Origin of the sequence: uncultured Spongiibacter sp., from assembly GCF_964011655.1 — a bacterium.
In the GTDB taxonomy this organism is placed as follows: Bacteria; Pseudomonadota; Gammaproteobacteria; order Pseudomonadales; family Spongiibacteraceae; genus Spongiibacter; species Spongiibacter marinus.
Map to the genome: position 1 here is coordinate 1 of NZ_CAXGPO010000022.1, position 45,157 is coordinate 45,157.

42 protein-coding genes and 1 tRNA gene are annotated in these 45,157 nt (G+C 55.5%); 27 read left to right on the forward strand and 16 right to left on the reverse strand.

Features of this window, described 5'->3' with window-relative positions; genetic code table 11:
- Nucleotides 1-76: 76 nt before the first annotated feature.
- The 6 genes from hflX to ABNS66_RS10680 all read left to right on the forward strand — a co-directional run bounded on the left by hflX (nt 77) and on the right by ABNS66_RS10680 (nt 6,365).
- Nucleotides 77-1,396 (forward strand): ribosome rescue GTPase HflX, encoded by a 1,320-nt coding sequence (gene hflX, locus ABNS66_RS10655; RefSeq protein WP_286837771.1) that lies wholly within the window; start codon nt 77-79, stop codon nt 1,394-1,396.
- Between the two features lie 110 nt (nt 1,397-1,506).
- Complete coding sequence (gene hflK, locus ABNS66_RS10660; protein ID WP_286837773.1) at nt 1,507-2,646, forward strand: FtsH protease activity modulator HflK; 1,140 nt, start codon at nt 1,507-1,509, stop codon at nt 2,644-2,646.
- 2 nt (nt 2,647-2,648) lie between these two features.
- Nucleotides 2,649-3,521: a protease modulator HflC gene (gene hflC / locus ABNS66_RS10665; protein WP_204996182.1), complete on the forward strand. Its 873-nt coding sequence runs from the start codon at nt 2,649-2,651 to the stop codon at nt 3,519-3,521.
- Nucleotides 3,522-3,685: 164 nt separating this feature from the next.
- The gene (locus tag ABNS66_RS10670) at nt 3,686-3,853 is read left to right on the forward strand and encodes a DUF2065 domain-containing protein (protein ID WP_338061844.1); all 168 of its coding nucleotides are present in this window, start codon (nt 3,686-3,688) and stop codon (nt 3,851-3,853) included.
- Between the two features lie 20 nt (nt 3,854-3,873).
- Nucleotides 3,874-5,043 carry an ATP phosphoribosyltransferase regulatory subunit gene (locus tag ABNS66_RS10675; RefSeq protein ID WP_286837776.1) on the forward strand — a complete coding sequence of 390 codons (1,170 nt, stop codon included), beginning with the start codon at nt 3,874-3,876 and terminating at the stop codon, nt 5,041-5,043.
- 29 nt (nt 5,044-5,072) lie between these two features.
- Nucleotides 5,073-6,365: an adenylosuccinate synthase gene (locus tag ABNS66_RS10680; protein WP_286837777.1), complete on the forward strand. Its 1,293-nt coding sequence runs from the start codon at nt 5,073-5,075 to the stop codon at nt 6,363-6,365.
- Between the two features lie 97 nt (nt 6,366-6,462).
- On the opposite strand, the gene ABNS66_RS10685 is transcribed toward ABNS66_RS10680, so the two are convergent.
- Nucleotides 6,463-7,809 carry a porin gene (locus ABNS66_RS10685; RefSeq protein ID WP_286837779.1) on the reverse strand — a complete coding sequence of 449 codons (1,347 nt, stop codon included), beginning with the start codon at nt 7,807-7,809 and terminating at the stop codon, nt 6,463-6,465.
- 335 nt (nt 7,810-8,144) lie between these two features.
- Here ABNS66_RS10685 and ABNS66_RS10690 point away from each other — a divergent pair, with 335 nt between their 5' ends.
- Complete coding sequence (locus ABNS66_RS10690; RefSeq protein WP_286693961.1) at nt 8,145-9,821, forward strand: serine/threonine protein kinase; 1,677 nt, start codon at nt 8,145-8,147, stop codon at nt 9,819-9,821.
- A 96-nt stretch (nt 9,822-9,917) separates the two neighbouring features.
- The gene (locus tag ABNS66_RS10695; RefSeq protein WP_286837780.1) at nt 9,918-12,626 is read left to right on the forward strand and encodes a TonB-dependent receptor; all 2,709 of its coding nucleotides are present in this window, start codon (nt 9,918-9,920) and stop codon (nt 12,624-12,626) included.
- Nucleotides 12,627-12,717: 91 nt separating this feature from the next.
- Here the strand turns inward: ABNS66_RS10695 and ABNS66_RS10700 are convergent, their stop codons facing one another.
- Both ABNS66_RS10700 and ABNS66_RS10705 read right to left on the reverse strand, forming a co-directional pair.
- The gene (locus ABNS66_RS10700) at nt 12,718-13,845 is read right to left on the reverse strand and encodes a tetratricopeptide repeat protein (RefSeq protein ID WP_286837782.1); all 1,128 of its coding nucleotides are present in this window, start codon (nt 13,843-13,845) and stop codon (nt 12,718-12,720) included.
- 86 nt (nt 13,846-13,931) lie between these two features.
- Entirely contained in the window at nt 13,932-14,252 is a 321-nt protein-coding gene (locus ABNS66_RS10705) for a 2Fe-2S iron-sulfur cluster-binding protein (protein WP_027874112.1), read from the reverse strand.
- A 184-nt stretch (nt 14,253-14,436) separates the two neighbouring features.
- On the opposite strand from ABNS66_RS10705, the gene ABNS66_RS10710 reads away from it, so the two are divergent.
- From ABNS66_RS10710 to ABNS66_RS10725, 4 genes are all read left to right on the forward strand, one after another.
- A complete protein-coding gene (locus ABNS66_RS10710; RefSeq protein ID WP_286837783.1) occupies nt 14,437-14,877 on the forward strand; it encodes a nuclear transport factor 2 family protein in 441 nt (146 codons plus the stop codon).
- Complete coding sequence (locus ABNS66_RS10715; RefSeq protein ID WP_286837785.1) at nt 14,870-15,742, forward strand: SDR family NAD(P)-dependent oxidoreductase; 873 nt, start codon at nt 14,870-14,872, stop codon at nt 15,740-15,742. Before ABNS66_RS10710 ends, ABNS66_RS10715 begins: the two co-directional genes overlap by 8 nt.
- A gap of 194 nt (nt 15,743-15,936) precedes the next feature.
- Nucleotides 15,937-16,305, forward strand: a complete 369-nt coding sequence (locus ABNS66_RS10720; RefSeq protein ID WP_286837786.1) for a hypothetical protein — start codon at nt 15,937-15,939, stop codon at nt 16,303-16,305.
- Nucleotides 16,306-16,836: 531 nt separating this feature from the next.
- Nucleotides 16,837-17,949 (forward strand): hypothetical protein, encoded by a 1,113-nt coding sequence (locus tag ABNS66_RS10725; protein ID WP_286837788.1) that lies wholly within the window; start codon nt 16,837-16,839, stop codon nt 17,947-17,949.
- 52 nt (nt 17,950-18,001) lie between these two features.
- Here the strand turns inward: ABNS66_RS10725 and ABNS66_RS10730 are convergent, their stop codons facing one another.
- Together ABNS66_RS10730 and ABNS66_RS10735 are read right to left on the reverse strand one after the other, a co-directional pair.
- Nucleotides 18,002-19,651 carry a hypothetical protein gene (locus ABNS66_RS10730; RefSeq protein WP_286837790.1) on the reverse strand — a complete coding sequence of 550 codons (1,650 nt, stop codon included), beginning with the start codon at nt 19,649-19,651 and terminating at the stop codon, nt 18,002-18,004.
- 232 nt (nt 19,652-19,883) lie between these two features.
- Nucleotides 19,884-19,970: transfer RNA gene (locus tag ABNS66_RS10735), tRNA-Leu, on the reverse strand.
- A gap of 122 nt (nt 19,971-20,092) precedes the next feature.
- Here ABNS66_RS10735 and rnr point away from each other — a divergent pair.
- From rnr to dnaB, 7 genes are all read left to right on the forward strand, one after another.
- Complete coding sequence (rnr, locus tag ABNS66_RS10740; RefSeq protein WP_286837791.1) at nt 20,093-22,504, forward strand: ribonuclease R; 2,412 nt, start codon at nt 20,093-20,095, stop codon at nt 22,502-22,504.
- Nucleotides 22,505-22,559: 55 nt separating this feature from the next.
- Nucleotides 22,560-23,291: a 23S rRNA (guanosine(2251)-2'-O)-methyltransferase RlmB gene (gene rlmB / locus ABNS66_RS10745; RefSeq protein ID WP_286693970.1), complete on the forward strand. Its 732-nt coding sequence runs from the start codon at nt 22,560-22,562 to the stop codon at nt 23,289-23,291.
- 157 nt (nt 23,292-23,448) lie between these two features.
- Entirely contained in the window at nt 23,449-23,892 is a 444-nt protein-coding gene (gene rpsF / locus ABNS66_RS10750) for a 30S ribosomal protein S6 (protein WP_204996199.1), read from the forward strand.
- 26 nt (nt 23,893-23,918) lie between these two features.
- Nucleotides 23,919-24,146, forward strand: coding sequence for a 30S ribosomal protein S18 (rpsR, locus tag ABNS66_RS10755; RefSeq protein WP_027874105.1), 228 nt, complete (start codon nt 23,919-23,921; stop codon nt 24,144-24,146).
- 39 nt (nt 24,147-24,185) lie between these two features.
- Nucleotides 24,186-25,004, forward strand: a complete 819-nt coding sequence (locus ABNS66_RS10760) for a hypothetical protein (RefSeq protein WP_286837793.1) — start codon at nt 24,186-24,188, stop codon at nt 25,002-25,004.
- A 35-nt stretch (nt 25,005-25,039) separates the two neighbouring features.
- On the forward strand, nt 25,040-25,486 hold the full coding sequence (gene rplI / locus ABNS66_RS10765; RefSeq protein WP_204996201.1) for a 50S ribosomal protein L9: 447 nt from the start codon (nt 25,040-25,042) through the stop codon (nt 25,484-25,486).
- A gap of 157 nt (nt 25,487-25,643) precedes the next feature.
- On the forward strand, nt 25,644-27,056 hold the full coding sequence (gene dnaB, locus ABNS66_RS10770) for a replicative DNA helicase (RefSeq protein ID WP_204996336.1): 1,413 nt from the start codon (nt 25,644-25,646) through the stop codon (nt 27,054-27,056).
- A 43-nt stretch (nt 27,057-27,099) separates the two neighbouring features.
- On the opposite strand, the gene tatC is transcribed toward dnaB, so the two are convergent.
- The 10 genes from tatC to ABNS66_RS10820 form a co-directional block, all read right to left on the reverse strand.
- Nucleotides 27,100-27,867, reverse strand: coding sequence for a twin-arginine translocase subunit TatC (tatC, locus tag ABNS66_RS10775; protein WP_204996202.1), 768 nt, complete (start codon nt 27,865-27,867; stop codon nt 27,100-27,102).
- Nucleotides 27,864-28,316, reverse strand: a complete 453-nt coding sequence (tatB, locus tag ABNS66_RS10780) for a Sec-independent protein translocase protein TatB (protein ID WP_286837798.1) — start codon at nt 28,314-28,316, stop codon at nt 27,864-27,866. The genes tatC and tatB overlap by 4 nt, the downstream gene beginning before the upstream one ends.
- 3 nt (nt 28,317-28,319) lie before the next feature.
- Nucleotides 28,320-28,559 carry a Sec-independent protein translocase subunit TatA gene (gene tatA / locus ABNS66_RS10785; RefSeq protein WP_286837800.1) on the reverse strand — a complete coding sequence of 80 codons (240 nt, stop codon included), beginning with the start codon at nt 28,557-28,559 and terminating at the stop codon, nt 28,320-28,322.
- Nucleotides 28,560-28,574: 15 nt separating this feature from the next.
- A complete protein-coding gene (locus ABNS66_RS10790) occupies nt 28,575-28,937 on the reverse strand; it encodes a phosphoribosyl-ATP diphosphatase (protein ID WP_286693976.1) in 363 nt (120 codons plus the stop codon).
- Nucleotides 28,927-29,328, reverse strand: coding sequence for a phosphoribosyl-AMP cyclohydrolase (gene hisI, locus ABNS66_RS10795; RefSeq protein ID WP_204996206.1), 402 nt, complete (start codon nt 29,326-29,328; stop codon nt 28,927-28,929). The genes ABNS66_RS10790 and hisI overlap by 11 nt, the downstream gene beginning before the upstream one ends.
- Before the next feature lie 40 nt (nt 29,329-29,368).
- Nucleotides 29,369-31,000, reverse strand: coding sequence for a ubiquinone biosynthesis regulatory protein kinase UbiB (gene ubiB / locus ABNS66_RS10800; protein WP_286837802.1), 1,632 nt, complete (start codon nt 30,998-31,000; stop codon nt 29,369-29,371).
- A gap of 14 nt (nt 31,001-31,014) precedes the next feature.
- Entirely contained in the window at nt 31,015-31,629 is a 615-nt protein-coding gene (locus ABNS66_RS10805; protein ID WP_036256368.1) for an SCP2 sterol-binding domain-containing protein, read from the reverse strand.
- Between the two features lie 8 nt (nt 31,630-31,637).
- Nucleotides 31,638-32,387, reverse strand: a complete 750-nt coding sequence (gene ubiE, locus ABNS66_RS10810; RefSeq protein ID WP_204996208.1) for a bifunctional demethylmenaquinone methyltransferase/2-methoxy-6-polyprenyl-1,4-benzoquinol methylase UbiE — start codon at nt 32,385-32,387, stop codon at nt 31,638-31,640.
- 86 nt (nt 32,388-32,473) lie between these two features.
- Entirely contained in the window at nt 32,474-33,142 is a 669-nt protein-coding gene (locus ABNS66_RS10815; RefSeq protein ID WP_286693978.1) for a replication protein P, read from the reverse strand.
- Nucleotides 33,051-34,193: a DnaT-like ssDNA-binding domain-containing protein gene (locus ABNS66_RS10820; protein ID WP_286837805.1), complete on the reverse strand. Its 1,143-nt coding sequence runs from the start codon at nt 34,191-34,193 to the stop codon at nt 33,051-33,053. Before ABNS66_RS10820 ends, ABNS66_RS10815 begins: the two co-directional genes overlap by 92 nt.
- 77 nt (nt 34,194-34,270) lie before the next feature.
- On the opposite strand from ABNS66_RS10820, the gene radA reads away from it, so the two are divergent.
- Nucleotides 34,271-35,632: a DNA repair protein RadA gene (radA, locus tag ABNS66_RS10825; protein ID WP_286693980.1), complete on the forward strand. Its 1,362-nt coding sequence runs from the start codon at nt 34,271-34,273 to the stop codon at nt 35,630-35,632.
- 21 nt (nt 35,633-35,653) lie between these two features.
- On the opposite strand, the gene ABNS66_RS10830 is transcribed toward radA, so the two are convergent.
- Nucleotides 35,654-38,119, reverse strand: a complete 2,466-nt coding sequence (locus ABNS66_RS10830; protein ID WP_204996211.1) for a penicillin-binding protein 1A — start codon at nt 38,117-38,119, stop codon at nt 35,654-35,656.
- 170 nt (nt 38,120-38,289) lie between these two features.
- On the opposite strand from ABNS66_RS10830, the gene ABNS66_RS10835 reads away from it, so the two are divergent.
- From ABNS66_RS10835 to aroB, 7 genes are read left to right on the forward strand one after another with little or no spacing between them, the layout of a single operon-like run.
- A complete protein-coding gene (locus ABNS66_RS10835; protein ID WP_286693982.1) occupies nt 38,290-39,357 on the forward strand; it encodes a pilus assembly protein PilM in 1,068 nt (355 codons plus the stop codon).
- A complete protein-coding gene (locus tag ABNS66_RS10840; RefSeq protein WP_204996212.1) occupies nt 39,357-39,917 on the forward strand; it encodes a PilN domain-containing protein in 561 nt (186 codons plus the stop codon). The genes ABNS66_RS10835 and ABNS66_RS10840 overlap by 1 nt, the downstream gene beginning before the upstream one ends.
- Before the next feature lie 3 nt (nt 39,918-39,920).
- A complete protein-coding gene (pilO, locus tag ABNS66_RS10845; protein ID WP_204996213.1) occupies nt 39,921-40,544 on the forward strand; it encodes a type 4a pilus biogenesis protein PilO in 624 nt (207 codons plus the stop codon).
- A complete protein-coding gene (locus tag ABNS66_RS10850) occupies nt 40,544-41,071 on the forward strand; it encodes a pilus assembly protein PilP (RefSeq protein WP_286693984.1) in 528 nt (175 codons plus the stop codon). The genes pilO and ABNS66_RS10850 overlap by 1 nt, the downstream gene beginning before the upstream one ends.
- Before the next feature lie 23 nt (nt 41,072-41,094).
- Nucleotides 41,095-43,275 (forward strand): type IV pilus secretin PilQ family protein, encoded by a 2,181-nt coding sequence (locus ABNS66_RS10855; protein WP_286693985.1) that lies wholly within the window; start codon nt 41,095-41,097, stop codon nt 43,273-43,275.
- Nucleotides 43,276-43,282: 7 nt separating this feature from the next.
- Nucleotides 43,283-43,813 (forward strand): shikimate kinase AroK, encoded by a 531-nt coding sequence (gene aroK / locus ABNS66_RS10860; protein ID WP_204996216.1) that lies wholly within the window; start codon nt 43,283-43,285, stop codon nt 43,811-43,813.
- Nucleotides 43,814-43,866: 53 nt separating this feature from the next.
- Nucleotides 43,867-44,955 (forward strand): 3-dehydroquinate synthase, encoded by a 1,089-nt coding sequence (gene aroB, locus ABNS66_RS10865; RefSeq protein WP_286837807.1) that lies wholly within the window; start codon nt 43,867-43,869, stop codon nt 44,953-44,955.
- Nucleotides 44,956-45,157: the final 202 nt, after the last annotated feature.

Below are 45,157 nucleotides of genomic sequence, written 5' to 3' on the forward strand. Positions count from 1 at the left end.
CCTGCCGATGGCTCATCCGCCAGAAGACGACGAGCAAGAAAGCGAATAATTCGCGCGGTATTATTGAGGTTCATTCTTGCTTTTTGAACGACCCAACTCAGGTGAGCGGGCAATACTTGTTCACCTGAACCTTAATAGTGAGGATGAGCGTGAAGACGCCGACGAATTTGTTCAGCTCGTTACCTCGGCGGGCGGTGATCCCGTTGCGTTCATTACGGGGCAGCGTCAGCATCCCGACCCCCGATCTTTCGTTGGGTCGGGAAAGCTCGCGGAAATTCGTCAAGCTCTGCAAGACCACGACGGCGAGCTGGTACTGTTTAACCATGCGCTGTCGCCAAGCCAAGAGCGAAATATTGAGCGCGAACTTCAGTGTCGCGTTCTCGACCGTACCGGTCTGATTCTGGATATTTTCGCCCAGCGAGCCCGTACCCACGAAGGTAAACTCCAAGTCGAACTCGCTCAGCTCGAGCACATGTCTACTCGCCTGATTCGTGGCTGGACTCACCTTGAGCGGCAGAAGGGCGGTATCGGTCTGCGCGGCCCGGGTGAAACCCAGCTTGAAACCGACCGTCGCCTACTGCGTGCACGTATCAAAAGCATTCAATCGCGCTTATCGAAGGTTCGGCGTCAGCGAGACCAGGCGCGCCGGGCGCGGCAGCGCGCCGATATTCCTGCGGTATCCCTGGTCGGCTACACCAATGCGGGCAAGTCCACTTTGTTCAATGTGCTCACTGAGTCAAAGGTCTACGCCGCGGATCAGTTGTTCGCCACCCTGGATCCTACGCTGCGTCGCATTCAAGTCGACGATGTGGGGCCGGTCGTGCTGGCAGATACGGTGGGTTTTATCCGCCACTTGCCGCATAAGCTGGTGGAGGCTTTTCGTGCAACGCTGGAAGAGGCGACGCTGGCGGATTTGTTGGTTCACGTGGTCGACTGTGCAGACCCGGAGCGCAGTGACAATGTCCGGCAAGTAAAGAATGTATTGGAAGAGATTGGTGCCGACAGCATTCCTGTGCTGGAGGTGTATAACAAAACCGATCTATTGGGTACAACGCCGCGTATCGAAAGAAACGAGCACGGTGATGTGACACGGGTGTGGCTGTCGGCGCAGCGCCAGCAAGGGCTGGAGCTGTTGGGTGACGCGCTGGCAGAAATTCTCAGTGGCGATATCGTGGAGCCAGAGCTTGTGCTCAATGCCAGCGACGGCCGCTTGCGTGCCAGGCTCTATCAACTCAATGCGATTCAGTCTGAACAGCTCGACGAAGCGGGGCGCTTTCACCTGAAATTGCGCTTACCGTCGGTCGATTGGCAACGTTTTTTAGCCGCTGAGTCGCTGAGCGAAGCGTCGCTCAACATCCAGCAAAGCAGTGACGAAATGTCGTCTACACGGCGTTAGCAGGGCAGGGTAAATCTGCTAGACTGCCCCTCTAATCAACAGCTTGGCGTCTTAATCTGCCATTGGCTTTCTTCGGAAAGCGGGCAATGACATACGGACAGGAGAAAACTATGGCCTGGAATGAACCGGGTGGTGGTCGCGATAACGACCCTTGGGGTGGCAAAAATCAAGGGCCGCCGGACTTAGACGAGGCGCTGAAAAAGTTGCAAGAGCGGCTCAATAGCCTCTTCGGTGGTGGCAGTGGTGGCCAGGGTGGAAATGGCGGCGGCGTAAAACTGGGAATGGGCAGCATTGGTGCCCTCGCGGTGTTGGCCGTTGCAGTGTGGGCGCTATTTGGTTTTTATCAGGTAGACCAGCAAGAGCGCGCGGTGGTGTTGCGCCTGGGTGTCTACCAACAAACGGTGATGCCGGGTTTGCGTTGGGCGCCGCCGATTATCGACGATGTGAATATTATTAACGTCACCAAGGTTCGTGCGGCCGCGAGTCGCGGGCAAATGCTGACTGAGGACGAAAATATTGTCGATATTTCAGTCTCTGTGCAGTACACCGTTTCGGATCCCGCTAACTTTTTGCTGAAAGTGAAGCGTCCTGAATTGAGCTTGGAACACGCGCTGGAAAGTGCGCTCCGCCACGTGGTGGGTAGCTCGAAAATGGATCAGGTGATCACTGAAGGGCGTGAGCAGGTCGCCATTGAAACGCAGGCTCGTATGCAGAACTACCTCACTGCCTACCAAAGCGGCATCCAGGTGGCGAAAGTGAATATCGAAGACGCTCAGCCGCCGTCGCAAGTGCAGGACGCGTTTGACGATGTAACGCGGGCGAAGGAAGACCGTGAGCGACTCAAGAACGAGGCCGAGGCCTATGCCAACGGCATCATCCCCGAGGCGCGTGGTGCGGCACAACGTCAACTCGAAGAAGCTCAGGCATACAAAGAGCAAGTCATTGCCAAGGCCGAGGGTGAGGCCCAGCGCTTTAGCGAGTTGGTGGCAGAGTACAAGAAGTCACCAAAGGTAACTCGTGAGCGCTTGTACATTGATGCTTTGCAGGCGCTCTACGCAGATTCAAGCAAGGTGATGGTCGACGTAGAGGGTGGCAACAATATGATGTATCTGCCCTTAGACAAGTTGGCCAACCAGCGTGCGGCCTCTCGTCCGATGCGTGACCAAGAGGTGGATATTCGCCAGCTGACCGACAAGGTTGTAGAGCAGTTGCGCCGGGACAGTCAGTTTAGCCGCCGGGAGGGACGTTGATCATGGCAAATCGTCAATTTACGGTATTACTGTTAGCGCTGGCGGTATTGGTCGTTGGCTATAACTCCCTGTTTATTGTCAAGGAAACCGAGCGAGCGGTAATGCTCAAGTTCGGTGAGATTGTCGACCCAGATGTGGCGGTCGGTTTAGGTGTTAAAACCCCGTTTGTGCACGTGGTGCGCAAATTTGAGCGTCGGATCTTAACCTTGGATGCGCCAACCCAGCGTTTTCTCACGAATGAGAAGAAGCCCTTGGACGTAGACTTCTATGCCAAGTGGCGTGTTGCCGACACGGAAACGTTTTACACCGCCACCAACGGCGAGGAAATTCGCGCCGAGGGTCTGCTGGCTCAACGTATCAACACCGGCCTGCGGAATAAATTCGGTGAGCGCACCTTCCACGAGGTGGTGTCCGGTGAGCGCGACATGCTGATGACGGATCTGACCTCTGAGCTGAACAAGATCACGATGGCGGAATTCGGGATCGAGTTGGTCGATGTCAGGGTGAAGCGTATCGACCTGCCTTCACAGGTAAGTCAGTCGGTATTTGATCGGATGAAGTCAGAGCGTGAGCGCGAGGCACGCGAGCAGCGCTCAACAGGGCGCGAGCTGGCCGAGAAAATTCGCGCCACAGCGGACCGCGAGCGCACCATCATTGCAGCCAACGCCTACCGCGATGCGGAAGTCATTCGCGGTGAGGGTGACGCCCAGGCGGCACAAATTTACTCGTCTGCCTACAATGCCGACCCCGAGTTTTATGCCTTCGTCCGCAGCCTTACTGCGTACAAAGCGTCATTCTCTGGTGATGGCGACCTGCTGGTACTGGACAGTGACAGCGAATTCTTCCGCTATCTGAGAAAGGGCAGCGTAAAGTAATGTGACTAGTTGGCAGCGGCGCGTCGAATGCGCCCTGCCAATGCCGCCATTGGCGGCGATTGTGGTATCATCCGCGAATCCGGGCAGGGGACATGCAAGCAGCACGTTTCCTGGCGCGGATTTTTTGTTTTTAGCGGGTGGGATCAATGTGGCAGGAATTGGCAGTGGCCCTCAGCTTAGTGCTGATCATTGAAGGCATTTTGCCCTTTCTGAGTCCTGACCGCTGGCGCATGCTGGCCTATCGCATGGCTGATTTAGACAGCCGTTCTGTTAGGTGGGTGGGCCTGCTGAGTATGGTGACCGGCCTGCTAATGCTGAGCGTCTTGCGCTGACTTCAAGAGATTGTGGATTTATGACCCTGGTTGATCGTTGGCTGCTCCCGGATGGAGTGGAAGAACTGCTGCCTGAACAGGCTCAGCAGGTAGAGAGCCTGCGCCGCAAACTGCTAGACCTATACCAGCGTTGGGGCTACGAGTTGATCGTTCCGCCCATGTTGGAATACACCGAGTCACTGCTGGTTGGCTTGGGCAGCGACATTGACCTGATGACCTTCCGGGTCACCGATCAGCTGACCGGTCGGCTGATGGGGCTGCGCGCAGACATTACCCCCCAGGCGGCGCGTATTGATGCCCACAGCTTAAAACGTGAAGGCCCGGTGCGTCTCTGTTATGCGGGCAGTGTGCTGCACACCCGGCCGAAGAAGCCACTGGCTTCGCGCTCGCCGATCCAGCTCGGTGCAGAGTTATACGGCGACAACAGTCAGGCCAGTGACCTGGAAATTATTTGTCTGATGCTGGAAACGCTGCACGTTGCCGGCCTCAGCGAGTTGACCTTAGATATCGGTCACGTGGCGGTCTATCAGGCGGTGGTCGATGCCGCTGGTCTCAGTGACGAGCAAGAGCAGCGCTATTTCGACATATTACAGCGCAAGGCCGTTGCCGAATTAGGGACCTTTATTGATGAGCTGGCGGTCGATGGCGAAACGGCTAGACAGCTGAGTGGCCTGAATGCCCTGCACGGCGGCGATGATGTATTGCAACGCGGCCTTGAATTGTTCGCCAATATTCCGGCTGCGGTTGACGCTATCCACGCTCTGCAGTCGTTGCAGCAGCGCCTCATGGCGCGCATGCCGTCCCTCAGTTTCTACTTCGACTTGGCCGAACTCCGAGGTTTCCACTATCACACCGGTTTGGTGTTTTCGGCGCTGGTGAGTGAGCACGGACAGGCGCTGGCCTCCGGTGGTCGCTATGACGATATTGGCAAGGTATTTGGTCGCGCGCGCTCGGCTATCGGTTTTAGTCTTGATCTAAAAGCCCTGCTGTCACTGGTTGCGGCACCGGCTGAAGTGAAGGGAATTTTCGCGGCGCACAGCGACTCGGCTGAGCAGTGGCAAGCAATACAGCAGCTGCGAGACGCGGGCGAAAAGGTCGTCGCGGGTTTGCCGGGGCAGCAGCCTAGCGAAGCGTGTGATCGCCAATTAATTGAACAGAACGGCCAGTGGCAAGTACAGCCACTGGGTTAAGTCACAACCTGTTATCCAGAGATGCGGATATGAGTAAGAATGTAGTGGTATTGGGCACCCAGTGGGGTGATGAAGGCAAAGGCAAGATCGTCGATCTGCTGACGGATCAGGCCAATGCGGTCGCCCGGTTTCAGGGTGGCCATAACGCCGGCCATACTCTGGTTATTGACGGTGAGAAAACCGTTCTTCACTTGATTCCATCAGGTATCTTGCGCGAAGGCGTCACCTGCCTGATTGGCAACGGTGTGGTGCTGTCGCCAGAAGCCCTGCTCAAAGAAATGGCCGAGCTCGAAGAGCGTGGTGTACCAGTTCGCGAGCGCCTGCGTTTAAGCCCCGCTTGCCCGCTGATTCTCCCTTATCACATCGCTTTGGATAATGCCCGCGAGATAGCACGTGGCGCTGCCAAGATTGGTACGACCGGCCGCGGTATCGGCCCGGCTTACGAAGATAAAGTGGCGCGCCGAGGCTTGCGCCTGGGTGATGTATTTAATGCCGAGCGCTTCGCCGAAAAGCTGAAAGAAGTGATGGAGTATCACAACTTTACTCTGACGCAGTACTACAAGGCAGAGGCGGTTGATTATCAAAAAACCTTGAAAGAAGCCCTGCAAATGGCTGAGCAGCTTCGCCCGATGGTTGTCGATGTTACCAGTGCCTTGCACGCCTACCGCGAAGAGGGCGCCAACATCTTGTTTGAAGGTGCTCAGGGATCATTGCTGGATATCGACCACGGTACCTACCCCTTTGTCACCTCGTCCAATACCACCGCGGGCGGCACGGCGACCGGTAGTGGTTTTGGTCCGCTGTATTTGGATTACGTGCTGGGTATCACCAAGGCCTATACCACGCGTGTGGGCAGTGGTCCGTTCCCGACGGAATTGTCCGACAGTGTGGGCGAGCACCTGGCCAAGCAGGGGCATGAATTTGGTGCAACCACCGGTCGTGCCCGCCGCTGTGGTTGGTTTGATGCGGTCGCCCTGCGTCAATCAGTGCGCATCAACAGTGTAACCGGCTTGTGCCTGACGAAGCTGGATGTGCTCGACGGCCTGGATATCGTGAAGGTATGCGTGGACTATCGCAATGCTGCGGGCGAGTCGATTTCTGCGCCATTTGATTGTGAGGACTACGATCAAATCACGCCAGTGTATGAGGAACTGCCGGGCTGGTCTGAGTCGACAGTGGGTGCCAAGTCGCTGGATGAGCTGCCCGACAATGCCCGCGCCTATATCAAGCGCATTGAGGCGTTGTTGAATGTGCCCATCGATATCGTGTCCACCGGCCCAGACCGCGTTGAAACTATCGTACTGCGCCACCCCTTCGCCTAAGTAAGCGGCGGCGATCTCAGGCTTTGCTGCCAAGATCGAGTGATAAAAAAAGGCCATGCATTGCTGCATGGCCTTTTTTGTTTCCGGGGTCGTTAGCTTAGAACGCCCACTGTGTGCGGATAGCAAAGCTGTCTATATTGTCAGCAACCTCGCCTTTATCGTTCTGGATCGCGCCGCCGTCCAGGTCGTAGCTGCGGCTGTAATCAAACAGCACGCGCATGTTGCGGCTCAGATACCAGTTCAAGCCCAGGGTAAAGCGCTTGGCTTCGCCGCCACTGATATTGTCATCTTCCAGATCAATTTGATCAAAGCGTGCAGCGACTTCCAATGCGCCCCAATCGCCGGTGCTGGCATTGAATGGCGTGTTCACATTGAAGTACTTAAATTCGCCTTCAGACGCTTTGTAGCGGCGTTGACCACCAAAGATACTGTAGCCGAGTTGCACGTAGTGCGCGGAAAAGCTCAGGTCGTCGCCACTGTCACGGCTAACATTGTTCGCTGCAATCTCACTTTGTACCGACCACGCACCGTGCATGGCGGCAAATTCGAAAACGCCTATCTCGACCTTGTCCATGTCGGCAACGCTGGCGTTCACGGGCTTAAGGTCAGAGAAGTTAGTGGTTTTATATGAGAACGAGGGGCTCTTGCCATTCGCCAAACCGTCGTCGCTGGTTTTGCGCAGGCCATAAGATGCACCCACGTGGACAACGGTATTGTCATTCAGAACCGGGGCGAAGCTGGCGCGCGCGCCGAAACCGTGGCCTTCATCGGCATCATTGTTAGAAATGCCGTCGCCGAACAAACCGGCTTTAGCGTGCCAGTTGCTGCCACCGCTGGCTGCTGTGATGCCAATGGCGCGGTCAAAGTAGGGCGTGGTGAGTGCAGCAACCAGTGAGCGCTCGGTGAACATTATGTCGTTAGAGCTTTCTTCTACTTCCATGCTGACCGCATGCTTTTGGTTACCGACAGTCAGTGTGATGGGGGCAGAGGTCAGCTTGTAACTCAGGTTGGCGTCTTTAACGCTGACCTTATTGCCCGCGAAGTCACTTTCCAATACGTACTTCCAGCGACCGTTCAGTTTGCCTTTAGCGTAGAGACGAGCGCGGCGGATTTGTGTGCCGTCAATTGCATCTTCCTGGTTGGCGAACGCTTCGTGGTCGTGTGTGGCGTAGTCGGCGTGCAGGCGACCGCCAATTTGTATGCTGGCTTGCTTGTCCGCACTTTCAATCTTCAGGCCTTTGCTGCCCATGCTGACGGTCGCTTGCTGTTGTGCGCGTCGCGCTTGTTCGGCCTGCAGTGATTGCGCTTCCTCGGCACTGATAATGCCTTTTTCTTGTAGAAGCTTCAGTAGGGCGGAGTCCTGCTGGTTATCGGCGAAGGCGTGGCTGGTTACAAGGCAGGCTGCAATTGATGCGCTGCATGCTAAAGAAGAGATCGTTTTCATTGTTTAGGCACCCAAAATGAAAGAAGTGGCACTTATGTTACAAACCGGCGACAAGTGTATTTCTGTTTTATGACATTTTTATGACTTGCAGGTGGCATTACTCCCTGTTTTTTGCCAGGCAGGGGCTCGCTGAGCCCCTGCGTTGTTCTCTAAGGTCTTGTTATTCAAATACAAATTAGCTTCTTATGGCGGCTTTGTCTAAAAAATAAGCAAAAAACACCGGCTGAAACATTTTCGTCATAGTTTATTCACTGAGTTGTCACTTTGCCTGCCTAACATACGCCTCAACGACAACAAGCTATGCCCTATTTAAAAGGTTCCGGAGATAAGTTCCCATGAAAAAGCTTTTCGCAATGACAGCAATGGCCTCAGCGATGGCGCTGGTAGGCTGTGGTGGCGGCGGTGATATTAATATCAACGCCCAAAACAACTCTGTAGACAACAGCACCGGGAATGGTGGTGGTACGCCTTCCAATGCCTGTGCGTCTTACAGCGATAACGGCGTAACCCAGCAAGGCAGCCTGGACGGTGTGAACTGCATCTACGGTCCTGACTTCGTGAGCCTGACCAACCCGATCGAAACGCCTGCCGGCAACCCGGTTGTATTTGCCAAGCTGAGCAACGGCGGTGTGCACATCTTCCGCGATAGCCTGGTAGTGGGTAAAAACTACGATAACGATGCAGACTTGAATGCAGCAGGCATCACCAAGGGTGGTGACGGTGCAAGCATTCAGATCGAAGCTGGCACTACGTTGGCCTTCCAGTCTAGCGACGATTACATGGTGATTAACCGCGGTTCACAAATCATCGCAGAAGGCGAGATGAACGCGCCCATCACTATCACGTCAGTGTCAGATGCTGTGGAAGATTCCGTTGGCGCTGAGGACGTGCAACAGTGGGGCGGTTTGATCATTAACGGCTTCGGTGTCACCAATAAGTGTTCTTACACCGGCTCTTTTGCGAACAACAACTTGGCGACCAGTGACTGTCACGTTGCTGCAGAAGGTAAAGCGGGCGCTGGCCAAACGCATTACGGCGGTGACAACAACGAAGATAGCTCGGGTACGCTGGAATACTTCATTGTTAAGCACACCGGTTTCGAAGTTGAGGAAGACAACGAGCTGAACGGCATTTCTTTCAACGCTGTTGGATCGGGCACCACGGTTGATTACCTGCAAGCCTACTCAACTTACGACGACGGCATCGAGTTCTTTGGTGGTGCGGTAAACGTGGGTCACTACATCGGCATGTACGTGCGTGACGACTCTATCGATATCGATGAAGGCTACCGCGGCACGATCGACTACGCACTGGTTATTCAGTCTGAGAACGATGGCAACCGCTGTGTAGAGTCTGACGGTATCGGCAGCTACTCAAGCAAAGACCAGGCAACCATTGATGACTTCATCGCTCGCGGCTTGAACTCGCAAGCAACCATCAAGAACCTGACTTGTATCGTATCCGCGACAGAGGTGAGTGGTCAGCCAAACGGTACTGGTACCCATGATCCCGGTCAGGGCATGCGTATTCGTGAAGCGCATTTCCCAACTATCCAAAATGCCTTGATCACCACCGCTTACAAAGGCGATGTGAAGCTGGCGGATGACGACTACAACTACTGTGTGCGCATCGATAACGAAGGCCTGAAAGCGGCTCAAGATGGCGATCTGAAAATTGAGAGCAGCATAATTGCTTGTCAGGATCTGACCGACGGTGATGATCTGCCCAACGGCACCACACAGCTGCAGTTCTTGCAGGCCAGCAACGACACATACCAGTCGCTGGAAGCGGGTGAAGATCCCACTGCAGATGCGAATGCCAATCTGGAAATCCTGAAAGGCTTCTACTCGCTGCCACTGGCCGACATGAAAGTGAATGGTGCTGCCCCAACAGTAACACCCGCTGATGGTCGTGCCTTCATCGGCGCAGTCACCGAAGACGATGACTGGACTGCGGGTTGGGCCTACGGCTTGGACCCCGCTAACCGCGGCCAAGGCCTGTGGTTCGAATAAGCGAACGCAGAGTCTAACGCCAGAGCCGTAAAACAGAGGGCGCCTTACGGCGCCCTTTCTGTTGAAGACAGGTCAAATACGAGTAGGTCTTTACTGATGAAAAAGCAGATGATTAAAAAAGGGTTGCTGCCGGCATTTAGCCTGAGCGCTCTTAGCCTCGCCGTTTCGGCGGTGGCGCAAGAGGCCGACAGCGACCTCAGTTTTAACAAGCCACTGGAAGAAGTGGTTGTTGTTGGCCGCCTGAAGAGCACCGCCGAAAACCTGGTGATTGAACGGCTGGAGCAAGAAGTCGCGGTGGATTTTCTCGGGGCTGAGGCGATTGGTCGTATCGGTGATTCAACCGTTGCTGCCGCGCTGCGCCGCGTGCCCGGTGTTACCTTAATTGATGACAAGTTTGTTTTTGTCCGCGGTTTGGGTGAGCGTTACTCAAGCACCTTGTTAAACGGTGCAGTGGTTCCCTCTCCAGACCTGACGCGCAGTGTTATTCCGCTGGATATTTTCCCAACGTCCATCGTTGAGAGCCTGGCGGTTCAGAAGGTGCATTCTTCTGATATGCCGGCCGCTTTTGGTGGTGGTAATGTGGACATACGCACTAAAGGTATTCCCAGTGATCTGGTGTTTAGCCTTGAGATTGGCACGGACTACAACAGTGCCTCCGACGGCCGGCTGCTGACCTACAAAGGCGGCAGTGACGATATTTATGGCAACGACGATGGCACGCGAGCGCTTTCTTACAAGCTCAAGCAAGCCCTGCGTCAATACGGCGGTAGCCTTGATCGCAACGATATTCTCGCCGATATGCGCCAGTCAAACCCCAATGCAACACTGGCCGATGCTGAACAGCTCAACCGTGAGTTGGCGTTGAACCTATATCGCAATATCGATATTTACGAAACTGATGACGACGATAACTTCTCTGCTGAAGTTAACGCCGGTAACCGTTTCTATCTTGGCGATGCCGAAGAGATTGAGTTTGGCGTGTTGGCTGGGCTGTCCTATGACCGCAGCTGGCGCAATAAGTCGTCGGAAGTGCGTTCGGTATCTGACGAGGACGAAGCCGAGTTCAAAAACGAGACGACGCAGAACACATCGATTGCTGCCAACCTGAATTTTGGTTTGCGCTTGAACGAAGATCACTCGCTGGAAACAACCAGCCTTTATCTTCGCAACACCGATGACAAAACCTCAGTCACCGATAGTTATGACAACGATCAGCCTGTGGGCGGGGACATCTCGGACCGTCAGTTCAGAATTCGTTTTGAACAGCGCGAGCTGGTGGTGAACCAAATTCGCGGTGAACATACTTTCGGTGAGTTGAGTCGCGAGCAGTTGGGCTGGGATCAGTTGGCCTTTGCCGAAGGCTTGAGCTTTAACTGGTTCTACTCCGACAGTGAATCGACAACTGAGATCCCCAACGAAGTTGCGGTGCAGACACGTCATGTAGAAGGCCCGAATGGCAGCACCACCGTTGCCGCAAACGCGACGGCTGCCGACTACCGTTTTACCGATCTCCAGGATGAAGTTGAGAGCTACGGTTGGGAAGTGAAAATGCCGTTCTCCAGCATGGATTGGAAAGTTGAGCTGAGCGGTGGTAACGAGTATTGGGAAAAGGCGCGTACCTATCGCCAGACCCAGTTCGGCCTGGGCTCAGTGGACGCATCGGATGCAGTGCGCAGCGGCCCACTGGATCGCGTCTACAGTGACGCGAATATTCTCGACCCCAACAATGGCTATCAAATCCAGGTGGCTGGCAGTAACTCCGAAAGTTACATTGCCGCCAACCGCGTCGATGCCTACTACGGTAAGCTCGACGTTACCTGGCAGGATACCTGGCGCGTTGTTGCTGGTTTGCGCTACGAAGACTATCAGCAGGTGGGTTTGACCTGGGATCCGCTCGACTTTGACGGTATTCCTGTCGTGAGCAATGAGTCCGGTGGTCAGCAAGCGATCATCGACGAGCTCGAAAATGCCGTCTTCACCGACGACGATACCTTCGCTTCGCTCGCGGCAACGTACATGCTGCCCGGCTTCTGGGCCGAGGACTTCCAGCTGCGCTTTGGCTACAGTGAAACGACGGTTCGCCCGGACCTGCGTGAAATTGCTGACTCCAGCTACGTGGACCCAGTGACTGGCGCGCTGGTGTTCGGTAACCCCGATGTTCGCCCGGCGCAGTTTAAAAACTACGACCTGCGTGCGGAGTGGTTCTTTAGTAACAGCGACAGCTTCACCGCATCGTTGTTCTACAAGGACATCAGTGACCCGATTGAGCTGTTCCAAGCTGCGGCGGGGGACACCAACACCGCTGTTGAAATCGTCAATGCCGAAAGCGCGACGATTTTGGGTGCAGAAGTGGAGTTTATGAAGAGCCTCGGTGACTTTTCCGATGCGCTTATCCCCTTCTTCCTTCAGGGTAACTTGACTCTGCTGGATACCGAGCTGGTTGCCGGCAGCAATGCCGATGCGCCCACCAATGCTAAGCGCGACCTGGTTGGTGCCTCAGACTATGCGGCGAACTTGATTCTCGGGTTTGACTCGGCAGACGAAATGCACGCGGCAACACTGTCTTACAATGTGTTCGGCGAGCGCCTTTACTTTGCCGGTCGCAATGGTGAGCCCGACGCTTTTGAGCAGCCTTTCCACTCATTGGATGCCACCTATTCTTTCTACCCGAACCAGTCCGTTATCGTGAAGGTGAAGGTGAAAAATATTCTGGATGAAGAGCTGGAAATCGAGCGCGACGGTAAGACCACGTTCCGCGAGGAAGTGGGTACGACCTTTAGCGCTAGCATTGAATATGAATTCTAAATAAAGTCAGTAACCTTACTAAGGCGCCCCTGAGGCGCCTTTTTTATGCCCGGAATTGCTATACGGTATTAATACGCGACTCGCCGACCGACTATTTGCCCTGCTTGAGTTTGGCGTGAGCAGCCTTTAGGCCGTATTCGTGGTACTTGTCGGTATTGCCCTGGCTGCGAAAAATAACGGCCGCAAACTGATAAAAACGATACTCGTTTTTGTCCAGTCGAATGGCGCGTTTGATGGAATTCAAGGCTTGGGGATAGTCGCCTCTTTCAAAGGCGGCGCGGGAACGGCTGTAGTGCCAGAAAGGGTTGTCGCGCTGTCGAGATTCAATGACTTGCTCAAGTTGCTTAGCGCGATCCTTGCGGCCACTGCTGCGGTACAGCCGGGCCAAGTTGGAGAGTGATGCGGACTCCTCCGGGTCCAGACTCAGCGCCTTTAGAAAGGCAAGCTCGGCTTCGTCGTTGTGCCCTTCTCGGCGGAACAGAACGCCTAAGTTACCCCAAATATAGGCTTCGTCAGGGCCGAGGTACAGCGCCCGGCGCAGGTAGAGATAGGCGTCGCCGTAATTTTTGCTGTTCAGTGCGCCAACGCCCAGGTTGCTGTAATACTGCGCGGCGGCGATATCGTCGCTGACTCGTTTTTGCGGATAGCGATAGTCGTAAATATCTACGCTGAAGTCGATAACTTCGCGTTGGCCATTGCCGAGGTCGACAACGGCATTGATGTGTTTGTAAATCGCTGAACTGCTGTTGCTCAGCATTTCCCAGCTAGGCGGCACGCTGACTTCATTAAAATAGACATCCAGCTTTGCTTCTCGCGCCAGCGCTATAAACAATAAACTCAGCGACAAGCAGTCGCCTTGTGGGTCGTCAAAGGTGTCCGCGGCACTTTGGGTAATACCCGGTTGGTAGCGAATGCCCAATTGCTGGGGCCGCACCATGGCATCGACTAAATAGCGCAGTCTGGCGCGCGGGGTGAGTACCGGCGGCACATGCTCGTTGACGAAGTAACGCATCTCTGCGGTCACCGCGAGAATGTGTTGGTCCGGGGTGTTGAGGGGCGCGGGTTGCCGGTTGAACAGCGCCTCCTGGTGCAGCAGCTGTGCAGCCGCATCGCTATCCGGGGCAGCAATAAATTGCTCGAGTTGCGTGGGCTGTGTGCTGCAGGCGCTGCTCAAGAGCAATGTGGCGCTCAGTATTATTGTTTTTGCCGGGTGCTTCATTCCAGGGACTTGCCTATACCACTAAAGGCCGCGTCGGCGGCTGTTACGTTTCACAGTAACGCCGATCGCGGCAGTCAGCAAGGCGCTTAGTATTGCGAGGCGGGCAGGCGTACTTCCATTCCTTCTAGGTCGTCGCGCACCTCAATTTGGCAGCTTAAGCGGCTGCCCTCTTCGGGCTCGAGTACGCCGTCGAGAATGCCTTGTTCCATATCATCGGCTGCGGGCAGTTTGCTGCGCCAGGGTTCGTCAATGTAACAGTGGCAGGTTGCGCAGCTGCACGAGCCGCCGCACTCGGCCAGAATGTCATCGATACCGCCGTCGAGTGCGGCTTGCATCAGGCTGTGACCGCTCTCGGCCTCGACTTCGCGGGCCTCGCCGTTGTGAGAGATAAAAGTGATTAGCGGCATAAAATGCTCCAGTGGGTTAGTTGTGTCGTCTGCTGCTGGGTGCAGGTGGCGCAATTTTACCCTCTAGAAGGGGCGATGCCAGTCTTGAATGGAAATGTTGTCAATTGTGATGCTATTGGGCGATGTGTGTCGCTTGCTGCATAGCTATATTGCCTGTTGCATAAGCTGAGAGTGGGGAAATACGGTGACTACAGGCAAACACGAGCTAAGCCTGGCTGACCGACTGGCGCTACATGAACTGCCAGGGCGGTACGGCGACGCAGTGGACGATCGGGACTGGGCGCAAATGGATTCAATCTTCACCAAGGACGCAGTATTTGAAGTGCGCGGCCTAGTGACCCTGCGAGGTGTTGCAGAGATAAAGCGTTATATGGCGGAGGAGGGGCAGCACCCACTCGCCCACTTGATGTGTAACATCCATGCCCGGGAAGACGGTGATGGCGCGCGGCTATTTTTTCGCATTATTGCGCCGGTGCCGCGCGAGGATAAAAGTCGCGATGGCTACTGTATGCACTTCGGCTCTTATTATGACTGGCTGGTGAAAACCGCACAGGGTTGGCGGGTGAGGCACCGAATTTTCTCGGCGAAACGACTAACAGAGTATGAGGAGGCCCGAAGTGAGTGAGATAAAAGTAGCGCTGGTCACGGGGGCGAGTCGCGGCGCTGGCGCGGGCATCGCTCGTGCGCTGGGTGCTCACGGTATGACGGTTTATGTTACCGGTCGCACCGTTGAGCCCGGCGATGCCAAAGCCTGGGATGGCTCGGTATTGCCCGGCACCGTTGCGGAAACTGCTGCTGCGGTAACGGCTGCGGGTGGCAAGGGTGTTGCCGTGTTATGCGATCACAGTGACGACGAACGCGTGGCCGCGGTGTTTGAACAAATTCGCCGTGAGCAAGGGCGGCTTGACCTACTGGTCAATAACGCGACCTATATGCACCCGCAGCTCATTGAGCAGAAACCCTTTTGGCAAAAAGACATCTCGGCCTGCGAGATACTCAACGTAGGATTGCGCTCGGCCTATATCGCCAGCTGGCATGCAGCGCAGATGATGGTGGAGCAGGGGCGCGGGCTTATCGCTTTTGGCTCATCATTTGGTGCCTCCTGTTATATGCACGGCCCCGCCTATGGCGCGCAGAAAGCCGGGCTGGATAAGTTTGCCCACGATATGGCCGTAGACTTGCGGGGTTCGGGAGTGAATACCCTGTCGGTGTGGATGGGGCCGCTCAAAACCGAGCGCGCTGCTGTTGCCAGCAAGGTCAATCCAGCGCAATACGAAGCCTTCAGCAAAACTGCCGAGAGCCCGGAGTTTACCGGTCACATTCTCTATGCCTTGGCCACCAGCAACCAAGCAGAGGCCTTGAGTGGCCACACCGTGATCGGGGCAGAGTTGGCGCGGGAACTTGGCGTAACCGACGAGGGCAGTGTCCGCCCCTCCTACCGGGAGACTTTAGGCGAGCCGCCGAAACCCAATCCGGCTGTGGTGTATTAGGATAGTGGCGTTATTCCTTACCGATAATTATGAATTTTAATTTTTAGCCGAGGGAGGTGTATGGTGAAAATATACAGGTGTGGAAATAAATGTATTGAGCTATGCACCCTTCATTCCGTTTTTTGGGTAGAAGGCCCTACAGCGACGGCGTCAATCTAGACCTCTGGGATTATTTGTTTATGGGGTGGGAATAAATGAGAGCCCTCAATGAGCGCGAACAGCTTTCTGTACCGCTTTCTATATCACTTTTGCCATTATTTTTTCGATCAAATGATATAGAGGTTATGTTGTTCGGGGGTATATTTTTTGTATTATCAATGGCGCTCTATTCAAAATACTACTTTCCTAGCCGGAAGCTGAAGTTGGTGGCCTTTTTATCGGTATTTTTACTGGCTGTCTATGGGGTCTATTCGTGCTCGATTGGCTACTGCTACGGGAATCATGAGTTATTGGCCTCAATCAGGCCATTTGATGTTATTTATTTGATATATATGGTTTCTATTTATGTTTATATGTCTATGAAATATGAGGCGCTGGCAGATAGCGGGAAGCTGGCAGAGTGATTTCGGACCTTAGTCAGTAGGATGACTAATGCATGATTAATGAAGTCATGATAAAAAAGGAGCCAAATAAATACACCAGGTTGGAGTTATTGATTTTATGAAGCCTTACTTCAATAGCTCTCGCTATAGTCTCCACCGATAATGGCTTTGCCGGTCACGAACAGCTAGCTGTCATTGGTGTGACCGCACAGTACGGATGTGCCACGCCGAGGCCGGGCGCTTTTGTGCAAGATGCTGGCAACCAGCGAGCGTTGAACCGTTCCCTCGACGCTTCGTCGCTATTTTTGTGTCCTCGCAGTCGCAAGAAACCCCTACTTTTTCAATTGTAAGTTCTCAGCTCTTCTCAATTTTTCTTGCTAAGCCAGCGACAAGCATAGTGGCACATGCCTATAATCCGGCGGCATGTTGCCGTTGCCCACGGTGGATGAGTGGGGGCAGTAAATGTTCAATATGGTATCGACCCAAGCGTCATGGATGAGCTGGCAGGTCTGATGACGGGACGCTATAGCAGGCATTACGCAAGTACTTGGGATGCAATCACTACCATTAAGCAACGAGCCAGCGTTGATTCAGCACCTTTACGGTGCCCTGATTGATCCGGCGGGTTTTCATCACTTTCTCGAGACGTTGACGCTGTCTATTGGCGGTGAAGCCGCTGAGCTGTTGGTTATTCGCCGCAACCCCCTGCGGGTGGAGAATGTTTGGTACTACGGCCTTTCTGAGGAGTTGTTGCAGTGGTACATCGGCAGCGACATGATTGCCGTGGATATCGTCATCAATACGGCAATTCGTCAGGCACCAGGCGCTTTTCAGACCGCGCTTACCTATGTCGAAGAGACTAACCCCGATGAGGGCTCTGTACGCTGGGAAGAAGAGCAGGGCATGCTCGATGCCGCTTGGCTTGTTGTAGAAAGCTCAGCGGATGAATGTGTGCTGCTGACAATTCAAAGAACCGTGGAACAGGGTGCATTTCAGCCGCATGAAATTGGCGCTCTGAACCGTCTTGCTCCCTATATTCGTCAGGCTGTGGGCCTCAATCGGCAGTTAGCATCGCGCAGCGACGCGTCGTCATCCCTGGCTGCGGTCATCGATGTATTGCCCGATGCGACGTTAGTGCTGGACAGCTATTCCACGGTGTTGCACTCCAATAAGGCCGCGCGAGCATTGCTTGATCGCGAGCGCAGCCTGGCGATACGCGATGAGCGCCTGAGTTTTTCAGAGACGGCGCTGCAGTCCGCGTTTTTTCTCGCCTCGACACAGGTTGTGCGCGCCAGTATTGGTCGCGAGGGGCATTACACCGAGACCTTATTCTTAAAACGTACCGGTCGCCAACCGCTGATCTTTGTTTTGCGGCCGATAGAGAGCAGCGAGTTATTGGCGGGCGGAGCGCTGCTTACCATTTATGAGCCCGGTCACCGGCAGTTACCAAATGCCGAACAAATTGCCGGCTATTTTGAACTTACGGTGGCGGAGTCACAGGTGTGCGAGCACTTAGTAGCGGGCATGGATTTGCAGGCGATTGCCGACCACTTGGGGCGCAAGATAAGCACTGTGCGGTACCAGTTAAAGCAGGTTTTTCAGAAGACGGCATGCACCCGGCAGGGAGAGTTGGTGAGCAGTATTTTGGCGGCGCTGTTGCGATAGCGCCTGTTGAAATGGGTGTCTGCGGGCAGTTTATGCCCGCAGGAGATTGAGCTTATTTTGCGACGACCTCTCCGACCAGCTCGCTGATAAAAAAGGCACTTTCATGGGACGTGGTGCCGTCCTTATGCGAAAAGCTAATCAGCGCCATGTCACGTCCGCGGCTGTCTTTGATGGGTGCAAAGAGCCAATAGCCTGTTGAGTCGTCGTCCATGGTTTCATAGTAATCGAGACTGCCCGCCGCATTGACCTTCCAGCTGTGTTCGATAGTGCTTGACTCATCGGGGCCAAAATCCACTCTGCCTGAGCCGTTTTCGTAGAGCCTGACCGAAATTTTATCGGCCTCATCTGGGAAGGCGTATGTAAAGGCTTTGCTCTGGTTCTCGACAAACAGGCGCTCTGCGCTGCGTTCAACGGTAGCGGTTTTTCTATAGATGGCGCTGCCGTTGTCATCTTCTACTCGCAATTTTACCGTGAAGCGGCCCACGCGCATGAAGCTGAATGCCTCCTCGGCGTCGCTTTCGCAGTTGAAATCTCCCCATTTGGTGGTGGTGCATACATCGTCACCGTCGGATAAGCCGCCGTCTCCGTCGGTTTCTGAAACGATGTCAGTCACGCTGAACTGTTTGCCATCAATGCTGTAATTTCCCCATTCTGAGGTAGGTGCGTCAGCGGGGAGGGAGGCGTCACCCTCGTCGCGATAGCTGTGGGCTACGTTGTAGCTGCCATCCTCAAGTACCGTAAGAACGTGGAATTCGTCTGCCTGATCTTCAATCAGCCAGCTACCTACAAAAGCATTGCTGCTACTTTTGACGCTTTTAAACGCTGCGGCGGCATTCGCCTCGCTACCAAAATGTAGCTCATCGTTAACTAAGCGAACCGTTTCCTGGCCGCAGCCTTCGCCCAGCGTTTCACAGAAACCGCCATCGGTATTCGACTGTGCCTGGGCGCTGAACGTGATTACGCCATCGGCAGGGTTCCACTCGTAGTAGCCCCACTCTGCGGTGGCGGTACCCTGATCATCGTTGCCGTATTTGTGACTGACAATGTAGCGATTCCCGCTCAGGAAAGTCAGTACGCTGATTTCTTCGCCATTTGGCCCTTTACCGTTACTGCTCTCGCCCGCCGGCTCGACAAATAACCAGCTGCCGCGCAGGTCGGCCTGTTGTGAACGGCCAAAATGGGCTTCGGCCTTGTCCGCGCTGACTAAGCTTTTGCCGGTGGGGGGCGCAACTTCGGTGTCGAATTGCGTTTCAAACTCTGACTGCGGTAAGCCGAGATTGAGCTGTGCATCGGCAAGAAGCCCGTGAATCTCGCCGTCAATGGTAATGCCATTGTCAGGATTGCCGTCATCGTCCAGTGACTGCAGTAAGCGCAGAATATTGGTGACCTGGTTGGGCGTGCCGCCGTCCATGTCGGCTGGGGTGACTCGGCCGCTGGCGGGAACCGCGGGCAGTGTGATTCCACCAATACTGAAGGTGACGCTATCGCCCTCGACAAATTCGTACTCACCCAGCTCAGTCGTGCTGCCTGATTGGCCGCTGGGCGCGGTTTGATAGCGGATGCCGGCAACGGCGCTGTCGGTAAAAATGCCTCGCTGGACCTCTGGCTCGGAACTATTGCTTCCGCCGGACGAGGAACCACCGCCACCACAGGCGGTGAGTGTAAAGGCTAGGGCGAGCGGCCCCCAATGAGCTGATTTCATGGTATCTCCGATTTTTGTACCGAATGTCTAAAGTCGCTAGAGGACCATAGAGCCAGGTACAGCTCATCTCCCAAATTGGGTATGTGTTACTGGGTAGCGGCGGGAATCGGTAATATTTCTATAATTACCGGGAGCGCGTCTTACTGTTTGCCTGTTTGGGGGGGGGACGTAAGTGAAATGGTGGGGTATAAAAAAAGGCCTTCGCTGATTCAACGAAGGCCTTTTCAAAATATGGTGCCCAGGAGAGGACTTGAACCTCCACGGCCGTGAGGCCACTAGCACCTGAAGCTAGCGTGTCTACCAATTTCACCACCTGGGCAGGGGGTAAAACGAGGCAATTGCTGCCGAGGCGCGCAATTTACTGATATCGCGCTTTTTTGTCAACGCTTTGCGTTACACTAGGCGCAAATTTTCTAGCTATTCAAGAGGAACTGCCACTGCATGCCAAAAGGCCGCAAGCAACATAACGACCCCCATGCCGCTCGTGAAGCCGAGCGCTATGAAAATCCTGTACCTAGCCGCGAGTACATCCTCGACCAGTTGAGGTCTTCAGAGCAGGGTATGACGGCAGCGGCGCTGCGCAAGCGTCTTGATATTGCCGGGGAGGAGCTGGAGGAGGGCTTGCGCCGCCGCATCAAGGCGATGTTGCGTGACGGCCAGTTGATTGAGGGGCGCCGCGGTAAGCTGATGGCCCCTGTTGTTGGTGATGCGATTAAAGGACGAGTGCAAGGGCATCGCGACGGCTACGGTTTTGTGCTGGTCGAGGATGAAGAGGATGTATACCTGCACAGCCGGCAGATGCAGCAGGTCTTTGACGGTGACACGGTTGCAGTAGAGGTTACGGGCAGTGATCACCGTGGGCGGCGGGAAGGCATTATTGTCGATGTGCTTGAGCGCAATACCCAGCAATTAGTGGGTAAGCTGGTTGACCACCGCGGCCGCTGGGTTGTGGTGCCGGATAATAGTCGAATCCAAAATTGGGTCGCGCTTGAGGATGATGACACGGCGGGTGCCAGCGAAAATGACTTTGTGATGGTGTCTATCACGCGTCAGCCCGGGCTGCGCCAGCAGGCGCGGGGCAAAATAGTTGACGTGCTCGGTGACCGAGCGACAGTGGGCGTTGCCACCGAGCTGGCACTGCGCAGCCATGAAATCCCCTTCGAGTGGCCCGAGGCGGTAGAGGAGCAGGCTCGGCAGTTTGGTACTGCGCCCGCGGAGGTGGATAAGAAGCGCCGTGTCGACTTGCGCAAGCTGCCACTAGTGACGATTGATGGCGAAGACGCGCGGGATTTCGACGATGCCGTGTACTGTGAGAAAAAGCGTTTCGGTGGTTGGCGGCTGTGGGTGGCCATTGCCGATGTCTCGCACTATGTGACGCTGGGCTCCGCGCTGGATGAAGAGGCCCAGCGTCGCGGGACCTCAGTGTATTTTCCCGATCGAGTGGTGCCGATGCTGCCGGAGGCACTGTCCAATGGTCTGTGCTCACTAAACCCGGATGTCGACCGCCTGTGCATGGTGTGTGAAATGACCATCAGTGCGCGGGGGCGGCTGAGTGGTTACCAGTTTTATGAGGCGGTAATGCGTTCACATGCCCGCCTTACATACAACGAAGTGGGCGCCATGCTCGGCGTGGAAGGCGCTGACCCCGCTAAAGACACCGGCAAACACCGCGACCTGCTTCCTCAGTTAAGCGAGCTTCACAATTTGTACACAGCGCTGCGTGAGGCGCGCTCCAAGCGTGGTGCCATCGACTTTGAAACGGTTGAGACACGCATCGTCTTTGACAACGAGAAGCGTATCGATGCGATCGTGCCCGTACACCGCCACGATGCTCACCGAATGATTGAGGAGTGCATGCTGATCGCCAATGTGGCGACGGCAAAAACGCTGGAAAAGTCAGGGCTTGAAGCGCTGTTCCGCGTGCACAATGGCCCGTCTGAGCAAAAGCTGAGTAACTTGCGAGAGTTTTTGGCGGAGATCGGGCTGGGGTTAAAAGGTGGCGACGACCCCTCACCCACCGATTACCAAAAATTATTGGCGAGTTTGAAAGACCGGCCCGACGGCCAGATGATTCAAACGATGATGTTGCGCTCGCTGAGCCAAGCCGTGTATCAGCCGGACAACGATGGCCACTTTGGCTTGAACTACACCGGCTACACCCACTTTACCTCGCCGATACGGCGCTACCCGGATTTGATGGTTCATCGGGCGCTGCGGTATTTGTTGCGCAACGGTGGCGGGAAAGCCCCCAAATGCTTCCGGCCTGTGAAAGGCGCACCTGATCTGCCGCGCGAAAAGATCTATCCCTATGATATGGCGGCGCTGCTGGGTCTGGGTGAGCACTGCTCGATGGCCGAGCGTCGCGCCGATGATGCCAGCCGCGATGTAATGGCGTTTTTGAAATGCGAATTCCTGCAGGAGCATGTGGGCAGTGAATTCGACGGCATGATCGCTGCGGTGACCGGCTTCGGTTTGTTTGTTGAGCTGCAGGACCTCTACATAGAAGGGCTGGTGCATATTTCAGCGCTGCCACAGGACTACTATCAGTTTGACCCGGCCCATCAGCGCTTGGTGGGTGAGCGCAGTCGCCGGGTATACCAGTTGGGTGATTCGCTAAAAGTGCAGGTGCTCAGTGTCGACCTAGACGAGCGCAAGGTCGATCTCGGCTTGGTGCAAGGCGAGACCAAGCGCCGCCGTAAACCGTCGCTGCGCGAAGCGCTTGCCAAGGGGCAGGTGCCAAAGTCCAAGCCTGGTAAAGCCCCTAAGGCAAAGCGCGGTGCTGCTGGCAAGAAGTCGGGCGCAAAGAACAGCTCTGCCAAAAAGGGAGCGGCTAGTAAAAAGCGCCGCCGCTAACGCAGTGATGAACCCCGCCCGTGAGGAATACGGGATGCTTACAAAAGGTTAAAGAGTGAAAGAGCAGATTTTTGGCTTGCACGCCGTTACCACTGCGCTGCAACGCCGCCCGGAAAGTATTAGTGAAATGTGGGTGCTGGAGGGGCGTCGAGACAAGCGACTACATACCGTGCTTGAGCTGGCGCAGCGACATGGCATTACTCTGCATGAATGTTCTCGAAAGGTGCTGGATGAGCTCGTCGACGGACGGCATCAGGGGGTGGTTGCCAGTGCCAAAGCGCCGACGCAAACCCATGAAAAGCGCCTGCCCGAGCTGGTTGCTGAAGCGGGCAAGCGCGCTTTGGTACTGGTCCTCGACGGTGTGACTGACCCCCATAATCTCGGCGCTTGCTTGCGCAGCGCCGATGCGGCGGGGGCCACGGTAGTGATCGCGCCCAAGGATAATTCTGCGAGCTTAAACGCGACCGTACGCAAGGTGGCCTGCGGGGCTGCCGAAGCAGTGCCATTTGTGCAGGTAACCAATCTGGCGCGCAGCCTGCGCCAACTCCAAGAGGCGGGGGTGTGGATTATTGGCTTGGCGGGAGAGGCGTCGCAGTCGCTGTATGAATGTGACCTGGCGGGGCCTGTTGCGCTGGTGATGGGCGCCGAAGGGGCAGGTATGCGGCGCCTAACCCGAGAGCAGTGTGATTACTTAGCGCACCTGCCAATGGCCGGGGAGGTCAGCAGTCTCAATGTATCGGTTGCCACCGGGGTGTGCTTGTTTGAAGCGGTGCGCCAGCGTCTTTAATACCCGAATTTGATTAAAAAATGCACGAATTGCTTGCATCTGTCAGGGTGCTTGCCTAGAATTCGCGCTCTTGTTTTAACGGTAAGCTCGTCCATAGCGGCTGGTTTGCCCTCCTTGCCACACCATAAAGGGTGGCTTAACCCGTAAGGAGCATACAATGCGTCACTACGAAATCGTGTTCCTGGTCCACCCGGATCAGAGCGAGCAGGTACCTGGTATGGTCGAGCGTTATACCCAGGCTATCGAAAAAGACGGCGGTAAAGTTCACCGCTTGGAAGACTGGGGCCGCCGTCAACTGGCTTACCCCATCAACAAAATCCACAAGGCTCACTACGTGCTGATCAATGCTGAAGCAAGCGCTGATGCGATCGACGAGCTGACCACAAACTTCCGCTACAACGACGCTGTTCTGCGTAACCTCATCATCCGTCAGGATGAAGCGGTTACTGAAGAATCTCCGATCATGAAGGCGGAAAAAGAAAGCCGTGAGCGTCGCAGCCGCAGTGAACAGCGCAGCGAGCGCCGTGACAGCGAGCAGCCTACCGAGAAGCGTGAAGAAGCATCAGAAGCCGCTCCGGCTGCTGAGCAGAACGCTGAATAATTGCGGACAGAGTGAGGATTTAAAAGATGGCACGTTTTTTCCGTCGTCGTAAGTTTTGCCGCTTTACCGCGGAAGGTGTTAAGCAGATCGACTACAAAGATCTGGACACTTTGAAAGCCTATGTTTCAGAAACTGGCAAGATTGTTCCCAGCCGTATTACTGGAACCAACGCCAAGTACCAGCGCCAGCTGTCTACCGCGATTAAACGCGCGCGTTTTCTGGCTCTGCTGCCTTACACCGACAGCCATAAATAAGCTGAGCGGATAGTCATGCGCCCCCTTGCAGAATTTATTATGAAAGGGCGCCTCCAGGCGGTGGCAGTTGCCGGTCTGGGGATAGGCAGTTTGATGTTTGCCTGGGTAGGGGCCTCAGCCGCTGCCTTGGTTACCCTGAGAAAGGGAATGACCGAGGGCGCCTTTGTTGTATTTTGGGCGCTTTTACCGGCCATCGCCGTTGCGTTATACGGCCAGGATGTCGGCCCGCTTTGCATGCTGTTAACTACAGCCGCAGCAGCCGAAGTACTGCGTAGCAGTCGATCCTGGCCTTTAGCACTTGCCAGTGCTGTGCTGGGTGGAATGCTCAGCGCCTTTGCCCTGTATCACGGGGCACAGGAATACCTGGCGGGAATTTTGGCTACCGTGCAGCCGATGCTGGACCAGCTTCAAGCGCAGTCCAGCAATGCGCTGCCCCAGATACTGACCGGCGATATTGCGGCAGTGATTGGCGGCAGCACAGTGTTGTGGAGCGTGTTAGCGCTTATGCTGGCGCGCTGGTGGCAAGCACTGTTGTACAACCCGGGTGGGTTTCGCAAAGAGATGTGGTCTTTGCGCCTGCCAGCGGTACTGACCGTTGTGTTCGTGGCAGTGATGCTACTGGTGAGCCAACTGGGCGAAGTGTACCGCTTCTGGGGCGTTATGTGTTTGCTGCCACTGATTGCTGCGGGGCTGTCACTGGTGCACGGGGTGGTGGGTCGTCTTGCCTTAGGGCGTGTATGGCTAGTGGTGTTTTATATCGCGCTGCTGTTGTTAGGGCCGCTGTGGGCGGTGCTGATTTTGGCAGCGATTGTAGATAGTTGGATTGATATCAGACGGCGTTTGCCGACGGCCCAATAGGCCTCGAGACAGACGCGCAGAAGAGGGTTAGAACCATGCAAGTGATTCTGCTTGAGAAAATTGGCAAGTTGGGTGACCTGGGCGACCAGGTAAATGTGAAATCCGGTTACGGCCGTAATTTCCTGATTCCCTTCGGTAAAGCAGTTCCTGCCACCGAAGACAATGTAGCGACATTCGAAGCGCGCCGCGCCGAGCTGGAAGCCGCTGCTGCTGAAAAGCGTGCAGAAGCTGAAGCACGCGCAGCGAAACTGGCTGAAGTGGCTGTTAACATCGAGGCGAATGCGGGCGAGGGCGGCAAACTGTTCGGCTCTATCGGTACTCGCGATTTGGCTGAGGCGATCACTGCTGCTGGCGTTGAAGTAAGCAAAAGTGAAGTGCGTATGCCTGAAGGTCCCATCCGTGAGATTGGTAGCTACGAAATCGCTATCCAGGTTCACAGTGATGTGATTCAAAACGTTGCCGTAACGGTTGTTGCTGAGTAATAACTCGCCAATCAATGGTAGCAGCGGGCGGTGGAGCACTGCCCGCAATGCTGTGTCCTGTTAATGGGGCGCGGTGAAAAAAGCGCGCGTGGCCTTGCTGGTCGGCGCGTTTTTTTTTTGCCACAATGGCCAACCAACCTGAGCAGTGAGTGTGGCTGTGCAAGCTGACGCCTATCCAGAATCTGAATCGCCGCCGGAATTTGATGACGGTGACTTCGCGAAATTGAAATTGCCTCCGCACTCTCTGGAAGCGGAGCAGTCGGTGCTGGGCGGCTTAATGATTGCCGGTGAAGCTTGGGACTCGGTTGCCGATATGGTTGGCGAGGGCGATTTCTTTCGCCCCGAGCACCGTCTGATTTACGCCTGTATGAGTCAGCTGGTCGAGCAAGAGCAGCCGATTGATGTTGTCACCTTGGCGGAAACCCTGGCGCGCAACGGGCAACTCAAAGAGGTGGGTGGCACCGCCTACCTTGCCGAAATCGCCACTGGGACGCCGTCGGTCGCGAATATCCGCGCCTATGCGCAAGCCGTGCGCGAGCGCTCGATCTTTCGTTCGCTGATCTCTGCGGCCAACTCCATTGCCGATACGAGCTTTAACCCCGAGGGGCGAAGCAGCGACGAAGTACTGGACGAAGCCGAGCGTCGCATTATGCAGATCGCTGAGGAGCGCCCGAAAGCGGGCGGCTTGGAGCCGATCAATCCACTGTTGAAGGAAGCCGTTGATAAAATTGACGAGCTATTCAACAACGACGATGCAATTACCGGTTTAAGCACGGGCTTTGAAAAACTCGATGAGATGACCTCTGGCTTGCAAAAGTCGGACCTGGTCATCGTCGCTGCGCGACCATCGATGGGTAAGACGACGTTCGCCATGAACCTGGTGGAAAACGTCCTGTTGCGATACGAGCAACCGGTACTGGTGTTCAGTATGGAAATGCCAGCCAGCCAGCTGATGATGAGGATGTTGTCGTCAGTGGGTAAGATCGACCAGGGCCGGGTGCGCAGCGGCAAGCTGGAAGAGGAAGATTGGCCTAAGCTGAGCGCCGCGGTAAGTAAGTTGAAGGATCGGCCGCTGTTTATCGATGATACCGCGGCATTGACCCCCACCGAGGTGCGTTCGCGGGCACGTAAAGTGCTACGCGAGCATGGCAGTATCGGCATGATCATGCTCGATTACCTGCAGCTGATGCAGGTGGCCGGCAAAGGAAGCGAGGGGCGAACTGCGGAAATTTCCGAAATATCGCGCTCGCTCAAAGGGATAGCAAAAGAATTCGACTGCCCGGTCATCGCGCTGTCACAGCTTAACCGGGCACTGGAGCAGCGGCCCAATAAGCGCCCGGTGAATTCCGACTTGCGGGAATCCGGTGCGATCGAGCAGGATGCCGACGTCATCATGTTTATCTATCGTGATGAGGTCTACAACGAAGAAACGCAAGATAAAGGCGTTGCGGAAATCATCATCGGCAAGCAGCGTAACGGCCCCATCGGAACCGCGAGATTGAGTTTTATTGGTAAATTTACGCGCTTCGAAAATCTCGCCTTTGGCGATTACGACGACCCCGGTTACTAAGCTCAGCCTATCAGATGACACGGGGCCTAGGCCCCGTCTCCGTTCATAGAGACGGGCGCTGGTCTTCCTCGTTCGCCGCAGGCCGCGACTGAATGAAACGGCCAAAGAATATTCCCACTTCAAACAGTAGCCACATTGGCAGCGCCAGTAGCATCTGCGAGATAACGTCTGGCGGTGTTAGCAGCATGCCCACGACAAAACAGGCCACCACCACGTACGCACGCTTGGCTGCGAGCTTTTCAGCACTGGTTACGCCGGCGCTAATCAGTAACACCGTGGCGATGGGGATTTCAAAGGCAATGCCGAAGGCCATAAAGAGCTTCAGTGCGGTGTCGAGAAAGCGCGAAATATCGGGTGTATAGGACACGCCCTCCGGTGTGATACTGCTGAAAAAGCCAAACACCAGTGGGAATACCACAACATAGGCAAAGGCCAGCCCGAGATAGAAGAGCAGCACGCTGGAAAACAACAGCGGCGCGGCAATACGCTTTTCGTGGCGATACATGCCGGGGGAGATAAAGGCCCATATCTGATGAAGAATCACCGGGATGGCCAGACAGACCGCCGACACAAGTACCAGTTTAAAGGGGGCGAGGAAGGTGGAGGCAACCTCGGTGGCGATCATGCCGCTGCCTTCTGGCAGGTACTGTTGCAATGGCTGCGAGACGAAAGCATAGATCTCGGAGGAAAAGGGCATAAGCCCCAGTGCGCAAATCAGCACTGCCAATACGATTCGCAATAAGCGGTCGCGCAGTTCAGTGAGGTGGGCAATCAGGGGTTGGCCTTGATCTTGGTCAGCGTCGATACTCATGGCGCGGGGTCGCTGCCTTTTTCTTTAGTGGGGGTGTTATTACTGGCGTCGGGGGCTGCTTCTGGGTCGGCCTCTGTCACTTCCGGGGCAATGGGGTGCTCGTCCAGCGCGGGCTCGGGCATGTCGTCCTCGGCGTCCTGCTTCGCATTGGCGCGGCTTAGCGAGCGCTCAACAGAGCGGATGTCGTCGGCGGCACTTTCAAGGCCGTCTCGCAGGGATTGTTTGCTGTCTTCCAGCGAAGCCATTATCGACTCATTGTGGAGCTGCCGGCGGATTTCATCGGCGCCGACCTCTCGTTCGATTTCCTGGCGAATGCTGGTAAAGCTTCTGCGCAGCCGTCCTAGCCATAAGCTGATTGTTCTCACTGCGGTTGGCAGGCGCTCGGGCCCCAATACCAGCAGACCGAGAACAGCGATCAGCAGCAGTTCGGCAAAGCCGATGTCAAACATGGTTTATTTTGACTCGCTTTTTTGTTCGCTTTGCTCGGCTTGAGTACTGTTGGCTTCGCCGTCGGCCTCTTTTTGCTCAATGTTTTTGGCCTTGTCGTCTTCGCCATCAAGGCTGTCTTTAAAGCCTTTTACGGCGCCGCCGAGGTCGCTGCCGATATTTTTAAGCTTCTTGGTACCAAACAACAGCACCACAATTGCCAGAATGATCAATAGTTGCCAGATACTAATACCACCAAGTCCCATTGCTACTTACCTCACTTATTGTTTGTTGTTGCCGCGCTGTGCTTTTTCATCATGGCCGGAAAGCCCAAAGCGCCGCGCAAGTTCATGTAAAACATCGCTGTGGTCGATGCCCAGGTGTTGAAGCATAACCATCGTGTGGAACCAGAGGTCTGCGGTCTCATAGATTACGTCTTGATGGTTGCCACTGTGCTCGGCATCCTTGGCGGCGATGATCGCTTCCACGGATTCTTCGCCGACCTTTTCCAGAATTTTGTTGAGCCCCTTGTGGTACAGGCTGGCTACATATGAGCTGTCGGCGTCAGCGCTTTTACGCTCGGCGAGCACCGCATCTAACTCACTGAGTATCGATGTATCCGCGGCATCAGAATTACTTGTCATAGATCTCTTCCGGGTTCTTTAGTACCGCTTCCTGGGTTTGCCACTGCGCCTCTTTCAGGCTGCGATAGAAGCAGCTCTGGCGCCCTGTATGGCAAGCGATGCCGCCTATTTGTTCAACCTGCATAAGAATTGCGTCGCCGTCGCAGTCTAGCGCGATGTCATGAAGCGTTTGTGTATGGCCGGAACTCTCACCCTTGCGCCACAAAGCGTTGCGCGAGCGCGACCAATAAACGGCGCGTTGCTCGCTCACGGTCAGTTCAAGCGCTTCGCGATTCATCCATGCCATCATCAGCACGCGACCACTGTGCACGTCTTGTGCAATGGCAGCGACCAAGCCAGCGTCATTCCATTTGACCTGGTCTAACCACTGTTTACTGTCTTGCCGCTGCATAAACATACTGCCTTCGTTTTCTGCGTGCGCCTACTTTACATTAGCGCGAGCGAATTAAGAAATATAAACCGGCGCCTAGCAAGGCGAGGCTCGCGGTGGGTAGTGACTGCAAGCCAAGGCTGATTTCCGGATCGGCGATCAATGCGGCGGCCAGCAGGGCGACGATACCCAGTCGTTGGTTTCGCGCGCGCCTGTCGCGTTGCTCAGCCTGTTTTTCCGCCTGTTGTAATTGCAGGCGCAGTGCGTCGTTTTGCGCTTGCTGCGGCGGTTGGCCGCGCTCAAGCAGCGTCTCGGGTAATTGCGGAAGTTGCTCCAGCCAGCCGGGCAGTCGGTGGCCGACGCGCTTCAGCATACTCTGGGGCGAATAGCGGTCGCGGATCCAGCGCTCCAAAAAAGGCATGGCGGTTGCCCATAGGTCGAGTTGCGGATACAGCTGGCGCCCCAGGCCCTCTACATTCAGCAAGGTCTTTTGCAACAGCACCAGCGAGGGTTGTACTTCCATATCGAAGCGGCGAGCAGTTTGAAACAGGTATACCAGCAACTGGCCGAAGGAAATTTCTGACAACGGTTTTTCAAAAATCGGTTCGCTGACGCTGCGGATGGCGGCTTCAAATTCGTGAACTTTGGTGTGCGGAGGCACCCAGCCGCACTCGACATGGAGCTCTGCGACTTCGCGGTAGTTGCGCTGGAAGATCGCCAGTAGGTTGCGCGCTAAATAGTACTGATCGAAGTCGCTGAGGCTGCCGATAATTGCGCAATCAATAGCGATGTACTGCGGCGACTGGGGGCGGCCTTCGGCAACGAAAATATTGCCGGGGTGCATGTCCGCGTGGAAAAAGCTGTCGCGAAAAACCTGGGTGAAGAAAATTTCCACGCCGCGTTCGGCGAGCTTCTTCATATCCGTGCCCTGTGCGTTCAGGGTCTCCACATCGGTAACGGGGATGCCGTGAATGCGCTCAATGACCAGCACGTTGCGGCGGGTATAGTCCCAGTAGACCTCGGGCACATAGAGAATATCTGAGGCGGCGAAATTGCGGCGCAGCTGCGAGGTATTGGCGCCTTCGCGCTGTAGGTCCAGCTCGTCATAGATGGTGTGACGATAGTCTTCAACGACCTCCTCGGGGCGAAGGCGGCGGCCATCGGGGAGGTGGCGGCGGACAATGCGAGCAATGCTCTGCATTAACTGGATGTCTTTGCCAATCGTGGTTTCGATGCCGGGGCGAACGACTTTAACGACGACCTGCTCGCCCGTCTTCAGCGTTGCGCAGTGCACCTGGGCAATGGAGGCCGAGGCCAGCGCGTCGCGATCGAAAGAGGCAAACACGTCATCGACGCTTTGGCCCAGCGCTTTTTCAATCACGGCGACCGCCTGGTCGCTGGGAAAAGGCGGTACGCGGTCTTGCAGTAATGCGAGTTCTTCGGCGATGTCGTCGGGCAGCAGGTCCCGCCGGGTAGAGAGCAGTTGGCCGAATTTGATAAAAATCGGCCCCAGCGACTCAAGGGCTAAGCGCAGTCGCTGCCCTCGGCTCAACGCCGGTGCAGGGCACAGGCGCCAGGGGCCGCAGCGCAGAAGTAGGCGCAATCGCAGTGGCAGTTTGTCCTGGGGAAGCAGCAAGTCGATGCGATAGCGACAGACGATAATGAGTATGGCAAGCAACCGGCGCAGGCCCATTCGGTATTCCTTTGTTACTGAGTTTTCAGGCGCTGCTGTAGGCGACGAAGTTTCGCTTCGAGACGCTCGCTGCGGGCGTTCAGGTCGTCGATATCTTTGAACATCGCTTCTGCCTGCAGGGGGTGGGGCAAGAGTCGACTCTCTTCTAATAAAAAGTCTTCAAGCTGGCGGCGCAGGTTTTTCCCGGTCCCGCTCAGCCAGCGATGCCCGGCGCGCAAGCCCCGGCCAATTTGGTGTGCGGCAACGTCGCCAAAGGCCTCGGCCAGTGGGTGTTCCCAGTCTAGTTGCAATTCGGCCAGTAGCTTGCGCAATGCGAGCAGGGGGGCGGTGTCGCCGCTGACTTGAATATTGCCGTTAATCAACGCTGCCGCCGGATCGTCAGCGGAGGCGACGGCGGCGAAGTCTCGCCAGTGCCCTCTCAGTGCGGTGCTCGGTGATTGTGGTGCGTGCAGCCCCAGTTTTAGTCGCTTGCCGTTAATGCTGAGCCCGATATTCAAGTCGGGCTCGCGCAGTTCCAGGGCAAAGCTTTCGCCGTCGAGCTCGGCGAGTTTGGCGGCGCTACTCGGGTCGAGCTGCAGTGCTCGGTTGACCGCGTCCTCCAGCCCTGAGAGGGCTGCAGTGCTGATCATGGGGGGGATCACGGCTTGACGCCCCGGTGAACGGCAACCACGCCGGCCGTCATATTGTGGTAGCGGACCTCGGCAAAACCGGCTTCGGCCATCATTTCCTTAAGGGTTTCCTGGTCCGGGTGCATGCGAATGCTCTCGGCGAGATAGCGGTAGCTGTCTTCGTCATTGGTGATGAGCTTGCCCATGCGCGGCAGAATATCGAAGGAGTAGCGGTCGTAGACCTTGCTCATTAACTCATTGGTCGGCTTGGAGAATTCCAACACCAGCAAACGCCCGCCTGGTTTCAGTACGCGCAACATAGAGCGCAGCGCGGCGTCTTTGTCGGTGACATTACGCAGGCCAAAGGCGATCGTAATGCAGTCGAAGCTATTGTCCGGGAAGGGCAGGCACTCGGCGTTGGCCTGCACATACTCAATATTACCGACAATGCCGCGATTGGTTAGTTTTTCGCGGCCCACCTGGAGCATTGAGTCGTTGATATCGGCAAGCACAACCTTGCCTTCACTGCCAACTAAACGGCTGAATTTGGCCGCCAAGTCGCCGGTGCCGCCCGCGATGTCGAGCACGCTATTGCCGCGTCGGACGCCGGAAAGCTCGATGGTGAAACGCTTCCAAAGTCGGTGAATGCCCCCGGACATGAGGTCGTTCATTAAGTCGTATTTGCCGGCTACCGAGTGAAAGACACCGGCTACCATGTTTACTTTCTCACCGCGGTTGACGGTTTTAAAACCGAAGTGGGTTGTTTTGTCGTCTGCCATAGTCTTTGTCCCGAGGGGCGTGGGGCGCTGATCGCGCGTGTGCGGCGATATTGTATCCGCTGCGACGGCGGCCTGCACGGCCGTTGTTAGATATTCAATTTACTGCGCATTTCCCGCATACGACGGCGCTGTTCTTCCGGTTCCAGAGGCTTTGCCTCCGGTGCGGGAAGCGCCTCTGGATGCGGGGGTTCTAGTGTGTGACCGCTGCGCACCTGCTCGCACAGCGCCTGGTAGTGGCGCTTGTAGACCGGGAAGGCCTGCTGCTCGGTATTGTTTGCCAGAAAATACCAATCGCTTTTGCGTCCAGCGTGGTAAACCGCGGGGTGGGACCAGCGGTATTCATTTTTGGGTGAGGGCGCTCTGCAAGCCTCTACATAGGCGCTGTGGGGGTCTGGCAGGCCCAGTGCTTGGTCGTCGGGTTCACAGTATTTCAAAATGCCTTTGATCGTCGGCAGGAATTCAGACTCGCGAATAGCGCGATGACAGGCTGCGGTAATTTGCTCTGGTGGAATATGGCAAAGGTTGCTGAACCAAAGCTTCTTGGCATAAGAGAGCTTTTCGGCGTTTGCGAAGGCTTTGTTGTATTGGTTGTGATAGACGAGCTCAAACTCCGCAAACATGCGGTTGATGGCGTCGATAACAGCGCTCTTATCCGGCAGTGGCTTAGAGGCCGTCGGCCCAGCTTCTGTCGGTGTGTTTGTCGATGAAGCCAGTTGCCGCTTGGCTTGATCCAGAAGCTTTTTGCTGTCGTGCATCGTATTTGTCCAGTTGGTGACTGTGTGCCCAGCGATATTTTACATGCTGTAGAAACTTTGTATTCCAGGAGCGTTGGGTCTGGCCGCTGTCACGCCAGAACAGTATAAACTCGGGAATCTGCTCGCGGGCAAAGTCGGCATCGATCCTCGCCATGCGCAAAATTTCAAAGACTTCCGGGCTGGGTTGCCAGTCGTTGCGAATCGGCACATGGGCCTGTTCGTGGCTGACGGCATTCGTGTATCGCGCCCACTGCAATCGAATATGTTGTAGGAATCGAGAGTTCCAGTTGCTATCTTGCGTGCCGCGCTCGCGCCAGTAAAGAATGAACTCGGGAATGGCGTCTTCAATGAAGTGCTCACTGATGCCGTCGCGCAGCAGGATGTCGAGAGCGTCTCGGCTGGGGCGCCAGTGATTGTCGATGACTTGGTGCCGGGCTTGCTCTATTTCAGCGTATTGCTGTTTTTTCCAGCGGCGGCTGACGTACTGGCTAAATGTGCTGCTCCAGGAGCTTCTGGCTTCGCCGCTTTCGCGGTAGTGGGCGATGAACTCGGGTATACACGCTTCGATAAAGTGGTTGCTCACCCGGTTGAAGCGGGTGAGGTACTCCACGGCGGCGGGGTCGGGGCGCCAATCGGCACTAATAAGCTGGCGTCCGGGAACGGCTTGGGTGGGGGCGCTGCTGCGCGCTGCCGGTTCGGGCCGTGTTGATGCCGGCCGAGCTGGGGCGTTTTGGGGCGCGCCGGTTTGCTGAGCGGGCATGGCAAAGCGAATGTTGCGGGCATTGCTGATCAGCGCGCCGCCGATAATAATGAGCCCCTGGTCGTGGAGTTGTTGAAGCAGGCGGTCAATATCGGCGCTTTGCCAGAACGGCAGTTGTTCTTCGAGCCGCTGGCGGTCAATAAGCAACCAGTCTTGACCCTGACGTGGGCGGACTTCCAGCAGGGGCTGCCAGTCGGCGAGCAACTGGTATAGCAGGGCGCACTCCAGGCCAATGGTTGCTGCCAGAGTGGGCGATACCAGTAGGGGTCTTTCCAGTAGTGGCGCCGACATGAATCATTATCCTCGCTTGGCAGAGTATTGTACGGGCTAGTCGCCTGTTCTGTCAGCACAGCAGCGGAGCACAAAGTATGGCGAAGGCCAAAACAGCCTATGTTTGTAGTGATTGCGGTTCCGACCATCGCAAGTGGCAAGGGCAGTGTCAGGACTGTGGCGCCTGGAATACGCTTACCGAGGTGCGCTTGGCTGCGGCAGGTGCCGCCTCGGCGCCTGCTGGGCGCCAAGGCTATGCCGGCGCTGTTGGCGAACTGCAAAGTCTGTCGAGCGTTCAAATAGAGGATTTACCGCGAATTGCCAGCGGCTTTGAAGAGCTGGACCGGGTGCTCGGCGGTGGCTTTGTACCGGGTTCGGCGGTGCTGCTTGGCGGTCACCCCGGGGCGGGGAAGAGCACCTTGTTGTTACAGGTGCTGTGCCGCTTGGCGACGCGCAGCCGCTGTTTGTATGTCACCGGGGAGGAGTCACTGCAGCAAGTGGCCTTGCGTGCACGCCGTCTTGGTTTGTCGGCAGAGGAGTTGCAGTTGTACTCCGAAACCAGTCTGGAGGCGGTATTGGCGCAGGCGAATCAGCACCGGCCGTCGGTGTTGGTGGTCGACTCGATTCAGGTATTACATAGCGAGCAGGTGAGTTCGGCGCCCGGCAGTGTTTCCCAGGTTCGCGAGTGCGCCGCGGCGTTAACGCGCTTTGCCAAGCAGACCAATACGGTGTTGATTATGGTGGGCCATGTGACCAAAGACGGTGCGCTGGCTGGCCCGAAGGTGTTGGAGCACATCATTGATTGCTCGATTATGTTTGAGGGCGGCAGTGACAGCCGTTATCGCACCCTGCGCGGCCATAAAAACCGCTTTGGCGCGGTGAATGAACTGGGGGTGTTTGCCATGACCGAGCAGGGCCTGAAAGAGGTTAAGAACCCGTCGGCGATTTTCCTGAATCGCGGTGATGTGCAGGCGGCTGGCAGCGTTGTGATGGTGGTGTGGGAGGGCACTCGTCCTCTGTTGGTAGAGATCCAGGCGCTGGTGGATGAAAGTAATTACGGCAATCCCCGTCGTGTTGCGGTGGGGTTAGAGCAGAACCGCTTGGCGATGTTGCTGGCGGTGCTCCACCGCCATGGAGGATTGCAGCTCGGCGATCAGGACGTATTCGTCAATGTGGTTGGTGGCGTCAAGGTGCTGGAAACCGGGGCGGATCTGGCACTGTTGTTCGCCATCGTATCGAGTTTTCGCGACCGCGCCTTGCCCGAAGACTTGGTCGTTTTTGGCGAGGTGGGCTTGTCGGGGGAAATTCGTCCTGTGCCCAGTGGGCAAGAGCGCCTTCAGGAAGCGAAAAAGCACGGCTTTAGCCGCGCTATCGTGCCTAAGGCGAATGCTCCCCGCGGCGATATCGCAATGGATGTCGTCGCGGTCAGCACGCTTGCCGAGGCCATCGAGGCAATGTAACGCTGCCTCGCTGCGGCGCCTTTAGAACAGTTCTATAGGCTCGCCGCTGTCTTCTCCATAAGGGCTGCTGCCACCGCTGCTTGTGTTCACAGTAGTGGGCGCATTCTCTGCCCGGAAGTATTCAAAGATTGCATTGCTCTGCCCCGGCGCGGCCAGGGTGCCGGTTTCCGGGTCAATACGCACCGACACGATACCCTCGGGTTGTTTTAGGTAGCGCTCCTGGCGGCCCTGCAGTGCGACTTTCATGTAGTCGATCCAGATTGGCAGGGCAACAGAGCCACCGTACTCGCGGCGGCCGAGCTTCTGGTTTTGGTCGAAGCCGACCCATGTGGAGGTGACCACGCCGCTGCTGTAGCCAGAGAACCAGGCGTCGGTTGGCCCGTTTGTGGTTCCCGTCTTGCCGGCAGCATCGCCGCGTTTTAGGACTCGGGCTTTGCGCCCGGTGCCGCGTGATATAACGTCCTTGAGAATGCTGTCGATAAGGAAGACAACTTCCTCGTCGATCACTCTCTCTGCCAGATCCTGCTGGCCGGCGGCGGTGTCGGCATGGAGGTCATCCAAAGAATCTGCTTCCACCATGCTATCGATGTCGTCGAGTCTGTCCAGGCCGGCTTCGCAGTTGCGGCAGGCGACTTTCGGTTCAGCGCGGTAAAGGGTGTTGCCATCGCGGTCGATGATTTGTTCTATCAGCCACGGCGACACCTTATAGCCGCCGTTGGCAAACGTGGCGTAGCCGGTAACCACGTCGAGAGGCGTCAGTGAGTGGCTGCCCAACGCAAGAGAGAGGTCTCTTGGGAGGGTGCGGCCGTCGAAGCCAAAGCGGGAGACATAGTCGATGGCGGTATTGATTCCCAGCTCTCGTAAAAGTCGAATCGATACCAGGTTCCTAGACAGGTACAAGGCTTTGCGCAGTCGCATTGGGCCGTTAAATTTGCCGTTGGAGTTGCTCGGGCGCCACGTTCCCCCCAGTGAGGCGTCGTCGAATACGATGGGGGCATCATTGATGATACTTGCTGGTGTAAAGCCATTGGCCAGTGCAGCGGTGTAAATAAAGGGTTTAAACGCTGAGCCTGGTTGCCGGGCAGCCTGGGTGACGCGGTTGAATGAGCTTCGCTGATAGCTATAGCCGCCGACCAAACTGAGAATGGCGCCGGTGTCTGCGTCCAGTGAAACCAACGCTCCCTGAATGGCGGGTAGCTGTGAAAAAATCCAGCGCTTGGGGAGTGATGAGCTCATGCGCAGTCTGACAACGTCGCCAGGGGCGATAAGTTCATCTACGGATTCCACTTCGTAGCTATTTCGGTCTTCATTAATATAACGAACGCTGCCGGCAAAACCCTGCTCCCAGTCGAGGGTGGTTTGCTCGCCGGTGGCGAGTAAGAATGTTGCGCTCTGGCTCTCTATGTGGAGAACAAGGGCTGGGTGCCAGGGGCCGATGGCGCCAATGTCGCGAAGCTTGTCGCTAAAGTGCTCGCGCTGTTGCTCGTTGAAATCGGCGGGGAGCGGCCATTGTTGTTCAGGGCCCCGATAACCGTGGCGACGATCGTATTCGATAACGCCGTTTATAACGGCTTGGTTTGCGGCAGTTTGTAGGGTGCTGTCTACGCTGGTGATAACGCTGTAGCCGTTTTCATAGGCATCGCGGCCATAGCGTTTCAGCATTTCGACGCGGACCATTTCGGCGGCGTAGGCGGCACTGACGTCGAGTTGTGTACCGTGTCGGCGGGCGGTGATGTTTTGCTGTTTAGCCGCTTGGTAATCGGCTTGGTTGATATAGCCCAGCGCAAACATTCGGCCGAGTATCCAGTTTCGGCGAATCCGGGCTCGCTCTGGGTTGGCAACAGGGTTGTAGGCCGATGGGGCTTTGGGTAGTCCGGCGATCATTGCCATTTGGGCAAGGCTGAGTTCCTTAATGGACTTGCCGTAATAAGTTTGCGCGGCGGCCTCGATGCCATAGGAGTGGTTGCCGAGAAAGATTTTGTTGAGGTAGAGCTCGAGGATGTCGCCTTTGCTGAGTTTGCGCTCTATTTCGATGGCGAGAAAAATTTCGGTGAATTTACGCGTGAAGGTGCGCTCTTGGCTTAAAAAGTAGTTCTTTGCGACTTGCATGGTAATGGTCGAGCCGCCGGTTTGAATGCTGCCGCTGGTGATCAACTGCGATGCCGCGCGCAGCAAACTGGTGAGGTCGACGCCGCGGTGTTGGTAGAAGCGGTCGTCCTCGGCGGCCAGAAACGCCTTGATGAATGTGTCGGGGACTTCTTGAATGCTGACCGGTGAGCGGCGTTTTTCGCCGAATTCACCGATAACCTGGCCGTCTCTGCTATATATACGCAGAGGTGTTTGCAGCTCGACATCGCGTAATTTTTCCGCCTCGGGGAGCCGTGGCGCTATGTACAGGAAGGCGGCGCAGAACACCATGACAGCGCCACAGGCACCAAGGAGTGCCAGAAGGCTAAAAGAACGTAACAGCGAAGTAGTGCGAGCCATATTTTTCCAGTTATGCCAATGGGCTTTTAAAACGCGGACAATAGGATACCCAAATCTGTGACACTATCCGGGTATTTTTTTCATAACTATTTGCGCAATGGTATACACTGGTATTTAATCTTGCATATAAGAATTCGCCCTAAGTCCACGATGTAAATAGGAAAATAACAGTGCTAGATGGCTTGTTAGGCGGTCAAAAATCTCGCAATTTGCTCGGTGTAGATATCAGTTCCAGTGCGGTAAAAGTGCTGGAGTTGAGTCGTAGCGGGGAAAAACTTCGCGTTGAAAGCTACGCCGTAATGTCGCTGCCGCCTCAGTCCGTGGTTGAAAAAAATGTGGTTGAGGTCGAAGCCGTCGGTGAAATCATTAAGGCCGTATACAACCGCTCTCGGAGCAAGGTGACCAAGGCCGCGGCCGCTGTGCCCGGGTCTGCGGTGATTACCAAAATGCTGCGAATGCCCGCTGATATGAATGATAACGCCATGGAGGCGCAGATCTCCCTGGAAGCTGATCAATACATTCCCTATCCGCTTGATGAGGTGGCGCTGGACTTCGAGGTTGTCGATGTTGCCGAGGACGAGCCGGATCAAGTTGAAGTCATGCTGGTGGCCTGCCGCCGGGACAACGTCGATAGTCGCGTTGAAGCGCTGGAGATCGGTGGTCTGGAACCGAAGGTGATGGACGTTGAGGCCTACGCGGTGGAGCGCAGCTTTGAGCTGATGGCGCCGCAGATTGGCGTGGATGAAAATACCGTTGTCGCGATCGTCGACATCGGCGCGAGCATGACCTCGCTAAGTGTGATCGTCGATGGTGAGACGGTATACACGCGCGACCAAGTGTTCGGTGGTCGTCAGCTCACCGAGGAAATTCAGCGTCGCTACGGCTTGAGTGCCGAAGAGGCGGGATTGGCGAAGAAACAGGGCGGCCTGTCGGATGACTACGACAGTGAGGTGCTGGCGCCCTTTAAAGAAGCCGCCATTCAGCAGGTTTCGAGGTCTTTGCAATTCTTCTTTTCGGCGAGTCAATACAGTGCCGTTGATACTATTTTACTCGCCGGCGGCGTTGCCGCGATGCAGGGTTTGGCTGAAATGGTCGAAGAGCGCCTGGGCGTAAATACGGTGGTTGCGAATCCCTTTGCCAATATGGCGATTGCCTCAGGAGTCGATGCCATGCGCTTGAGCAATGATGCTCCTGCCATGCTGGTGGCTTGCGGTTTGGCGCTGAGGAGTTTCGACTGATGGCGAATATTAACCTTTTGCCCTGGCGTGAAGAGCGCCGCCAGCTAATCAAGAAGCAGTTTCTTATTATTCTGGGTGCCTCGGTGGCGGTTGCCGCACTGCTGATCATGCTGACGATGAGTATTTTTAACAGCGCCATTAGCGGCCAGGAAGGCCGTAATCAGTATTTGCAAAGCCACATAAAACGCATAAACAAAGAGGTGGCTGAAATTCGTGATCTGGAGCTGCGCAGACAACAGCTGCTCGACAGAATGAATATTATCCAAAACCTTCAGGGCACACGCCCGTTAATTGTGCGGGTTTTTGATGAGATGGTTCGCACGCTACCTGACGGCCTGTTCTTTACCTCTGTGGTTCGCTCCGGCAATCGCATCGATGTTGAAGGCATTGCAGAGTCGAATAACCGGGTGTCGAGCCTGATGCGTAAATTAGACGCTTCCAGCTGGTTTTCCGAGCCAAACCTTACGGCGGTGAAGGCAGCAGAGGAATACGGTGATCAGGCGAGCAACTTCAAGCTTTCCTTCCGTATCAGCGCCCCTTCCCCTGAGAAGGAGAAATAAGAGATGGCCGTGCAGTGGCAGGAGTGGGTTGACGAGGTCAAACAGTTTGATATCAACGATATCAACGAGGGCAATATTGGTGCGTGGCCGGTACTGGTTCGCGCTGCGCTCTGGGTGTTGGCCTTTGTGCTGGTATTGGTAGGCGGCTATTTTTACGTGATTGCCGACTTGCGAGTGGAGCTGGACAACGCCGTTGCCAAGGAAGCGAAGCTAAAAACAGAGTTTGAGAAAAAAGCATTTAAAGCGGCGAAGCTCGAACCGCTTAAAAAACAAATGGCGGAAATGGAAGAGTCATTTGGTATTTTGCTGGGGCAGCTGCCGGCCGATACCGAAGTGCCCGGCCTGCTTGAGGATATGACCGAAAAAGCCGTGGATAACGGCTTGGAAATTGACAGCATTAAGCTGCAGCCGGAGCGTACGCAAGAATTTTATATTGAGCTGCCCATCGCCATCGAAGTGGAGGGCACCTACCACGATTTGGCGGCCTTTGTGAGCGGTATTGCGAGCTTGCCGAGAATCGTGACGCTCCACGATTACAAAATCAAAACGAACAAGCAGCTTGGCACCCAAAGCATGTCGATCACCGCGAAAACGTATCGCTACAAAGAAATTGACGGGGGATCGTAATGAGATATTTACGGCTCGCCATACCTGTGCTGTCCACGACGCTGCTGGCATGCAGCAACAGTGGGCAATACGCCGATATTGATGCCTTTGTCGCCGAAAAGCGTGCAGCGCCCAGTGGTGTTATTGAGCCGATTCCCGCCCTGCAGGCTTATCGTGCCTTTACCTACACCGCATCTGGCTTGCGTGGCCCCTTCACGCAGCCCGTGGACGTAAAAGAAATTGCGCGACTGGAAGCATCTTCCAATGTGAAGCCCAATCTAGAGCGTGAGCGCGAATATTTAGAAAGCTTCTCTATCGATGCGTTGAAAATGGTTGGCACGGTGCGCTTGAACAAGGTGTTGTGGGCGCTGATGAAAACCCCCGATGGCGGTGTGCACCGAGTCAAAGAGAATAATTATTTGGGCCGCAACCACGGCAAGATTATGAAAGTTGGCGACAACTTTATTTCGGTTGTTGAAATTGTTTCCACCGGCGGAGAAGGCTGGGTGGAACGGCCGCGCTCTTTAGAGCTGAGTAGCGGTAAGTGAGAATTCGAGAGGCGGAGAGATTCATGAAAACCCGAACGCAGAAGCACCTCGCCGTGCAGTACATGGCGCGAGGCCATCGCGCACTTATGGGCCAGTGTTTACTGCTGATATCCCTGCTCGCGTCGGCCGCTGTGTCGGCATCGAATCTGACTGATGTGGAATTCAATGCCCTGGAGGGCGGCCGCTTTGAGGCGCGCTTCCAGTTTGATGGCGCTGCGCCCGAAGTGAAGGGCTACACCATTGAAAAGCCTGCGCGCATTGCATTGGACTTGATTGGTGCAAAGAATCAGCTCGACCAGAAAAAATTTCCGCTGGCGTATGACAATGCCAGCAGTGCCATTGTGCTGGAGGGGCGGGATCGCACCCGCGTGGTACTGAACTTAGTCAGCCTGGCGCCCTACGAAACGCGAGTGGAAGGGAACGAGTTGGTCGTCGCGGTAGGTGGCGGCGGCAGCAAGGCCTACCTCAAGGAAAAGTATAACAACCCTGTTTTGTCGATGGCTGAAGCCGCTCCTGAAGCGAGCGGCAATCGCATCACTGACCTGGATTTTCGCCGCGGCGATGCCGGTGAGGGCCGTCTGGTCATTAAGCTGGCTGACGACAAGGCGGACATTAATGTCTTTGTCGAAGGGCCGCGAATCAAAATTGACTTTAGTGGTGTTGCACTCCCGGAGAGCCTTCAGCGACGTTTCGACGTGGCTGATTTCGCCACGCCGGTTAAGTTGATAGACGCGCGCATGGGGGAGAAGGGCGCGAAGTTATCGCTGGATGCGCGTGGAGAGTATGACTATCTCGCCTACCAAACCGACAATGAGTATGTGGTTAGCGTCAAGCCGCTGACAAAGGCAGAGGTGGAAGAGCGTCGCAAAGAATTTGCCTTTGTCGGCGAAAAGCTGTCGCTCAACTTCCAGGACATTGAGGTGCGCTCGGTTCTGCAGTTGATTGCCGACTTCACTGAACTCAACCTGGTGGCCAGTGATACCGTAAAGGGGAATATCACCCTGCGCTTGCAGAATGTGCCTTGGGACCAAGCGCTGGAGTTAGTGCTGAAAACAAAGGGCTTAGACAAGCGCCAAGTTGGCAACGTGCTGATGGTGGCGCCTGCTGCGGAGATCGCCGAGCGTGAGCGTCAGGAGATTGAGGCGCAGAAACAGGTCGAGGAGCTGGCCCCGCTACAGAGTGAATTTATTCGTATTCGCTATGCGGATGCCTCAGAACTCTTCAAGCTATTTAAAAACGAAGGTGATGGCGACGGTGGTAGCGGCGAGGGTTCTGCCAAGAGCATTTTGTCGCCGCGCGGAAATGTTATTGTCGATGAACGCACCAATTCTCTGTTGATTACGGAGACCGCGGATCGACTTGAAGAGTTTCGCCGTTTGGTGGCGCTGATTGATGTGCCGGTGCGCCAAGTACAAATTGAGGCGCGTATTGTTCGCGCTTCATCCGACTTCGATCGCGCTCTGGGTGTGCGTTGGGGCGGCGCCTACGTGAAGCAGAAAGGCAATGAAATTTATTCTGCAAATGGTGATTTGGAGAGTGATCAGGCCACACGAAATAATTTTGTCGACGCCTTGGTGAGCGGCTCAAATAGCTTTGACGCCGTCCCCGGTTTGGTGACAGATCTGGGTGTTGCCGGTGCAGCGGGCTCCTTTGCCCTGGGTTATATCGGCTCTGATGTGTTGCTGAACTTGGAGCTTTCTGCACTGGAGTCGAAGGGCCGCGGTGAAGTTGTCTCCCAGCCGCGCATCGTCACCGGCGATAAGGAGCCCGCCATTATCAAAGCGGGTACCGAAATTCCCTACCCAGAGAGTTCGGCCAGCGGTGAAACAACGATTGCCTTCAAAGAAGCGGTGCTGAAGCTGGATGTCACGCCAATTATTACGCCTGACGACCGAATTATTATGGATTTGATCATTAATCAGGATACGGTAGGGGATCTGGTGATCGCGACCGGTCTTGGTGGTCAGGTGCCGACCATTGACACTACCGAATTGCAGACGCGCGTTTTGGTCAGCAATGGTGAAACCGTTGTTTTGGGCGGCGTCTACGATCAGCTGGATGTTGAAACCGTAACGAAGGTACCCTTCCTGGGCGATATCCCCTTCCTGGGGCGTCTGTTTAAATCTACCAGTGTGACTCGCGAGAAGCAGGAAACACTTATTTTTATTACTCCACGGATACTCGCGGACAGTTTGATAGATTGATGGAGCAATGCGGAAAACGGAAGTTATATATTTAGTCGGGCCAATGGGGGCAGGGAAGAGCACCATTGGTAAGCTGCTGGCTGACAGCCTGAACATGGAATTCTACGACGTCGATCGAGAGATTGAAGAGCGAGCCGGGGTAGACATACCCTGGATATTCGACATGGAAGGCGAGGAAGGCTTTCGCGAGCGTGAGGCGCAGATGCTTAGCGACCTCAGTGACAGTCCCGGAGCGGTAGTTTCTACTGGTGGTGGTGCGGTGCTGCGCGATGATAATCGCGCATTGATGATGACGCGGGGTACGGTTGTTTATCTTCGCACCTCGGTTGACGAACAAATTCGGCGCACAGCGAAAGACCGCAAGCGACCCTTGCTTCAGCAGGGTAATCCTGAGGAGACGCTTAGGCGCTTAATGGCCGAACGAGAACCCCTCTATTTGCAGTTGGCTGACTACAGTATTACCACTGATCAGCGAAGCCCACGCACAGTCGTGCAAGAGTTGGTTGAAAAAATTCGCAGCGGCGACCTGTCGTCGTGATGCTGATATAATTTCCCGCCTACCTCTTTCCACTAACAATATCGGGCAATTCCATGAAGCAGCTTCAGGTGTCGCTGGGTGAGCGCAGCTACCCTATTTTCATTGGTCGCGATTTACTGGCCGGCGAAGGCCTGGACTGGCAGCGTTACATGGGCGGCAAGCAGGCCTGTGTTGTTAGCAATGATCGCGTGGCTCCCCTCTACCTCGATGCAGTTGCTAGGCAGCTTGAAGGCAAGCAACTCTCCACGGTGGTTCTGCCCGACGGCGAAGCGAATAAGACGCTGGATGTTATGGCCACCGTTTTTGATCGCCTGCTCACCGATAACCACAACCGCAGCACTACGCTGATCGCCCTGGGTGGCGGTGTCGTAGGAGATATGTGCGGTTTCGCAGCAGCGAGTTACCAGCGAGGCGTCGCTTTTATTCAGCTGCCAACTACGCTGTTAGCGATGGTTGACTCCTCTGTTGGAGGGAAGACGGGCGTTAACCATCCGCTCGGTAAAAACATGATTGGTGCCTTTCACCAGCCTGAGTGTGTGGTGGCCGATCTGAGTTTGTTGGACAGCTTGCCAGAGCGCGAATACGCGGCGGGTATCGCTGAGGTGATCAAGTACGGGCTCATCTGCGACGCGCCTTTCTTTGAGTGGTTAGAGCAAAATATCGATGCACTGATGGCTCGCGATGGCGAGGCCCTGGCTGAGGCGGTGTTTCGCAGCTGTGAAAACAAAGCCAAAGTGGTCGCTGAAGACGAGAGAGAAGGCGGGCGTCGCGCTATCTTGAATCTCGGGCACACTTTTGGCCACGCAATAGAAACCGCCGAAGGCTACGGAAGCTGGCTGCACGGCGAGGCGGTTGCCGCGGGAATGTCGCTGGCAATGGCCTTGTCAGTATCGCTGGGGTGGTTGGATGCAGAGGTATTGCGCCGTGGCAATGCGCTAATGGTGAAAGCCGGTCTGCCAATATCGCCCCCGCCAGCGATGAATGTGGCGCAGTTCCTGCAACTCATGGGCCGCGACAAGAAAGTGATAGATGGGCGCTTGCGCCTGGTGCTTTTACAGGGCCTGGGTGAGGCGGTGGTTACCGAGGCGGCGAGCCCGGAGCAAATCGCGCAGATATTGGTCGATGCAGGTGTCCAGCCATAAGATTTTTGGCTGAAATTTGAGCAATTTTTGGTCGGCGTTTGTCCGGCTTGCTGCATACGTGTAGAATGTCCCTCCTTTTTTCGGGTACGCAAGCGTGCGCCGAGCTGTCATTTCGACTATCTGCTTGTTTTTCTTATATATTTTGTGAGAGTCGTTTTATGAGTACAGGCCTGTACAGACCTGAAGATGTGCGCGACAACTG

Coding starts and splice junctions, on each gene's coding strand:
- ABNS66_RS10850 (WP_286693984.1), top strand. CDS start 40,544: ATGAGATATTTACGGCTCGCCATACCTGTGCTGTCCACGACGCTGCTG.
- ABNS66_RS10690 (WP_286693961.1), top strand. CDS start 8,145: ATGAAAAAGCTTTTCGCAATGACAGCAATGGCCTCAGCGATGGCGCTG.
- aroK (WP_204996216.1), top strand. CDS start 43,283: ATGCGGAAAACGGAAGTTATATATTTAGTCGGGCCAATGGGGGCAGGG.
- ABNS66_RS10805 (WP_036256368.1), bottom strand. CDS start 31,629: ATGATCAGCACTGCAGCCCTCTCAGGGCTGGAGGACGCGGTCAACCGA.
- ABNS66_RS10675 (WP_286837776.1), top strand. CDS start 3,874: ATGACCCTGGTTGATCGTTGGCTGCTCCCGGATGGAGTGGAAGAACTG.
- rnr (WP_286837791.1), top strand. CDS start 20,093: ATGCCAAAAGGCCGCAAGCAACATAACGACCCCCATGCCGCTCGTGAA.
- ABNS66_RS10730 (WP_286837790.1), bottom strand. CDS start 19,651: ATGAAATCAGCTCATTGGGGGCCGCTCGCCCTAGCCTTTACACTCACC.
- rplI (WP_204996201.1), top strand. CDS start 25,040: ATGCAAGTGATTCTGCTTGAGAAAATTGGCAAGTTGGGTGACCTGGGC.
- ABNS66_RS10815 (WP_286693978.1), bottom strand. CDS start 33,142: ATGCACGACAGCAAAAAGCTTCTGGATCAAGCCAAGCGGCAACTGGCT.
- ABNS66_RS10680 (WP_286837777.1), top strand. CDS start 5,073: ATGAGTAAGAATGTAGTGGTATTGGGCACCCAGTGGGGTGATGAAGGC.
- aroB (WP_286837807.1), top strand. CDS start 43,867: ATGAAGCAGCTTCAGGTGTCGCTGGGTGAGCGCAGCTACCCTATTTTC.
- rpsF (WP_204996199.1), top strand. CDS start 23,449: ATGCGTCACTACGAAATCGTGTTCCTGGTCCACCCGGATCAGAGCGAG.
- hisI (WP_204996206.1), bottom strand. CDS start 29,328: ATGCAGCGGCAAGACAGTAAACAGTGGTTAGACCAGGTCAAATGGAAT.
- ABNS66_RS10830 (WP_204996211.1), bottom strand. CDS start 38,119: ATGGCTCGCACTACTTCGCTGTTACGTTCTTTTAGCCTTCTGGCACTC.
- ABNS66_RS10700 (WP_286837782.1), bottom strand. CDS start 13,845: ATGAAGCACCCGGCAAAAACAATAATACTGAGCGCCACATTGCTCTTG.
- radA (WP_286693980.1), top strand. CDS start 34,271: ATGGCGAAGGCCAAAACAGCCTATGTTTGTAGTGATTGCGGTTCCGAC.
- tatB (WP_286837798.1), bottom strand. CDS start 28,316: ATGTTTGACATCGGCTTTGCCGAACTGCTGCTGATCGCTGTTCTCGGT.
- ABNS66_RS10790 (WP_286693976.1), bottom strand. CDS start 28,937: ATGACAAGTAATTCTGATGCCGCGGATACATCGATACTCAGTGAGTTA.
- ABNS66_RS10685 (WP_286837779.1), bottom strand. CDS start 7,809: ATGAAAACGATCTCTTCTTTAGCATGCAGCGCATCAATTGCAGCCTGC.
- ABNS66_RS10695 (WP_286837780.1), top strand. CDS start 9,918: ATGAAAAAGCAGATGATTAAAAAAGGGTTGCTGCCGGCATTTAGCCTG.
- rpsR (WP_027874105.1), top strand. CDS start 23,919: ATGGCACGTTTTTTCCGTCGTCGTAAGTTTTGCCGCTTTACCGCGGAA.
- ABNS66_RS10720 (WP_286837786.1), top strand. CDS start 15,937: ATGAGAGCCCTCAATGAGCGCGAACAGCTTTCTGTACCGCTTTCTATA.
- tatA (WP_286837800.1), bottom strand. CDS start 28,559: ATGGGACTTGGTGGTATTAGTATCTGGCAACTATTGATCATTCTGGCA.
- ubiE (WP_204996208.1), bottom strand. CDS start 32,387: ATGGCAGACGACAAAACAACCCACTTCGGTTTTAAAACCGTCAACCGC.
- tatC (WP_204996202.1), bottom strand. CDS start 27,867: ATGAGTATCGACGCTGACCAAGATCAAGGCCAACCCCTGATTGCCCAC.
- ABNS66_RS10725 (WP_286837788.1), top strand. CDS start 16,837: ATGCAATCACTACCATTAAGCAACGAGCCAGCGTTGATTCAGCACCTT.
- ubiB (WP_286837802.1), bottom strand. CDS start 31,000: ATGGGCCTGCGCCGGTTGCTTGCCATACTCATTATCGTCTGTCGCTAT.
- hflK (WP_286837773.1), top strand. CDS start 1,507: ATGGCCTGGAATGAACCGGGTGGTGGTCGCGATAACGACCCTTGGGGT.
- ABNS66_RS10840 (WP_204996212.1), top strand. CDS start 39,357: ATGGCGAATATTAACCTTTTGCCCTGGCGTGAAGAGCGCCGCCAGCTA.
- ABNS66_RS10760 (WP_286837793.1), top strand. CDS start 24,186: ATGAAAGGGCGCCTCCAGGCGGTGGCAGTTGCCGGTCTGGGGATAGGC.
- pilO (WP_204996213.1), top strand. CDS start 39,921: ATGGCCGTGCAGTGGCAGGAGTGGGTTGACGAGGTCAAACAGTTTGAT.
- ABNS66_RS10855 (WP_286693985.1), top strand. CDS start 41,095: ATGAAAACCCGAACGCAGAAGCACCTCGCCGTGCAGTACATGGCGCGA.
- ABNS66_RS10820 (WP_286837805.1), bottom strand. CDS start 34,193: ATGTCGGCGCCACTACTGGAAAGACCCCTACTGGTATCGCCCACTCTG.
- ABNS66_RS10705 (WP_027874112.1), bottom strand. CDS start 14,252: ATGCCGCTAATCACTTTTATCTCTCACAACGGCGAGGCCCGCGAAGTC.
- hflC (WP_204996182.1), top strand. CDS start 2,649: ATGGCAAATCGTCAATTTACGGTATTACTGTTAGCGCTGGCGGTATTG.